At 32.2% G+C, this 57671-nt stretch carries 56 protein-coding genes (1 of these 56 running past the window's edge); 33 read left to right on the top strand and 23 right to left on the bottom strand.

Going from position 1 to position 57671, the window contains the following annotated elements; genetic code table 11:
* Positions 1 to 79 precede the first annotated feature (79 nt).
* From N2712_03610 to N2712_03620, 3 genes are read right to left on the bottom strand one after another with little or no spacing between them, the layout of a single operon-like run.
* On the bottom strand, positions 80 to 826 hold the full coding sequence (locus N2712_03610) for an OmpA family protein (protein ID MCX8029062.1): 747 nt from the start codon (positions 824 to 826) through the stop codon (positions 80 to 82).
* A gap of 2 nt (positions 827 to 828) precedes the next feature.
* Positions 829 to 1626, bottom strand: a complete 798-nt coding sequence (locus N2712_03615) for a MotA/TolQ/ExbB proton channel family protein (GenBank protein ID MCX8029063.1) — start codon at positions 1624 to 1626, stop codon at positions 829 to 831.
* Positions 1619 to 1831, bottom strand: a complete 213-nt coding sequence (locus tag N2712_03620; GenBank protein MCX8029064.1) for a flagellar FlbD family protein — start codon at positions 1829 to 1831, stop codon at positions 1619 to 1621. Before N2712_03620 ends, N2712_03615 begins: the two co-directional genes overlap by 8 nt.
* Positions 1832 to 2044: 213 nt before the next feature.
* On the opposite strand from N2712_03620, the gene N2712_03625 reads away from it, so the two are divergent.
* Positions 2045 to 3328, top strand: a complete 1284-nt coding sequence (locus N2712_03625; GenBank protein ID MCX8029065.1) for an adenylosuccinate synthase — start codon at positions 2045 to 2047, stop codon at positions 3326 to 3328.
* Here the strand turns inward: N2712_03625 and N2712_03630 are convergent.
* Entirely contained in the window at positions 3320 to 3763 is a 444-nt protein-coding gene (locus tag N2712_03630) for a DUF192 domain-containing protein (protein MCX8029066.1), read from the bottom strand. The two genes, N2712_03625 and N2712_03630, sit on opposite strands and share 9 nt — an antisense overlap.
* Positions 3764 to 3975: 212 nt before the next feature.
* Here N2712_03630 and accC point away from each other — a divergent pair, with 212 nt between their 5' ends.
* The 4 genes from accC to N2712_03650 all read left to right on the top strand — a co-directional run bounded on the left by accC (position 3976) and on the right by N2712_03650 (position 6952).
* Positions 3976 to 5310: an acetyl-CoA carboxylase biotin carboxylase subunit gene (gene accC / locus N2712_03635; GenBank protein ID MCX8029067.1), complete on the top strand. Its 1335-nt coding sequence runs from the start codon at positions 3976 to 3978 to the stop codon at positions 5308 to 5310.
* A 4-nt stretch (positions 5311 to 5314) separates the two neighbouring features.
* Complete coding sequence (locus N2712_03640) at positions 5315 to 5566, top strand: hypothetical protein (GenBank protein ID MCX8029068.1); 252 nt, start codon at positions 5315 to 5317, stop codon at positions 5564 to 5566.
* Positions 5566 to 6162 (top strand): hypothetical protein, encoded by a 597-nt coding sequence (locus N2712_03645; GenBank protein MCX8029069.1) that lies wholly within the window; start codon positions 5566 to 5568, stop codon positions 6160 to 6162. Before N2712_03640 ends, N2712_03645 begins: the two co-directional genes overlap by 1 nt.
* A gap of 226 nt (positions 6163 to 6388) precedes the next feature.
* Positions 6389 to 6952, top strand: coding sequence for a hypothetical protein (locus tag N2712_03650; GenBank protein ID MCX8029070.1), 564 nt, complete (start codon positions 6389 to 6391; stop codon positions 6950 to 6952).
* A gap of 91 nt (positions 6953 to 7043) precedes the next feature.
* Here N2712_03650 and recO read toward each other — a convergent pair whose 3' ends face one another.
* Positions 7044 to 7703, bottom strand: a complete 660-nt coding sequence (recO, locus tag N2712_03655; protein ID MCX8029071.1) for a DNA repair protein RecO — start codon at positions 7701 to 7703, stop codon at positions 7044 to 7046.
* A gap of 241 nt (positions 7704 to 7944) precedes the next feature.
* Between recO and gyrA the strand changes: the two genes are divergently transcribed.
* The 5 genes from gyrA to ilvD all read left to right on the top strand — a co-directional run bounded on the left by gyrA (position 7945) and on the right by ilvD (position 15018).
* On the top strand, positions 7945 to 10350 hold the full coding sequence (gene gyrA / locus N2712_03660; protein ID MCX8029072.1) for a DNA gyrase subunit A: 2406 nt from the start codon (positions 7945 to 7947) through the stop codon (positions 10348 to 10350).
* Between the two features lie 4 nt (positions 10351 to 10354).
* Complete coding sequence (locus N2712_03665) at positions 10355 to 11293, top strand: ATP-binding cassette domain-containing protein (GenBank protein MCX8029073.1); 939 nt, start codon at positions 10355 to 10357, stop codon at positions 11291 to 11293.
* A 173-nt stretch (positions 11294 to 11466) separates the two neighbouring features.
* Complete coding sequence (locus tag N2712_03670; protein ID MCX8029074.1) at positions 11467 to 12471, top strand: M23 family metallopeptidase; 1005 nt, start codon at positions 11467 to 11469, stop codon at positions 12469 to 12471.
* A 141-nt stretch (positions 12472 to 12612) separates the two neighbouring features.
* Positions 12613 to 13215: a LytR C-terminal domain-containing protein gene (locus N2712_03675; GenBank protein MCX8029075.1), complete on the top strand. Its 603-nt coding sequence runs from the start codon at positions 12613 to 12615 to the stop codon at positions 13213 to 13215.
* Positions 13216 to 13350: 135 nt separating this feature from the next.
* Complete coding sequence (gene ilvD, locus N2712_03680) at positions 13351 to 15018, top strand: dihydroxy-acid dehydratase (protein MCX8029076.1); 1668 nt, start codon at positions 13351 to 13353, stop codon at positions 15016 to 15018.
* A 251-nt stretch (positions 15019 to 15269) separates the two neighbouring features.
* Here the strand turns inward: ilvD and N2712_03685 are convergent, their stop codons facing one another.
* Together N2712_03685 and N2712_03690 are read right to left on the bottom strand one after the other, a co-directional pair.
* Positions 15270 to 15782 (bottom strand): NAD(P)H-dependent oxidoreductase subunit E, encoded by a 513-nt coding sequence (locus N2712_03685; GenBank protein MCX8029077.1) that lies wholly within the window; start codon positions 15780 to 15782, stop codon positions 15270 to 15272.
* Positions 15783 to 15854: 72 nt separating this feature from the next.
* Positions 15855 to 16103, bottom strand: a complete 249-nt coding sequence (locus N2712_03690) for a hypothetical protein (GenBank protein MCX8029078.1) — start codon at positions 16101 to 16103, stop codon at positions 15855 to 15857.
* A 166-nt stretch (positions 16104 to 16269) separates the two neighbouring features.
* On the opposite strand from N2712_03690, the gene guaB reads away from it, so the two are divergent.
* Complete coding sequence (gene guaB, locus N2712_03695) at positions 16270 to 17742, top strand: IMP dehydrogenase (protein MCX8029079.1); 1473 nt, start codon at positions 16270 to 16272, stop codon at positions 17740 to 17742.
* 302 nt (positions 17743 to 18044) lie between these two features.
* Here guaB and N2712_03700 read toward each other — a convergent pair whose 3' ends face one another.
* The 3 genes from N2712_03700 to gatB all read right to left on the bottom strand — a co-directional run bounded on the left by N2712_03700 (position 18045) and on the right by gatB (position 20656).
* The gene (locus N2712_03700) at positions 18045 to 18821 is read right to left on the bottom strand and encodes a thiazole synthase (protein ID MCX8029080.1); all 777 of its coding nucleotides are present in this window, start codon (positions 18819 to 18821) and stop codon (positions 18045 to 18047) included.
* Entirely contained in the window at positions 18821 to 19018 is a 198-nt protein-coding gene (gene thiS, locus N2712_03705; protein ID MCX8029081.1) for a sulfur carrier protein ThiS, read from the bottom strand. The genes N2712_03700 and thiS overlap by 1 nt, the downstream gene beginning before the upstream one ends.
* A gap of 201 nt (positions 19019 to 19219) precedes the next feature.
* Positions 19220 to 20656, bottom strand: coding sequence for an Asp-tRNA(Asn)/Glu-tRNA(Gln) amidotransferase subunit GatB (gene gatB, locus N2712_03710; protein MCX8029082.1), 1437 nt, complete (start codon positions 20654 to 20656; stop codon positions 19220 to 19222).
* 196 nt (positions 20657 to 20852) lie between these two features.
* Here gatB and N2712_03715 point away from each other — a divergent pair, with 196 nt between their 5' ends.
* From N2712_03715 to groL, 4 genes are all read left to right on the top strand, one after another.
* Positions 20853 to 21527, top strand: coding sequence for a hypothetical protein (locus N2712_03715; protein ID MCX8029083.1), 675 nt, complete (start codon positions 20853 to 20855; stop codon positions 21525 to 21527).
* Between the two features lie 2 nt (positions 21528 to 21529).
* The gene (locus tag N2712_03720) at positions 21530 to 21988 is read left to right on the top strand and encodes a 23S rRNA (pseudouridine(1915)-N(3))-methyltransferase RlmH (GenBank protein MCX8029084.1); all 459 of its coding nucleotides are present in this window, start codon (positions 21530 to 21532) and stop codon (positions 21986 to 21988) included.
* Between the two features lie 150 nt (positions 21989 to 22138).
* Entirely contained in the window at positions 22139 to 22774 is a 636-nt protein-coding gene (locus N2712_03725) for a hypothetical protein (GenBank protein MCX8029085.1), read from the top strand.
* Positions 22775 to 22834: 60 nt separating this feature from the next.
* Positions 22835 to 24463, top strand: coding sequence for a chaperonin GroEL (gene groL, locus N2712_03730; GenBank protein MCX8029086.1), 1629 nt, complete (start codon positions 22835 to 22837; stop codon positions 24461 to 24463).
* A 23-nt stretch (positions 24464 to 24486) separates the two neighbouring features.
* Here groL and N2712_03735 read toward each other — a convergent pair whose 3' ends face one another.
* The 4 genes from N2712_03735 to N2712_03750 all read right to left on the bottom strand — a co-directional run bounded on the left by N2712_03735 (position 24487) and on the right by N2712_03750 (position 28503).
* The gene (locus N2712_03735; protein MCX8029087.1) at positions 24487 to 24861 is read right to left on the bottom strand and encodes a hypothetical protein; all 375 of its coding nucleotides are present in this window, start codon (positions 24859 to 24861) and stop codon (positions 24487 to 24489) included.
* Positions 24862 to 25091: 230 nt separating this feature from the next.
* The gene (locus N2712_03740; GenBank protein MCX8029088.1) at positions 25092 to 25400 is read right to left on the bottom strand and encodes a metal-sensitive transcriptional regulator; all 309 of its coding nucleotides are present in this window, start codon (positions 25398 to 25400) and stop codon (positions 25092 to 25094) included.
* An 8-nt stretch (positions 25401 to 25408) separates the two neighbouring features.
* Complete coding sequence (locus tag N2712_03745; protein MCX8029089.1) at positions 25409 to 27358, bottom strand: sigma-70 family RNA polymerase sigma factor; 1950 nt, start codon at positions 27356 to 27358, stop codon at positions 25409 to 25411.
* A 341-nt stretch (positions 27359 to 27699) separates the two neighbouring features.
* Positions 27700 to 28503, bottom strand: a complete 804-nt coding sequence (locus tag N2712_03750; protein ID MCX8029090.1) for a GerMN domain-containing protein — start codon at positions 28501 to 28503, stop codon at positions 27700 to 27702.
* Positions 28504 to 28664: 161 nt separating this feature from the next.
* On the opposite strand from N2712_03750, the gene N2712_03755 reads away from it, so the two are divergent.
* The 5 genes from N2712_03755 (at position 28665) to panC (ending at position 31872) form a co-directional block, all read left to right on the top strand.
* Positions 28665 to 28997 carry an STAS domain-containing protein gene (locus tag N2712_03755; protein ID MCX8029091.1) on the top strand — a complete coding sequence of 111 codons (333 nt, stop codon included), beginning with the start codon at positions 28665 to 28667 and terminating at the stop codon, positions 28995 to 28997.
* 12 nt (positions 28998 to 29009) lie between these two features.
* Entirely contained in the window at positions 29010 to 30020 is a 1011-nt protein-coding gene (locus tag N2712_03760; GenBank protein MCX8029092.1) for a hypothetical protein, read from the top strand.
* 86 nt (positions 30021 to 30106) lie between these two features.
* Positions 30107 to 30394, top strand: coding sequence for an Asp-tRNA(Asn)/Glu-tRNA(Gln) amidotransferase subunit GatC (gene gatC, locus N2712_03765; GenBank protein ID MCX8029093.1), 288 nt, complete (start codon positions 30107 to 30109; stop codon positions 30392 to 30394).
* Between the two features lie 9 nt (positions 30395 to 30403).
* Positions 30404 to 31027, top strand: coding sequence for a glycerol-3-phosphate 1-O-acyltransferase PlsY (gene plsY, locus N2712_03770; protein MCX8029094.1), 624 nt, complete (start codon positions 30404 to 30406; stop codon positions 31025 to 31027).
* Entirely contained in the window at positions 31024 to 31872 is an 849-nt protein-coding gene (gene panC / locus N2712_03775) for a pantoate--beta-alanine ligase (GenBank protein ID MCX8029095.1), read from the top strand. The genes plsY and panC overlap by 4 nt, the downstream gene beginning before the upstream one ends.
* 39 nt (positions 31873 to 31911) lie before the next feature.
* On the opposite strand, the gene N2712_03780 is transcribed toward panC, so the two are convergent.
* Positions 31912 to 32562: a hypothetical protein gene (locus N2712_03780; protein MCX8029096.1), complete on the bottom strand. Its 651-nt coding sequence runs from the start codon at positions 32560 to 32562 to the stop codon at positions 31912 to 31914.
* Between the two features lie 272 nt (positions 32563 to 32834).
* Between N2712_03780 and thrC the strand changes: the two genes are divergently transcribed.
* Both thrC and N2712_03790 read left to right on the top strand, forming a co-directional pair.
* On the top strand, positions 32835 to 33884 hold the full coding sequence (gene thrC / locus N2712_03785; GenBank protein ID MCX8029097.1) for a threonine synthase: 1050 nt from the start codon (positions 32835 to 32837) through the stop codon (positions 33882 to 33884).
* Positions 33885 to 33940: 56 nt separating this feature from the next.
* On the top strand, positions 33941 to 34534 hold the full coding sequence (locus tag N2712_03790; GenBank protein ID MCX8029098.1) for a TonB family protein: 594 nt from the start codon (positions 33941 to 33943) through the stop codon (positions 34532 to 34534).
* Positions 34535 to 34731: 197 nt separating this feature from the next.
* Here N2712_03790 and carB read toward each other — a convergent pair whose 3' ends face one another.
* Positions 34732 to 37962, bottom strand: coding sequence for a carbamoyl-phosphate synthase large subunit (carB, locus tag N2712_03795; GenBank protein MCX8029099.1), 3231 nt, complete (start codon positions 37960 to 37962; stop codon positions 34732 to 34734).
* A 161-nt stretch (positions 37963 to 38123) separates the two neighbouring features.
* Here carB and tpiA point away from each other — a divergent pair, with 161 nt between their 5' ends.
* Positions 38124 to 38882, top strand: coding sequence for a triose-phosphate isomerase (gene tpiA / locus N2712_03800; GenBank protein MCX8029100.1), 759 nt, complete (start codon positions 38124 to 38126; stop codon positions 38880 to 38882).
* Here tpiA and N2712_03805 read toward each other — a convergent pair whose 3' ends face one another.
* The gene (locus N2712_03805; GenBank protein MCX8029101.1) at positions 38883 to 39938 is read right to left on the bottom strand and encodes a tetratricopeptide repeat protein; all 1056 of its coding nucleotides are present in this window, start codon (positions 39936 to 39938) and stop codon (positions 38883 to 38885) included. It abuts the gene before it with no gap.
* A 191-nt stretch (positions 39939 to 40129) separates the two neighbouring features.
* Between N2712_03805 and N2712_03810 the strand changes: the two genes are divergently transcribed.
* Genes N2712_03810 through N2712_03820 form a run of 3 tightly spaced genes read left to right on the top strand, consistent with a single transcriptional unit; the run spans position 40130 to position 42831 of the window.
* The gene (locus N2712_03810) at positions 40130 to 40567 is read left to right on the top strand and encodes a biotin/lipoyl-binding protein (GenBank protein ID MCX8029102.1); all 438 of its coding nucleotides are present in this window, start codon (positions 40130 to 40132) and stop codon (positions 40565 to 40567) included.
* Positions 40560 to 41879, top strand: a complete 1320-nt coding sequence (locus N2712_03815; protein ID MCX8029103.1) for a HAMP domain-containing histidine kinase — start codon at positions 40560 to 40562, stop codon at positions 41877 to 41879. Before N2712_03810 ends, N2712_03815 begins: the two co-directional genes overlap by 8 nt.
* 13 nt (positions 41880 to 41892) lie before the next feature.
* Complete coding sequence (locus N2712_03820; GenBank protein MCX8029104.1) at positions 41893 to 42831, top strand: TerC family protein; 939 nt, start codon at positions 41893 to 41895, stop codon at positions 42829 to 42831.
* 24 nt (positions 42832 to 42855) lie between these two features.
* Here N2712_03820 and N2712_03825 read toward each other — a convergent pair whose 3' ends face one another.
* Both N2712_03825 and N2712_03830 read right to left on the bottom strand, forming a co-directional pair.
* Positions 42856 to 43650 (bottom strand): ABC transporter permease, encoded by a 795-nt coding sequence (locus N2712_03825; GenBank protein MCX8029105.1) that lies wholly within the window; start codon positions 43648 to 43650, stop codon positions 42856 to 42858.
* Positions 43643 to 44956 (bottom strand): TldD/PmbA family protein, encoded by a 1314-nt coding sequence (locus N2712_03830; protein MCX8029106.1) that lies wholly within the window; start codon positions 44954 to 44956, stop codon positions 43643 to 43645. The genes N2712_03825 and N2712_03830 overlap by 8 nt, the downstream gene beginning before the upstream one ends.
* A gap of 176 nt (positions 44957 to 45132) precedes the next feature.
* Here N2712_03830 and N2712_03835 point away from each other — a divergent pair, with 176 nt between their 5' ends.
* The 4 genes from N2712_03835 to N2712_03850 all read left to right on the top strand — a co-directional run bounded on the left by N2712_03835 (position 45133) and on the right by N2712_03850 (position 49571).
* Positions 45133 to 46572, top strand: coding sequence for a hypothetical protein (locus N2712_03835; protein MCX8029107.1), 1440 nt, complete (start codon positions 45133 to 45135; stop codon positions 46570 to 46572).
* 7 nt (positions 46573 to 46579) lie between these two features.
* A complete protein-coding gene (locus N2712_03840) occupies positions 46580 to 47134 on the top strand; it encodes a hypothetical protein (protein ID MCX8029108.1) in 555 nt (184 codons plus the stop codon).
* 16 nt (positions 47135 to 47150) lie between these two features.
* Entirely contained in the window at positions 47151 to 48638 is a 1488-nt protein-coding gene (malQ, locus tag N2712_03845) for a 4-alpha-glucanotransferase (protein ID MCX8029109.1), read from the top strand.
* A gap of 144 nt (positions 48639 to 48782) precedes the next feature.
* On the top strand, positions 48783 to 49571 hold the full coding sequence (locus N2712_03850; protein MCX8029110.1) for a TonB family protein: 789 nt from the start codon (positions 48783 to 48785) through the stop codon (positions 49569 to 49571).
* On the opposite strand, the gene N2712_03855 is transcribed toward N2712_03850, so the two are convergent.
* Genes N2712_03855 through N2712_03865 form a run of 3 tightly spaced genes read right to left on the bottom strand, consistent with a single transcriptional unit; the run spans position 49558 to position 52719 of the window.
* The gene (locus N2712_03855; GenBank protein MCX8029111.1) at positions 49558 to 51240 is read right to left on the bottom strand and encodes a hypothetical protein; all 1683 of its coding nucleotides are present in this window, start codon (positions 51238 to 51240) and stop codon (positions 49558 to 49560) included. The two genes, N2712_03850 and N2712_03855, sit on opposite strands and share 14 nt — an antisense overlap.
* Before the next feature lie 25 nt (positions 51241 to 51265).
* Positions 51266 to 51847, bottom strand: coding sequence for a guanylate kinase (gmk, locus tag N2712_03860; protein ID MCX8029112.1), 582 nt, complete (start codon positions 51845 to 51847; stop codon positions 51266 to 51268).
* A 5-nt stretch (positions 51848 to 51852) separates the two neighbouring features.
* Positions 51853 to 52719, bottom strand: coding sequence for a YicC family protein (locus tag N2712_03865; protein MCX8029113.1), 867 nt, complete (start codon positions 52717 to 52719; stop codon positions 51853 to 51855).
* Positions 52720 to 52917: 198 nt separating this feature from the next.
* On the opposite strand from N2712_03865, the gene N2712_03870 reads away from it, so the two are divergent.
* The 3 genes from N2712_03870 (at position 52918) to N2712_03880 (ending at position 56726) form a co-directional block, all read left to right on the top strand.
* Positions 52918 to 54234 (top strand): hypothetical protein, encoded by a 1317-nt coding sequence (locus tag N2712_03870; GenBank protein MCX8029114.1) that lies wholly within the window; start codon positions 52918 to 52920, stop codon positions 54232 to 54234.
* Between the two features lie 9 nt (positions 54235 to 54243).
* Entirely contained in the window at positions 54244 to 56334 is a 2091-nt protein-coding gene (locus N2712_03875; protein MCX8029115.1) for a FecR family protein, read from the top strand.
* 122 nt (positions 56335 to 56456) lie between these two features.
* Positions 56457 to 56726, top strand: coding sequence for an HU family DNA-binding protein (locus N2712_03880; protein ID MCX8029116.1), 270 nt, complete (start codon positions 56457 to 56459; stop codon positions 56724 to 56726).
* 81 nt (positions 56727 to 56807) lie between these two features.
* Here N2712_03880 and N2712_03885 read toward each other — a convergent pair whose 3' ends face one another.
* On the bottom strand, positions 56808 to 57671 hold the final stretch of the coding sequence (locus tag N2712_03885) for a glycogen/starch/alpha-glucan phosphorylase (protein ID MCX8029117.1). 1662 nt of this gene lie beyond the right edge of the window; 864 of the gene's 2526 nt are visible here — the last part of the coding sequence; its start codon lies off the right edge, out of view — the gene reads right to left on this strand; its stop codon occupies positions 56808 to 56810.

The raw sequence follows: 57671 nt of genomic DNA on the forward strand, positions 1-57671 counted from the left end.
AGTTACGAAGATGCTATGAAGATTCTAGAAAAAGCAAAAAAACTCAATAGCTCAGCCTTCTTGGTAGTAAGTAAATAGTTTACCTATATGTAGGTAAAGTAGATTTTTTAATGAGTTTTATGTAAATATCTGTTCTTCTGTTGAATGCTCTTCCTTCAGGTGTATCATTGGATTCTACAGGTTCAAATTCTGCTCTACCGCTTGCTGTCATGATTTCAGGATTTGCTCCAAAGTCAATAAGTGCTCTAACAACCGAGGATGCTCTTGCTGTTGAAAGTTCCCAGTTTGAGGGGAATTTTTCTTTGATTATCGGATTTATAACGGGTGATTTATCTGTGTGACCTATAACATCAACTTTCACATCTTTTAAACTAGAAATTAAATCTGCAACTTTTTTGATAGTTGGCATTAATTCTTCTCTTATATCAGCACTTCCACTCTCAAAGAAAAAGTCGTCAGCTAGACTTATTTTTATTCCTTCTTCAGTTATTGTAACCTTCACTTTTTTACTTTTTATTTCTGGTTTAAAAAGTTCCCTTGCTTCTTGTTGGACTCTTGACATAGCAATACCTGTTTCTCTTGATGGCAAGGATTCTATGGATGAGCCTAGCTCTGCAAATTGTCCTTGAGATAAACTCTTCCCTCCTGTCAAAAAACCTATGTTTCCTGAAAACGAGGAAAGGATCATCCTGGCTTCTAATCCTTCTATGGTTGCTTCTGACATTAGTACTACAAATAGAGCTAAAAGTAGATTATTCATATCCGCAAAAGTAAATATCCAAAGAGGCATTTCTCTTTTATGGCCTAATTCCTTCTTTTTTGCCATAATTATGCTCCTTCTTTTTTAGCGAGGATTTGTTCCCTCATTTTTGGTGGTAGGAAAGCTGTTAGTTTTTCTCTTGTTAATGTTGGGTTATCTCCTGCTTGAATTGACAGCACTCCTTCTAACATTATTGTTTTTACAAGTATGTCTTTTTGGTTTTTGAGATCTAATCTAGTAGCCATAGGTAGTACTATAGCATTTGATATGAAAACTGCGTAAAGTGTAGCAATGAATGCTATAGCAACTCCATGCGTGACTGCTGATTTGTCTTCTGCGTGACTTAATGCTGCTATTAGACCTACCAGTGCTCCTGCCATACCTAATGCAGGACCATAATATCCCCATTCATCAAAAAATTTCTTATTGAAAAGGTGCCTAAGTTCCATTTGTTCCATTTCTGTTATCATGATATGTTTTACCATTTCGGGATCAGTACCATCAACTATAAGTTGAATTGCCTTTCTTAGGAAAGGTTCTTTTATATCTTGGACGTCGTTTTCTAATGATAATAATCCTTCTCTTCTAGACTTCTCAGCAAATGTTACTAGAGTTTCTATGAGCTCTGCAAAATCTATGTCCTCAGTTGAAAATAAAACTCTGAATATATTGGGTAAGTTTTTTACGTATTCAAAAGGTACAGATACTATTGCTGCACCAAAAGGAGATACAACAGATATTAGGAACGCGGCTAAGTCGGCGTAAGTGTACAATGGTACCCCGTGAAGAAGTATGGCAACAAACATTGATACTACTGATATTACTAAACCTATAACTATGTATAGGTCAAACTTTCTATCACCCATTCTTTGCCTCCAAAATAGAGGAGATGAAAATCTCCTTTAGCTTAAGTTTTATTTTTTCTTCTATGTAAGAAGGTTCTTCAATTACTATATACATAACTTCGTTCATCATCCTTATAACGGTATTATTTTTCTTTTCCACCATTTCAATCTGGAATGGATTTATGTTTATCTTTGAACCATCTATTCTTGTTAGCTCTATGAGCATATTCTTAGTTTATTATGTTTTGTAGCTGTCTTTCAAGAAATTTAGCTACTAGTTTAAGAAATCCTTGTATTCTGATGAATTACGTGGAATGTCTTTACTTTGTTTGGTATTAGTGATTGAAGTAGTTAGTGATTAAGCATTATGAATCTATGGACTAATTTTTATTGATAAACTTTTCATACTCGTAAATAATTTAGAATGAGGTAAAATAATATGACTACTCTAGTTGTGGGGTTACAATGGGGAGATGAAGGAAAGGCCAAAGTAATAGATCTTTTAGCAGGACAGTATGATTACGTTGTTAGGTATCAAGGGGGAGCAAATGCAGGGCATACCGTGGTGGTTGGAGGTAGGAAGTTTATATTTCATCTTTTGCCTTCAGGTCTCATGAATCTGAACGCAAAGGTTGTTATAGGTAATGGAGTTGTAATAGATATTGATCAATTGAGTGATGAAATCCATAGTCTTGAAAAGATGGGATTTCCTGTTTCCAACAGAGTTATAGTAAGTGATAAAGCGCATATAGTTATGGAATATCATAAATTAATAGATGCTCTTAGAGAAAGTTTATCTCCAAAGAAGATAGGTACGACATCTAGAGGTATAGGTCCTTGCTATGAAGATAAAATAGCAAGAAAAGGTATAAGGATAAGTGACATTGCCAATTTAACAGTTGATCAACTTTCTGAGAAAATAAAGATGTTTTCTGAAGAAAAGATTTTTTTAATTAGAAACTTTTACAAATACGATTACAAATTTGACAGTCTTGAGTTGGCTAGGAATTGTAAATCAAGATTTGAAGAGCTGAATTTAAGGGTTAGCAATGTTGAGATACTTCTGAATAAAGAGATTGAAAACAGTAAGAATATACTTTTTGAAGGTGCTCAGGGTGTTTTACTTGATATTGATTTTGGAACTTATCCTTACGTTACTTCATCAAATGCTTCAAGTAATGGTGTTGCAACTGGTACTGGAGTATTTCCTAAAAACATTACTAATGTTATAGGTATAGTAAAATCATACACAACTAGAGTAGGAGAGGGACCTTTTCCGACAGAGCAAGATAACGATATTGGAAAACAGATACGAGAAAAAGGAGGTGAATTTGGTGCTACTACTGGAAGACCTAGGAGATGTGGATGGATTGATTTACCTATGTTAAGATATTCTACAATATTGAGCGGTACTACAGAGATATTTTTGACTAAAATTGATGTCCTTTCCGGCATGGATGAAATAAAAGTTTGTACTGAATATAAAATAGATGGAGAGATGTATGATATACCACCCTTTATGGATCCAACTACATTATACAGAATAGAACCTGTATATAAAAGTTTCAAAGGTTGGACTAAAAGTCTTTCGAATATGAGAAAATTAAGTGAATTACCAAAAGAAGCGAGAGAATATATTGATTTTTTACAGGAATCTTTACAAATACCAATAACCTATATCTCTGTAGGACCTGATAGGGAACAAACGATAATATTAAAATAATACCTTATCACCCCTTTTTAGGTTTATATCTATAGCAGTATTTGATAAAATTTCGAGTACAAACCTTGAAGGCTTAGAAGGTTTAACGCCTTTTGTTGAAAGCGGTGGTGGATAAAATACATCAACAACTCTTTTGTTATTGTCAATGTAAACTATTGCCAGGGGCAGGTATGTATTTTTCATCCAAAATGAAATATAACCGTCATTAGGAAATAAAAATATCATACCTTCGTTTGTTTTCATATCTTTTCTAAACATAAGTCCTACAGCCAGTTCTTCAGGTTTTTTGGCTACTTCGCAAATGAGTTTGAAAGTTCCTTTCTCGTTAATAATTACTACATTAGTTTTGGTTTCAAATAAATTGTTATTAGTAGCATAAGCTAGAGTTTCCGAAACTGTTACAAAGATAAGTAGAAAAAACTTTACATATCTCATGGATAGTTGAAGGATAAATTTTAGCACATTTGGAAGTCAAAGTTTTTTAAGATTTCCTGATGGTGTTTATTGTTATCCAACTGATTTAACTTAAGTATTGGCAATATCATACAGTATAGTAAAGGCTTTGATCTTCAGTTGATTTTTTATTTTGAATTGTTGTTACGATACCTTTATAATAAGGTTGCTAAATTATTCTAAGGAGATAGGATATGAAAATTTTGATAGCTAATAGAGGTGAGATTGCGGTTAGAGTTATAAGGACTTGTAAAGAGCTTGGTTTTAAAACAATTGCTGTTTATTCCGAGGCAGATAGAGATTCGCTTCATAGAAAACTTGCTGATGAAGATATATGTATAGGTGGTTCTTATAGTAAGGATTCTTACCTTAATATTCCAAATCTTATAAGTGCTGCTACTATACTCAAGGCTGATGCTATACATCCTGGGTATGGATTTTTATCGGAAAATGCTAAGTTTTCAGAAATATGTAAAAATCATGGTATAACATTCTTAGGTCCTTCGCCTGAGGTTATATCTCTTATGGGTGATAAATCGACTGCAAAGAATACGATGAAAAAATTCAACGTTCCAACGGTACCGGGTAGTGAGGGCGTTATAAGTAGTGTAGATGAAGCTCTTGAGGTTGCTAGAGCAATTGGGTATCCAGTGATAATAAAAGCTACTGCTGGTGGTGGTGGAAAAGGAATGAGGATATGTTATTCTGCTGATGATTTAAAGAAGCTTCTACCCTTGACACAATCAGAGGCACAAGCGGCGTTCGGTAATCCTGGAGTTTATATTGAAAAGTACATACAGAACCCAAAACATATAGAAATACAATTTATTGGTGATAAATACGGTAATGCTGTTACGTTTGGAGAAAGAGATTGCTCGATTCAGAGAAAACACCAAAAACTTATAGAAGAAGCTCCTGGACCTACTATAACTGAAGAACAAAGAGAAAAAATATCAAACATAGTAAGGAATGCTGTAAGCTCAATAGGTTACGTGGGAGCTGGAACAATGGAATTTATAATGGATGAGAATGGAAATTTCTATTTCATGGAAGTTAATACGAGAATACAAGTAGAACATCCTGTAACTGAAGAAGTAACAGGATATGACCTTATAAGAGAGCAAATGCTTGTTTGTTTAGGTGAGAAACTGTCTGTGAAACAAGAGGATGTAAAAATGAACGGACACGCTATGGAATTTAGAATAAACGCTGAAGATCCATTCAACGAATTTAGACCATCTCCAGGACAAATAAAGGTTTTACATCTGCCTGGTGGATATGGAGTAAGAGTTGATACTCATATATACCAAGGATATGAAATTCCTATGTATTACGATTCCATGGTTGCTAAACTTATAGTATGGGGCAAGAATAGGAATGAGGTAATAAACAGAGCTAAACGAGCATTAAGTGAATTTACTATAGAGGGTATACCTACTACTATACCATTTCATTCCAAAGTACTAGAACATCCTGTATTTCTTAGTGGTACACATACAACAAAGTTCCTTGAAAACTTTAGTATGTAAATATATGAAAAAAGTTTCAAAGCGAGAGTTATATGGGATATTCATAAGAAATTTTTGGGGTATTGTCTATGCTACTTTAGCTGTACTGTCGGTTGTCTTAATACTAGTAGTAGGATTAGGGGTATTTGTACTTTTGGTACTTGTAGGGTTTGTTGCATTTCTCGTAGGAAATTCAAGAGATAAAAATGTATCGACTGTTCAGAATATAAAGGATTTTATAGACAAGTTAAATGATAAAATCAAAGCACTTAAATAATGAAAGTACTTATTATTGATACATCTTATATAGATTTCTCTTCAGTGTGTGTTTTTTTAGGGAGTGAAAGTTTGTGTTTTCATATATCTACGAATGAGCCTTTGTTTTGGGATCTACTAAAGACATCAATTGATATTAAAAATATTGACCTAGAAACCCTTGAAGCAGTAGCAGTTTCTATAGGGCCTGGACCATTTACCTCACTTAGGAATGGTATTTCAATAGCGAGAACTCTATCACAAATTCTTAATATCAGGATAGTAGCGTTTTCTCTGATAGACGTTGTTTACGATAACTTTTATCCTTTGAAACCTAACATACTTTTTGATGGTAGAGCAGGCAAATTTATACTAAAAAGACCCGAAAGTGAAAATATTGAGATTGTAAGTGTTGGTGATATTTACGAAAGTATATCTGAAAAGAATATTACAGTATCTGTTGGTTGTTCAAATTTAGTATCTAAAACAGCTATAAATCTCATAAACTTTGATTACTTACCAATGAGTTATATAATTAATACTGTTTTAAGAAAAATAGAAAGAGATGAATTTAGGAATTACAATGAAGTACTACCTATTTACTACAAAAACTATTAATTTACCATATGCTTCATCTTTTGCTATTGAAGATTTTACGAATATATTTACAACATAATTTTGCTAGGACATTCTTTTGGTTTTTAAATTCAAGTTATCATTAAGTACGAGTAATTTTCTGAAGGGTTTTTTTATATTTGCTAATCAGTAGTAAAGTAGTTTTAAGTTGTTTTTTTGAAATGTTTCATTTGCTTCACATAAAATCGATATATGTTTGGAGGTGGTTATGAGGAGAGCTTTGTACGTTGTTTTATTGATTTTGGTATATATAAATGCTTTTGGTTTTAAGGAAGTTATACTTAACAAGGGACTTGAAGTTGGATTTGGTTATACATTTGGTGGTGCAGGTCTTGAAATAGGTTTTGAAAGGAAATTATCGGGTAATGTTGATATCTACCCATGGTTTACATTTGGTGGAGTGGGAGGTCCCAATGGATCAGTAGGCTTTGGTTTTCAAGTAGATTTACCTATAACTGTGTATTCTCAGTCGTTTTTTAGCATAGCGGTATCTCCATTTGCTGGATTTGATTTAGTTACTTCAAGAAATGATTCTTCTTTTGAGTTTGATTTTGGTGCCTATGGCTTATTTTCTTTCGATATAAGAAAGGAAAAGGTACCTTTGTCAATATCTTTTGGTTTTGGACCTGATATGAACTTCGGTAGATTTTTTGGAATTGGTGTTTACTGGACAATAAATATGTCTTTTTATTTAGAAGGTGTTGTACTTCAGATAGGAGGTAATACAGATTTTGCTGGATTCGTAATTAAGATACCAAGTGTTTCTTTCTAGATTAGGGTTTTATTTTGTAAAGACTATCCTAGCTAAGATTTGAGTTTATGTAAAATCCTGAAGCTTCTAATATTCAGTAAAAAATAGCTTTTTATATTAGGATCTTAATAAGATCGATAGAAACAATACGTTTGTTGGTTACTGCTCTTGATAGTTTTTCTTGGAACCAAATTAAGAAGTTAAGTTTAGTTTCAGTGTCGATTTTTGCGATCTCCTTGTTTTTTATTATTGATATTATGAACATTTTGGTTTTTTCTGAGATTTTTTCCTCTTTTATGTAGGGTAGTATACCTTGTAATCTTAACATGGATATGAGAAATTTTGATAATGTTAAGAATGTTTCATCGTCAGATTGAGAGTTTGATATGGTGAATATAGATTTTATCGTGGTATCATATAAAATCTCATCAAAGACTTCTAATGGCACTAAGATATTTATTACTTCAGTTATAAAGTTTACTGCGAAAAGATTGAATGGCCTTGTTTTTATAGTGTCAAAAAAGTTCTGTAGTAGATCTACTTCTTCAAGTGATGGAATTTTATCTGATGATGATGGATATCTTACAAATCCTTTTATGAAGTTTGCTATATTTACCCGATTTGAAAAACGGTTTTTGAAACTATTTCCACCATACATCATAAGGTTTGATTTACCAATTTCTGGTGAAAATAAAACTACCATTTTGTCGTATTCATTTATGTCCTTAGTTCCTAGTACCATTCCAGATATTCTTCTAAATTTTTTTATCATGCTATGCTAGTTTAATTTTGAATGCTTGTGTTTATTGTATCAAAAATACTTTTGTAAGTGATGTTGTAGGTTTTTTATAGAAAGTTAATATATACCTTTAATTGAAAATTGATAGTAAATTGTATTTTTGTTTTGTTATGAGGTTGGTAATTTTAGACTCTATTCTAGTGGAAATAATATGCTTTTGAATAGGGATATCGTTCATAATTCATTAGAAACTGTTTAGTTTGTTGAGGGATGTATGGAGAGGATTATAGAAACTGTACTTGAAGAGGAAGTAAAAAAGTCTTACTTGACTTATGCGATGAGTGTTATTGTGAGTAGAGCTTTGCCTGATGTAAGAGATGGACTTAAACCAGTCCAGAGGCGAATACTCTACACTATGGATGAACTTGGGGTAAGAAGTAATGCTCCTTATAAGAAATGTGCTAGAATTGTTGGTGATACTTTGGGTAAATATCATCCCCATGGAGATACTTCGGTTTATGAAGCTCTTGTTAGAATGGCTCAAGATTTTAATATGAGATATCCTCTTATTGATGGGCAAGGTAATTTTGGATCAATTGATGGTGATCCTCCGGCAGCTATGAGATACTCTGAGGCAAGATTGCAAGAAATAGCCGAGGAGTTGCTAAAAGACATAGATAAAGGTACTGTTGATTTTAGACCTAACTTTGATAACTCATTGGAAGAACCTATTGTATTACCTGCTATGGTACCTAATTTGCTCATAAACGGTGCAAATGGAATAGCGGTAGGTATGGCAACAAATATTCCTACTCACAATCTTAAAGAGGTTTGTGATGCTATAAGTTATTACATAGATCATAGGAATTCGACAGTAAGAGACTTGATGAAGTTTATTAAGGGGCCTGATTTTCCAACAGGTGGAATAATATTGGCAAATGAAGATATGATAAAGGCTTATGAAACTGGTGAAGGTAAAGTTATTATACGAGCAAAACTGAAACTTGAAAAGCTTAAAAGTGGTAAAGATGCTATAGTAGTAACAGAAATACCTTATCAGGTTAGGAAGTCTGCTATACTTGAAAGAATATCTGATCTTATTAAGGAAGGAAACTTTGATGAGATATCTGATATAAGAGATGAGTCTGATAGAGATGGTATAAGGATAGTAGTTGAACTGAAGAGAGGTGTAAATCCCAAAGTAGCGATAAATAAACTGTACAAGCATACTCAACTTCAGGAAACATTTAGCATAAATATGGTTGCTCTGGTTAATAACCAGCCAAAAGTTCTGTCTCTTAAGGATATTATACATTACTATGTAGAACATAGAAAAGAAGTTATAGTTAGGAGAACTAAGTTTGATCTTAAGAAAGCCGAAGAAAGGCTTCATATAGTCGAGGGGCTTTTGGTGGCTTTAAGTAACATTGATGAAGTGATAAAAATAATAAAGTCTTCAGAAAATCCTTCCTTGGCAAGGAACAAGCTAATGGTAAGGTTTAAGTTGTCAGAAGTTCAGGCAAATGCAATATTAGATATGAAACTTCAGAAACTCACTTCTATGGAGGTTAAAGATTTGAATGAAGAATATAAGATTTTGAATGGAACCATAAAAGATCTAAAGGATATCTTATCGAAGGAAAGTAGAGTTTATAACATTATAAAACAAGATTTGAAGTATATTTCAGAGAAGTACGGTGATGAAAGAAGAACTACCATAGAATACAGTGAGATTGAAGATGTTGAGGAGAAAGACCTTATACAGAAAGAGGATGTTACTATAATAATAACTAATCTGGGAATGATAAAGAGAATACCATTATCAGTTTACAGGTCGCAGAAAGCTGGTGGTAGGGGAATTATAGCGACATCTACTATGGAGGAAGATTCGATAGAACATCTTATTATTGCAAATACACTTGAGGAGCTGCTCATATTTACGGACAAAGGTAAGGCATACTCTCTCGATGTTTATAAGATACCTGAATCTTCAAGAACCTCAAGAGGAACCAACATTAGGATGATACTTAATATTGCTAATGATGAAAAAATCAGATCTTTGGTTGTTTTCGACAAGAGTGCCAAGGGGTTTATAACAATGGTTTCAAAAAAAGGAATAATAAAAAAAGTAGATGTTGATGAGTTTAAAAACATACGATCAACAGGAATAATAGCAATGTCTTCTGATGAGGATGATGTGTTACAAGACGCTATATTTACTACTGGTAATGATGATATAATTATATCAACAACTAATGGACTTGCTTTGAGGACTTCCGAGAAAAATATTAGGCCTATGGGTAGAAATGCTAGAGGTGTCGTGGGTATAAGGTTGAGAGGTGATGATTATGTTGTGGGACTTGTAAGATATAATTCTAGGAAGGAAATACTTGCAGTGACTGAAAAAGGTTATGCTAAGAGAGTTAAAATGGAAGAGTTTCAACCGAAAGGTAGAGGTGGAATAGGAGTGGTTTATTTTGGGGTTAGTGAAAAAACTGGTAAAGTTGTTAGGACTTTGCCAGTAACTAGTGATAATGATGTTGTATTAATAACATCAAAAGGTATGATAATACGTATGCCTGCTGATAATATATCTCTTATGGGACGACCCGCTAGAGGCATAAGAGCAGTTAATCTAAAAGAGAATGATATAGTGGTAGATGTTGAGGTATTTGAGTAGGAGAATGAGTGATATTTTTCTGGATGTTGTTAGTGTTTCACATACATTCTTTGTTAAGGATCCGAATAAGTTTGCTTTCCATATTCCAGTTATAGCACTTGAAAGAGTTAGTTTTAGTTTACTTAAAAATACTACTTTTTCAATAGTAGGAGAAAGCGGTTCTGGCAAGACTACATTAGGTAACGTAGTACTTGGAGCAATAAAACCAACACAGGGGAATGTTTTTTGGAAAGGTAAATCAATATTTCAAAAAAGTGTAAGAAAAGAATATCTAAAACATATACATGCTGTTTCGCAGAATCCGTTGAGCTCTTTAAATCCTAGGATGAGTGTAAGATCAATAATATTAGAACCACTACTTTTTAGGTTTAAGTTGACTGAGAAGGAAATGGATAGTAGATTGCTATCTGTTATCGATGATGTTAAGCTAAGTAGAGATGTTCTTTATAAGTATCCTCATGAGCTAAGTGGTGGAGAAAAACAAAGAGTAAGTATAGCAAGGAGTATAATATCGAGGCCTTCATTAGTTGTTCTTGATGAACCTGTTTCTTCACTTGATGTTTCAATTAGATCTCAAATCCTAAACTTATTGGTTGATATAAAAAAGCAGTATAAATTGAGTTATCTTTATATATCTCATGATATATCTACGACTAGGTTTATATCAGATTATCTTATGGTTTTGTATAAAGGTAGAGTTATGGAGGTAGGGCTTTCTGAGAAGATATTTAGTAATCCTAAAAATCCTTACACTCTTTTTCTATTATCTTCAGTCCCAGGACAGAAGATAGTAAAAGATTTTCAGAATCTTAATAGAGATGAAGAAGGAAATGGTTGCCCTTTTTATTCAAGATGTCCTGTGGCTACAGAAATATGTAAGAAACAATTTCCTCAACCTTTTAAATTAGAAGATGATCATGTTTCCTACTGTCATAACTTGTGATAACTTTGAACTTTTTTATTAAAGTTGAATAGCAACAGTTGATTATCTATTTGAAGGTTGATTTATTGGGTAGTTGAAAAAAGTTTCAATTATTTTTTAAAATTCAAAATTAAGGGTATTAACTCTAAAAGTAGTAAATTTGTTTCTTCGAAAAAATAAATAGGGAGGTTAGTATGAATAGGTTTTCTGATAGAATAAAAGAAAATTTAAATGCTCTGCTTTATGATTTCAGGAGGTGGTTAAAAATTAAAAACTCTGAAATACAGAAGTGGGGGCACGAAAAGTTAACTATAATGTTTGTTCCTCATTCTGAAAAGAGAGTTATAACGATTCATATATCCAATTTTGCATTACTTTTTGTTTCTATAATTCTATCAATTATTGTTGTAACATCAATTATTGCAGTTTCGAATAGAAAGATGACAGATCAAAAGGTTATAAGACTTGAAAAACAGAATGAGATTAAGGATCAGTATATAAACAATTTCATCAATAATGCTAATCTTCTCAAGGACAGATTTGCTAGCTTTAGGTCTGATGTGAATAAGATATTTTCTCTAACTACTTTGCAAAACGTAAATAGTGAGATAAAGTATCCAGAGAAACAAGAAGAAGATAAAACACCTATTTCTTCTGTTGATGATGTTATATATAACAAGCCGAAAGAAATTGATGAACTTTATAAACTGAGAAAGGAAATAGAAATATACAAAATACAGATACAGAAATTTGCTAAGTTTGTTGAGAATTCTCAAAATGTTATAAAATATATACCTTCAGTTTGGCCAATAAAGGATGGTAGTGGACATATAACTTCAAAATTTGGTTATAGAAGAGATCCATTTATGAATGTAGCTAAATTTCATTCAGGTATCGATATAGCTCATTGGCCTGGAACGCCAGTTATAGCGACAGCAGATGGTGTTGTTTCCTCAGCAGGTTGGTCTGGTGGCTATGGGAAAGTTGTAAAGATATCTCATAAATATGGATTTGTTTCAGTTTATGGACATCTTATGTCCATTTATGTATCTGAGGGACAATTTGTTAGAAAAGGGCAGATTATAGGTTCTGTTGGAATGTCCGGTAGAGCAACAGGTTATCACTTGCATTATGAAGTTAGAATAGGTACAGAACTAGTTGATCCGATGCCTTACTTGTCTATCAGATTGTTTGAGTAGTCTAATAGTTATGTTTAGTAGGAGATTTGGAATCAATCGAAGAATGGGAATTATTTTTTATGACATTTTTAAGGTTTTATAATTGATTACTTTCCAAAATTCCTTGAAGACAAAAAGTCTAATGATCTATACTTGTTTAATATGATAGATATTTATAGCTATAGGAAGCTCAAATTGAAGAAAAAGAAAGTAAGAAATTGGGTTTTACTAGCTTTGATACTAGTTACATCTTTTATAACATTGGCGTTACTGAGTTCAATAAGTAGTAATTCATTTCAATCTTCTTACCACAACATAGTAGTTTCGAGTAACACCATAATAGTTAACTTGACAAAGTTAGATTTAGATAGTACTGTTTGGGATGATATTTCAAAGCATATAAATAGTAAGGATTCTTTTGTGAAGATAATTATGGAGGGTAATGTGGTTGCTTATTATTCTTGTACTAATCCTGAAATATCTGTTTTGAATGCGAAAAAAGAGCAAGATTTAGCAATGAATGTATCTTTACATCTTCTTAGGAAAGGTTTCAATATAAAAAACTATGGTAACTTTCCGTTAACTTTGGAAAACTCTTACATACTTAATAGAACTCCGAATAAAGAAGTAGTTTATGCTATATCGAAAATTTTGAAAATAAAAGTAGTGTCAAATTTTGTTTTTGATGAAAATTTAAAAGATGACACCTCAGGTATAATTGTAATACTTGGTAAAGACTTTGACGTTAAGAGAATGGAAAATTGATTTTTTGATAGATCTTTGCAATGACATTATTTCGAGAAATCATTTAAGTAAACTAATCGATTTTTTGTAGAACTTGAGATTGAAAGAATATGTATTTTTCTTAAAACATTCTTATTGATTATGGAGGTATAATGTATGCCGAGATTAAGGAGTAGTGATTTTGATGGTTACCACAGAGCACCTAATAGATCTCTAATGAGAGCAGTTGGTTTTAAGGATGAAGATTTTACAAAACCACTTATAGGTATTGCGTCAACATGGGCAGAAATAACTCCATGTAATATTCATATTAATGATTTAGCGAGAGAAGCAAAAAGAGGCATAATTGAGAATGGTGGAGCAGCTATGATATTCAATACAATAACTGTAGCAGATGGTATTGCTATGGGAACGGAAGGGATGAGATATAGCCTTCCGAGTAGAGAAATAATAGCAGATAGCGTTGAAGATGTTGTGAATGCTGAAAGGTTTGATGCGGTTATTGGTATAGGAGGGTGTGATAAGAATATGCCGGGTTTGATGATGGCATTTTTCAGACTTGACTTGCCTTCCATATTTCTTTATGGTGGTACTATAAGACCCGGTAAATATAAGGGAGTTGATATTGATATAGTTAGTGTATTTGAAGCTGTGGGTCAGTTTAATGCAGGTAAGATATCAAAAGAAGACCTTATTGAAATAGAGAAGAGAGCATTACCTGGTCCTGGATCTTGTGGTGGTATGTATACTGCAAATACTATGGCTATGGCTATCGAAGCAATGGGATTTAGTTTACCTAATAGTTCTTCTAATTATGCGGAAAGTCCTGAAAAAATGAGAGATGCTTACGAGTCGGGTAAAAAAATAGTAGAATTAGTCGATAAGTGGTTAACTCCTAGTAAGATTGTTACTAAGAAATCGTTTGAAAATGCTATTGCTATGGTTCAAGCTATGGGTGGTTCAACTAATGCTGTATTACATCTACTTGCTATGGCTCATACGATAGGGGTGGATCTTAATATTGATGACTTTGAGAGAATAAGAAAACGAGTACCCCATATAGCAGATCTAAAACCTAGTGGCAAGTATGTTATGGAAGATGTATACAGGATAGGTGGTATAGCACCAATAATGAAAATGCTTCTAAAAGAAGGATTGTTGCATGGAGATGCTATGACTATAACTGGCAAAACATTGGCTGAAAACCTTGAAGCTTTTCCTGATTTCAATGAAGCACAAGAAGTTGTGAGAAGTTTGAAAAATCCCTTGAAACCAGAGGGACCTCTTGTGATACTTTATGGTAGTTTAGCACCAGAAGGAGCTGTCGCAAAGGTTTCGGATATCAAAGATAAGTTCTTCAGAGGACCTGCCAAAGTATATGATTCAGAAGAAGAATGTACAAAAGCATTACTTTCTGATCAAATTAAAGAGGGAGATGTTGTTGTTATAAGATACGAAGGACCAAAGGGAGGTCCTGGTATGAGAGAGATGTTACAACCAACGTCTATAATAGCAGGTAAAGGACTTATAGGTAAGGTTGCTTTGATAACAGATGGTAGATTTTCTGGGGGATCTCATGGATTTATAATTGGACATGTTTCACCGGAGGCTCAAGTTGGAGGTCCTATAGCACTGGTTAAAAACGGGGATGTAATATCGATTGATCTTGAAAAAAGAGAAATAAACCTTGAGGTATCAAAAGAAGAACTCGATAGAAGAAGAAAAGAATGGAAAGAACCTGAACTAAAGTATAAAAAAGGGGTCCTATATAAGTACGCCAAGCTGGTTTCTTCTGCATCAAAAGGTGCTGTAACTGATGCTTAGTCAAAATCCAAAAATCAAAAAAGCTCCTCTTTTTGACAGAGAGGAGCTTTTTAATAATATAACTCCAAGACAGTAGGTAAATTTTTAAATTTTGTTCTTATATAATTGACCCCCCAAACGTTAGAAAGCTTAGTATCTTTGGAAAATGAACGCTAAACGATAATACAATACCAGCAAATCATCTACTTTTAGATTGGCGAGGTTTTGTAGTAATTTATGAGGATAAAATATACTAAAATTTCAGTAAAAACTTAGTTTTCAGATTGCGAGTTGTTTTCTTTTTTCCATTCCTGTATTTTGCTTTCAAGTTTTTCTATAGAAAAGTATGGTTCAAGAACTCCGTCAACTATCGCAGCAGGGGCAACTCCACAAGCTCCAACACACCTTGCTGACATAAAACTCACGAGGTTATCTTTTGTAGTTTGGCCTAAATCCGTATCATACTTTTCCTTCATATACTCAACTATCTTATTAGCACCTTTCACATAGCAGGCAGTTCCCATACAGAGGACTATGACATGTTTACCTTGAGGTTTAAGTTTGAAGAAATGGTAGAATGTTACAACGCCGTAAACATAGGACTTTGGAAGTTTCAAGGCGTTTGCTATGTATGTTAGGACTTCATCTGTTAAAAATCCGAATGCTTCTTGAGCCTTATGTAATATTTCTATTAAAGAATCTTTCCTGTATTGGTGTAATTTGAGCTGACCTTCTATTATCTTCCATCTCTTATCAACTTGTTGTCCACTTTTAACAGTTTCCATACCTGCACCTCTGAGTTTAATTATTTAGAATGATAGCTTTTTTATTCTATCTTTGTTTTTACTACTACTAAACTAGTAGGTTTTTATTTCGTTTAATTTTCTTACTTCAACTACTAGAATACCAAGGTTGCCATATATATTTACGATTTTTCCAAAGATTATAACTTCTTCGTTGGTATTTATGATTTCCTTTGATACAGCTTTTATCCAATTTTTTGAGGACAGAATTGTATAAAGATTATATCTTTTACCACTTTTCGTATGTACTTCAAGATTATCATTATAAACTTTACCAGAAATTGCTACAAAATTTATCTTCATAGCAAAACCTCCTAATAGATAATTAAACAATTAAAATTGAGAAATTGTTACATAAAAGTGTTCTTAAAAGTAATAAACACACAAAATTTTAGACTTTATTGGAATTGGGATGAGTTTATTGAAATCCAAACTTGATACAAGTTAAAATTGTATAAAGGAGAAGTGTATGGATAAATTTTACACCGACGAGGTTGCTTTAACCTTTGATGATATTCTTATACTACCTGGAGAGTCAAATGTATTGCCTAGCGAGGTTGATACTTCAACAATGCTTACAAGGAATATTAAATTATCAATACCTATTGTAAGTGCTGCTATGGATACTGTTACTGATTCTAGAATGGCTATTTCTATGGCTCAACTTGGGGGTATTGGTATAATCCATAGAAATCTTTCTATAGAAGATCAAGTAAAGGAAGTCATAAAAGTAAAGAGGTTCGAAAACATCATGATAAATGATCCTATAGTTGTAAAGCAAGACGAGGATATTTCAAATGCTATTAGGATTATGGAACAAAACAACATATCCGGTTTGATAGTTGTTGATGGAGGTAATAAGGTTGTTGGTATATTAACCAGGCGAGATGTTAGAGCAAGTGAGGGGAGGGGCAAAGTTAGTGATGCTATGACTCCAAGAGAGAGATTAGTTTTTTCTTATGAAGGTATATCAATAGATGAAGCTAGATCGATTATGCTGAAGAATAGAGTTGAGAAGTTACCAGTAGTAGATAAGGAATTTAGGATAAAAGGGCTTATTACTATGAAAGATATGGAGAAAATACAGAGTAACGATACTTCTTCAAAAGATGGTAAAGGTAGATTAAGAGTAGGTGCTGCAGTAGGTACTAGTGAACAGGATAAAGATAGAGTTTATGAACTTGTTAAAGCGGAGGTTGATGTGATAGTTATTGACACTGCTCATGGTCATACTACTAGAGTTAGGGAAATGCTAAAATACATAAAAAACAAGTTTGATGTTGATGTAATAGCAGGCAACGTAGCTACTTACGAAGGTGCTAAATTTTTAATAGATTCAGGAGTAGATGCTGTTAAAGTAGGTATAGGGCCAGGTTCCATATGTACGACAAGAGTTGTTACAGGTGTTGGAGTACCTCAGATATTTGCTATTATGGAAGCATCCAGAATAGCTAAAAAGGAAAATATACCAGTAATAGCGGATGGAGGTATAAAATATTCAGGTGATATAGCAAAAGCCATAGCAGCAGGTGCTGACAGTGTTATGCTAGGAAGTCTTTTAGCGGGTACTGATGAAAGCCCAGGAGAAATGATAATCTACAAAGGTAGAAGCTACAAGATATATAGGGGTATGGGATCTCTAGGAGCAATGATGTCGGGATCAAATAGATATCCTCAAGGAGTTCCCGGAAAGTATGTACCTGAAGGTATCGAAGGAATGGTACCATATAAAGGTCCGCTGAAAGAAACAATTTATCAACTTATAGGTGGATTAAAATCGTCAATGGGATACATAGGAGCGGCTAATATAAAAGAATTACAAACCAAAGCTAGATTTGTTAGGATTACTAACGCAGGATTACGAGAAAGTCATCCCCATGATATCATAATAACAAAAGAAGCACCGAATTACAATACCTCTTCATTAAATGATAACCTTTAATACCTATACTAGATTGGTCTAGAAAATACTTTTGGAGCTATATTATCTATGTTGTAACGATTAATTGGACTTCTACCTAAATTACCAAGTAAAAATTAAATTGTTTCCTGCTTAAATATACTATTGTTCTGTTTAAGGATATTTTTGTTTATGTTTAAAATTAGACTGTGAGGTTAAATTGTGTAAAAAATTGTTAGTTGTACCAATAGTGTTACTGGTAACTTCCAGCGTTAGAAGATTTTAGCTTTTGTTGGAGTTTTGATTGTTTACAAGTTTGGATAATGTTCTTGAAAGAAGTGATTTTATTTTCTCAGGAATCCTGTTAAATATTCTTCCATTGGTGATGAAGGTTCAGCAAATATCTTTTCAGAAGGCAGACCTGAGAGATATGCTATTCTACCTGCTTCTATTGCTTTTGCGAAAGCTATGGCGGTTTTTACGGGATCTTTTGATGTTGCTATTGCAGTATTTATTAGTATAGCATCTACTCCTATTTCCATTGCTTCTGCAGCCTGAGATGGTTTACCTATACCTGCATCAACTATAACGGGTACATCGAGTTCATTTTTTATCATCTCGATAAAGTACTTGGTGATTAATCCTTTGTTAGTTCCGATAGGTGCTCCTAAAGGCATAACGCAGACAGCCCCAGCTTTAACCATATATCTGGCAGAAACTAAATCTGGCATCATGTAAGGAAAAGGTTTAAATCCTTCGTTTGCTAACATTTCGCATGCTCTTATTACTTCTCTATTATCAGGCATAAGATATTTAGTATCAGGTATTATTTCAACCTTTATAAGATTACTACCAAGAAGTTCTCTGCCAATTTTAGCTATTTTTAGTGCTTCTTCTGCATTTCTAGCTCCAGATGTGTTTACAAGTATCTTTACCCCCTCTGGTATATAATCTTTTAAGGGTTTCTGGGTACCATCTCTTGCTCGTCTTACTGCGACTGTTACCATCTCGCAGCCAGTGTTAGATATTATTTCTGGTATGTATTCATAACTGCTAAACTTGCCTGTACCTATTATTAGTCTATTTTTAAGTGTTATGTCACCTATTATGAGTTGATCCATTATCCACCTCCCATTATTGTAAGAATTTCTATATCGTCACCTTCTTTAATAGTTAGTTCTGGAATTTTGCTTTTTGGTACTATTTCGCCGTTTAGTACTACCACATAACTGTGTATGTTGTATCCTAGCTTTTCAAGGATTTCTTTTAGATTTTCCAGATTTACCTCAGTTTTTTGCCCATTTATAGTTACCTTCATTGAATAAATTTAATAAACTTCAGGTTTTTTTTTCAACAAAGTATGCTATGATGAATGAGTATAAACTTTTGAATTTTTTTATTTTCAATAATCAGTAGTTTGGGAAATTATCAAAATCACTGTAGTTTATCATACCTATATCTTTCTGAAGTAAAAGGTTATGTTAATTTTAGATTTTACTAAGAGATAGAGTAGAAATTGTTATTTGCTTAACAACTTAGTTAGAATTTCGTTTACGAGTTTTGGGTTTGCTTTTCCTTGAGTTTTTTTCATGACTTGGCCTACCAGAAATCCTAGTACATTAGTTTTACCTGATCTATATTTTTCAGTTTCTAATGGGTTTTCTTGGATAACCTCTTTGCATATTTTTTCTATTTCAGAAGCATCAGAGACTTGTATGAGTCCTTTTTCTTCGACGATCTTTGAGGGAGATTTTAAAGTTTTTATCATTTCCGGGAATATATCCTTTGCTATTTTTATACTTATCTTGTTATCCTCAACCATATTTAGTAGTTCTGATATGTGTTCTGGTTTTACACCGAAAGACGATATTTCTATTTTTTCTTCGTTTAGATATCTCATTACTTCACTCATAATCCAATTTGAAACTTTTTTAGGATCGCCTTTGAAGCTTTTTACTACCTTTTCAAAGTAATCTGCTAGACTTTTATCTTCTGTCAGTAGTTGTGCATCATAAGATGGTAGATTATATTCTGATTTAAACCTCTTATACTTATCGTAAGGTAGCTCGGGTATTTCTTTCTTTATTGACTCAACAGTTTCATCTGATATTACTACTGGTGGTAAATCGGGATCTGGAAAGTACCTATAGTCTTCTGCTTCTTCTTTTGTTCGCATTGTATAGGTTTTCCCGCTTTCAGGATCGAATAATCTTGTTTCCTGTATTATCTTTTCCCCTTTATCTAGTATAGATATTTGCCTTTTGATTTCATATTCGAGAGCTTTTTTTAGGAAGTTAAATGAATTCATATTTTTTATCTCGACTTTGGTTCCGAGTTTATTGCTGCCTTTTGGTCTAATGGAGATATTGGCATCAACTCTTAAAGACCCTTCTTCCATATTTACATCGCTTACGCCTATATACTTCATGGTATTCTTAAGGGTTTGTAAGTAGTGATAAGCTTCATCTACACTAAATATATCTGGGTATGAAACTATTTCTACTAGAGGGGTACCTGCTCTATTCAGATCTACGTAACTCTCATTACCGTTTTCTGCGTGTATTAGTTTGCCTGCATCTTCTTCTAGATGTGCTCTTATTATTCTAACTCTTTTTATACTTCCATCTAAGCTTTCAAATTCGAGGTATCCTTCATAATTTAGTGGCATGTCGTATTGTGAAATTTGATATCCTTTAGGTAGATCTGGGTAGAAGTAGCTTTTTCTGTCGAATTTAGTATATTTTGCGATTTTACAATTGAGTGCAATTCCTACCATGATAGCCTTTTTCAGTGCTTCATAGTTGAGTTTCGGGAGTACTCCTGGATATCCCATGCATATGGGACAGGTATTTGAGTTTGGTTCTGCACCGAATTCTGTGGAGCATGAGCAAAATAATTTTGACTTTGTATTCAATTGTACATGTACTTCTAATCCTATGACTGGTTCGTATTCCATAAAAATCCTCTCAATTTCCCAAATTTTCAATGATTTGAAGTTGTTTTTTCATTTTATTCGTTACTTCAAGTTTTGTTCAAGAGTTCAATGGTGTAGTAATAACTAGATGGTGGATTCTGTGTAATGGAGAAGTTTTACAGAAAAAACTTTGAATCTCTGGACATATACCGATAATTTAATTTGAGGGTATTACTTTATGGTTAACATGCTAAAGGTTAATTTGATTTTTTTTACATTTTTTATGTTCATATCATGTGCGAGTAATGGAGGTATAAAATCTAATTTAAATCAAACTCAACATAAGGTTGGTAAGGTAATGAAGATAAATAGTACACCTAAGGTTGTAAAAGTAAAGGAAGTTTTTATCTTCGATCTTAAGAAAATACAGGTTTCTAAAGGTATTCCAGATGAAATAAAGACGGTGAATGTTGGTATTATAATGATGAAAAAAACTAACGTGACTATTCTTGTCTCGGAATATCATTCTTCCATTGATGGTGCTACGAACTCGATACTCGAGAAAGATGATGTAATTAATTTAGTTTTTAATAATTTTGTTGTATATGATGATGGTAAGGATTCAAATAAAGATTTTGTAGAGGGTGTTAATATTAGAAACTATATGTACAAAGATGATTTTAATTTTGAAAAGTCATATATAGCTAACGTTGTAGTAGATGATGGCAGAGAAGTTTACAAAACTGTTTCAATATATACTGTTGATGAGGAAGCGTTAGAAAGGAATATAGTTTCTGCTTGGGAAGGTATATGCTGGGATAAGTCTATAAACTTAAATATAACTGAGAAGTTTATGAGGCTTATAACATCAAACTATACTCAGATCAAAAAATCTGGTAAGTGGACTAATTAAGGATGTTTGTTATAAGGATAATATCAGTTGGGAAGATACACTATAAGGAATTGATTCAAACTATTTCGAGATTTAAGAACATGATTTCTAGGTTTGCTAGAGTAGAAGAAATAGAAATTGGAGAGTCAAGAAAGAACTACCCTAGAAACCTTGAAGAGGAGGGTACAAAAATACTACACAAAATCAAGGATGAAGATTTTATCGTACTTCTTGACAGAGATGGTAAAGAAATTACATCAGAAGATTTTGCTTACTTAATTAAGCGGAATATGGATATAGGTAGAAATATAACCTTTATAATAGGTGGACATCAAGGTGTAGATGTTTCTGTAAAAACAAGATCAAATTTTACTTTATCTTTTTCGAAAATGACATTTGGCCATAACGTGTTTAGGGTTATGTTATATGAGCAAATATATAGGGCATTTTCGATAATATCTGGTACTCCTTATCATAAATGATTTGCCCATAATGCAAAGTTGTTTTGAGAAATGTTAATAAACTTTAAAGATATTAGAAAGTCGTAATTTCGAGTAATATTCTGAAATTATAGTGTTTTATATTTGTTTTGATGTAAGAATGGGATGATTTATTTTAAAATCACAGAGTATATGTGGGATGATTTGTCTCCTAAACAGTCGAAGACACTTGAGTTTATAATAAGTTATTACAAGAAGAATTCGTACTCTCCTACTTACCAAGAAATTGCTAAAAACCAGAAAATAAATATCAAAAGTGTTTCTCAAAGGTTGGAGCAGCTCAAGAAAAAAGGATATATTGATATAAAGAGAAATATACCCAGAGGAATTGTATTGACTCAAAAAGTAGGGTTGAATGTATGTAAAACTATATCTGTCAATATATATAGGAGAATTGAGAAATATAAAAGGCATTTCAAGCTCAAGGAATTTGAAAGAAGTATAGTTATTTCTTCTGATATGTTTCAGGGCATTCAATCTGAGAGTAAAGAAGATAGAGTTTTTATTTTACGTTTACAAGAAGGATTTCAATTTGATAACTATTTGGATATTGGTATAGATTATGAGGATATGCTTGTAATTTTCAGAAGTAATGAGTTGAATGAAAATGACAAAGTTGTATCGATATATGAAGGTAAACTGATAATTGGTGTTGTATCAAGAGTTGATAAATTTTACACAATACAACTTAAGAAAGGATTTATTCCAATAGGTGGTAGTAATGCTCTTATTGTAGGAAAACTTGTAAGTGTTATAAAGAAAGTTTAGTTAGTTTTGACAAATTTAAACTTTTTTATTATATTTTTATAACAATTTTGGGGGTGTAATATGGCAAAGATAATCTCTTTTGGGGAAAATGCAAGGCAGTCTCTACTAAGAGGTATAGAGAAGTTGGCTAATACTGTTAAGGTTACGCTAGGTCCAAGAGGTAGAAATGTAATACTTGAAAGGAAATTTGGAGCACCTCTTGTGACTAATGATGGCGTAACCATAGCAAAAGAAATTGAGCTTGAGGATCCTTATGAAAATATGGCAGCCCAACTTGTTAAAGAGGTTGCCACAAAAACGAATGATGTTGCTGGTGATGGAACAACTACAGCAACGTTGTTAACTTATGCTATTGTTAAAGAGGGTATAAAGAACGTTACTGCTGGTGCTAATCCGATGATGATAAAAAGAGGAATTGACAAAGCATCTGAAAAAATAGCTGAAGAGATAAAAAAGATAGCAAAGCAGGTTCAATCTAGTGATGACATAAAGAATGTAGCTACAATTTCAGCTAATAATGATACTAAGATAGGAGATCTACTTGCTCAGGCAATGGATAAAGTGGGTAGAGATGGTGTTATAACTGTAGAAGAAGGTAAATCTCTTGAAACAACTCTTGAGGTTGTAGAAGGTATGCAATTTGATAGAGGATACATATCTCCTTATATGGTGACTAATGCAGATACAATGACTGCTGAACTTGAGAATCCATTTATATTGATTTATGACAAGAAGCTTTCTTCGGTAAGAGAAATTGTACCACTTCTTGAAAAGGTTGCTCAATCTGGTAAGCCTCTTCTCATAATAGCAGAAGATGTTGAAGGAGAAGCATTAGCAACGCTTATATACAATAAGCTGAGAGGTGGGTTGCTAAGTGTTGCTGTTAAAGCTCCTGCTTTTGGTGAAAGAAGAAAGGCTATGCTTGAAGATATAGCAATACTTACTGGTGGTCAGGTTATATCTGAAGAAAAAGGAATGAAACTAGAAAATGCTACTGTTGATATGCTTGGTAGAGCACAGAAAGTTAAGGTTGATAAAGAAAATACCACTATTATAAACGGTGCTGGAAACTCAAAGGATATACAAGCAAGAATTGCTCAAATAAAGAAGCAAATTCAAGAAACAACATCAGATTACGATAGAGAGAAACTTCAAGAAAGGCTTGCTAAACTATCTGGTGGTGTTGCTGTTATCAAAGTTGGAGGTGCTACAGAAGTTGAGGTAAAAGAAAGAAAAGCAAGAATAGAGGATGCTTTACATGCTACGAAGGCGGCTGTAGAAGAGGGTATAGTTCCTGGTGGTGGTGTAACTTATCTATATCTTGCTTCTAAACTAGATGATATAAAGATTGACTTCCCTGAAGAAAAAATAGGTATTGAAATTGTTAAGAAAGCTCTTGAAGCGCCTTTATATCAGATATGTGAGAATGCAGGGATTGATGGAGCTGTTGCGATAGAAAGAGTTAAGAATAATAAGTTTGGTTATGGATACAACGCATTGACAGATAAATGGGTTGATGATCTTGCAAAGGATGGTGTTATTGATCCAGCAAAGGTTGTTAGAAGTGCTATACAGAATGCTATAAGTATAGCAGCATTAATTCTAACAACCGAAACACTTGTATCAGAGAAACCTGAAAAGAAGAAAGATTCAACATCTCAACCAGGTATGGGAGATTTTGAGTATTAAGCAAAAAGGGGGGGATACCTCCCCTATCTTGTGAAATTAACATTTGTTATTATAACTATCATTTTCCCTATCTCGGTGGGTGGTATTGTAAGGTTACCGTATTTTGTAGGTACAACTATATTAGGAGATGTTATAGTGCCTTTAACCATTTCTCCTTTGAATGTTTGTATGCTGTGAACGTTATTAGTTACCATGGTTATCCTTTGTATTGATGTTATGTTAAAATTGAGTTCTCCATAGTCGGTTCTAACCCTGATATTTATATTTGTATATTGTGGTGGCATTGGGACGTTTATTACAGATCCATCAATAGTTACTATAGTAAGCTTATCTGAAAACCCATTCACGAAAGTAAGTGTAAGTGCTAGTGTTAAACAAAAAATAGTAAAGTATTTCATAAAACACTCCGTATGAAATATCGGAATGTTACTATTCATAATTTTACTCATAATAGAGGTATATAGTGTTGTTTTATAATTCGAGACTCTCTAGGATTTTTGATAAACATGGTGTAAATTTCATATCTCCATTTTTATTATCTGAATATTGACCACGCTAGTTAGAGACATTGATAACACTGAGACTATGCTTATTACAAATTTATAACGATTTCGTAGAGTTTGGTTTTCTATTTTGATTTTAGAGTTCTTATCAGTACTTTAACAAGTTCGATAGCATCGAAATTTCCACAATCTTTTTGGTTGTTCATGCACATTTCCATATGTCCTTCCAAAAGTTTTACAATAGTTTCGTTTAATGCTGATTTGACTGCTGATAATTGAAGTACTATTTCTTCACATGCTCTGTCTTCTTCTATCATTTTGGATATTGATTCAAGATGTCCTTTGGCTCTGCTTATTCTATTCTTTAAATTTTCCTTTAGTTCGTGTGAAAGATGGGATGGTTTATATGTTTCTACATTTAGTTTCTTTTCCATAAGTTTAATTACATGTCAAAATATTCTTTTAGGATGTTCTTTATCTCTGGGCTTTTGAGTTTTTTGAGAGCCTTTGTTTCAATTTGTCTTATTCTTTCTCTTGTAACTTTGAATATATATCCTACTTCTTCAAGAGTATGGACATAACCATCTTCTAGGCCGAATCTCATTTTTAGCACTTTTTGTTCTCTTTTGGGCAGAGTTGATAAAACTTGTTCTATAACTTCTGATAGTAGATTGTTCATAGTTTTGGTATACGGATTTACGGATTTTACATCTTCTATAAAATCGCCAATGTTAGCATCCTCACTTCTTGCAGTTGGACTGTCTAAGGATATCGGATCTTTCATTGAGTTAAGTATCTGTGCTATTCTTGCTTCTGGTACTCCCATTCTTTCGGCTATTTCATGGTTCATAGGTTGTCTTCCTAACTCTTCCATGAGTTCTTTTTCAACTTTTCTTATTTCGTTAACATATTCTATAAGATGTATTGGAATTCTTATAGTTCTTGATTGTTCAGATATAGATCTTGTTATTGCTTGTTTTATCCACCAAGTGGCGTACGTTGAAAATTTAAAACCTTTTTTGTATTCAAACTTTTCAACAGCTTTCATTAGGCCTATATTACCTTCTTGAATTAGGTCAAACAATGATAAACCTTTGTTTACATATTTCTTTGCTATTGATACAACTAGTCTTAAGTTTGCTTCTATCAATTTATGTTTTGCTTTTTCAATCTTTTCTTTTGCTGCTTTTACTCTAGAATACCATTCATCTAGTAGGGATAAATCTTCAATATTTAGCTGCCTTTTTATCTTATTTATAGCAGCTTTTGCCCTTTTTATTCTTGCTATGTCTGTTATAAGGTCATCATCTGTAAGTTCGGCTTCGTATAAAAAGTAATCATCTAGGTATTTAAGATCTTCCATTTGTTCTATCTCATCAACAGGTTTGCTATATTTGAGCTCTATGTCTCTGAGAATCTTGAGATTATTTTTTGTTTCATTATATAGGTCTATTATTCTGTCAGCGCTTCTCTTTATGAGATCTATATTAAGGTTGAGATCTTTTATTTCGTCAAGTAGCACTTTTCTAACTTCTTCAACTTCTTTAACTGGTACAACTTCAGGTGGATATTGCTCGTGTATGGTTTTTATTCGCTTAAGCCCCCAACTAACTATATCTCTAAGTTTTTTTATCCTTTCGGACAATGCTTTTCTATCTTTGGGTGAAAAACTGTATATTCTCGGCAAAGAAAGCACTTCGTATAGTTTGCTTCTACTTTCTTTTGCTCTATCTAATGCTCTCTTAACTTCAAATATTATTACACCAGATTCGTTTGCAACTCTATAGATTTCTTGGTTACCTTCTTCCATTTGTTTCGTAAGTTCTATTTCTTCTTCGTGTGTTAGTAGTTTTACATAACCTATTTTTTTCATGTATATTCTAAGTGGGTTATCATTAGTTGAGAAACCGTCAATATTTATAAGTTTTGGATCAATTTCTTCATCGTTCTTTATGTCTTCTATTATTTCTATTCCCATCTTTTGTAGGATATTAAATAGGTATTCGACTTTTTCAGGGTCAAAATCTTCGGGTAGAAGATCGTTAATCTCTTCATAAGTTATTTTGCCTTTTATTGAACCAAGAGATATGACTTTTTTTACTGCTGGAATACTCATTATTTCTTTTTCTATGTCAATATCATCTTCATCTTCTTCACTGCTTGTGTTGTTAGATTTGTCTGAAATTGTGTTCTCAGAAGAACTATCAAGATCGTTATCTTCTGAGTATATGTCTTCAGATAGAGTGTCACTTTCAGGGATTTCATCGTCTATGTCATTATATGTTTCATCGTTATTTTCGTCTCCTGTTTCGAAGTTGTCTTCATTTTCAATTTCATCTACATAGTGAAATCCTTCCAAGTTTTCTTTAATCTCTTTTGACTTTTTATACATAAAACCTCCTTAAGAAAACTAAAACGAAAAACTGATATTTAAAGAATTAACACTAACAATATGCATAAAACGAAAAATCACCTATATAATATATACAAAAAAAATGAAAGAAATCCTAAAATTACTCTATTTTCTGATAGAAAATTTACAAATTTTTATTCTAAAAATCAAGGATTTTTATTTTGGCTATAATTCTCATTAATACTCTTGGAGCCTTGATTCCTTTTGTCTAGTTTATCAGGAGTTGAGATTTGGTTGTGTAAATTAGGATTTTATCAATTTTAGTTTTTATTAGTTTTTATTTAGTTATTTCATTTGGGGTTTTTTGAGACAAAGATTTTTTAGTTTAATTTGGGTTTTTTAGTTATATCTATAGGATTTTGGAAAAATATACCCTCCCCACTTATGTAATTTGGTTTTGTACCTTCTATTAGTACAAGTACTTTTTTGACTTTAGCGTACTCTCCTAAAGTATATGCTATTTGGTATATGGCGTATAAAACTCCAGTACCACCGTACTCATTAAATTCTATGTCATCTGAAATGTTCAAAATTAATATATCATCAGAAACTTTGTAGTCTATCAGTCTTACATTACTTCTTATAAATGATACTTCCTTTTCGGTGCTTTTGATCTTTTTTAAACTTTTGAAAACTTCAAGTAAGTTGTTATCCTGGATATTAATACTTTTTGATGATAACACCAAGTTGTCTTCAGAAACTCTGTAATAGAATATAAGTGCTGATCTGCTTGTTACATTTTTTTGATCGATATAGTTTTTCGAAGTAGACTTTTGTTTATTTGTTTTTGTCTCAGGTTTTATATCAGTTTGGTTTGTTACTATCATTTCAAGTACTTCTTTTTCTCGTGGTGTATATGAATTTGTTTCAACTGTGTTTGATAGTGAATTGGGTATATCTTTGACTATTTCTGTACTGTAATGCTTGTTGTCTTGAAATACATTTACAAAATTCTTTATGGAGTTTCCAGCAAAATCATAAATTATGTACACTATGCCAACTATTGCTATAATGAAAAGTATAACTACCATAATCTTACCTAGATAATTCTTTCTCCTATTTTCGCTTCTTTTTGTTTTGGTAGCCCTTCTGTTTAGAGTCTCTCTTTTTTTACTCTTAGGCATATATAGTTATTTACGGAATTGTAACGAAAACTGTTAGTAGTACCATATGTAGTTTATGGAGTATAGTTTATAAGGAGTTAAATTTGAAAACATTTTATGAAACTGTTTATTGAATTTAGATTTCCGATTATTCAAAATATATCAAAGATCTAGGTAAATTTATGAAAGTTGAAAAAGTGAATGATATTTTTATAGTAAGGTTAAGTGGTGTTATAAATGTTCAATCTTCTCTTGATCTTGAAACGCAAATTACTTTGCTTATAAATGAGAAAAATCCTCGTAAGGTTATAGTAGATTTTTCTGATGTTCAGCATATATCTAGTAGTGGTTTAAGAGTTATAGTAAGTTTTTACAAAATGGTGATATCAGAACAGGGTAAATTTGCGATATCGGGACTTAATAGCAATATAAAAAAGATATTTAAAATTGTTGAGTTAGATACAGTATTCGATATATATGATACGCTTGAGGAAGCAATACAAAAAATATCATGAGGGTATTTTGTTATGGTGATAGCCAAAATAGGGGATAGATCGATAACTTCAGAGGAATTTATAAACTCTTTTTTATCGCTTTTAGTAGGGTATACAACTTTTGAAAAATCAGGAAATACAAAGCTATCAAGGGATGATATTGAGAAATTTTCAAAACTTATGTTTGATATAACTCTCGAAGAGGTAATAACTAGAAATTCGATAGTTTTGATGGCTGAAAAAAGAGGTATTGTTAATAACTTAAGTGCAAGTTCTGATATAGGTTACCTCAAAGATATTATGTCTTCGAAACTTGAACTCATAGGTGTTGGAGATTTTTCTTCTCATATATCTTTAGAAATTCTAGAAAGAATAATAAATCAAACTAATCTCATTTCAAAGTTAATTGAAAACGAATTAAAGAACTCTGGTATTTTAGATTATGAAAAGATAAAAGAATATTATGATATCCAGTTTAAGGGATTTCTTCTACTTTCTTTTCTATTTGCATCAATACCTAAAAGTACTTCTGAGAGTGAGAAAAACGAACTTATTAATAAGATAAAAAATGATAAACCTTTTGATGTGGAGTTGTTTTATACTAACGATTTAAATAAGATAGTTTATTATTATGAGAACATAGATGTCTTTAAGTATTTTACTAGTAGTGAAGATTTTGAAAACCAAAAGATGTATAAACTGTATGATATATTGTCTCTAATAGGTATAGAACCTGAAAATATGTTGCTAGATGAAAAATTGACTAATAGTGTGATTTCTATAAGTACGGATAATAGAGAAAACTACTATAAATTTACAAGAATAGATTATGATAAACCTAATTTCAATGATGAAATATATGAATATATGAGAAATGAGGTTTTAAACTCAATGTACGATGAAGTTTATGATAAGATGTATGATGAATCATCTGATATTTTATCTGTGAAATATGAAGAAGAGAACTTAAAGTTATTAGAAAAAATTATAAGACCGATTTCAAAAAAGTGGTTTGAGAATTTCAGTAAGCTGAGTGATTTTTAAATCTTTTGATTGATCTTAAACTCATGCACGAATTTAAGATAAACAGCTTGAAATAAGAACTTATAAACTTATATACTTGGAGATATATGATTACAAAAGAAGTTGTTAAGAAGGTAGCAGAACTTTCTAGATTGAGTTTTTCTGAAGAAGAGCTTGAGAAGTTTGCAGAAGAATTCAGTAATATAGTTTCTTTTGTCGAAATGATAGGGGAACTAGATACTGAAAATATTGTCCCATCACCGTATCCTATTGACATAATAAATGAGCAAAGGGAAGATATTGTGAAGCCAAGCGACAAAGTTGAAAATATGCTTAAAAACAGCCCGAAGAGAAAAGGTAATTTTATAGTAGTTCCGAAAGTTATACAGAAGTAGGAGATTAAAATGGTGTGGGATATAGTTTTTATAGTATTATCTTTTCTTTTAGGGAGTATTCCATTTGGTAAAGTAATTGCGTCGTTTAAAGGAATTGATATAACTAAAGAAGGTAGCGGAAATATTGGAGCTACTAATGTATTCAGGACAGTTGGTAAATTTTGGGGTGTTATAGTTTTGATACTTGATGCTTTGAAAGGTGCTATACCTACGTTCGTTGTTTGGTTGTTTTGGAAGAGTAATAACATAACATTTTTCTTACCAGAAGTTTATGTGTTTGTTGGGGTGTCTGCTATATTGGGACATATATTCTCTCCATTTGTTGGATTTAAGGGAGGTAAGGGGGTGGCTACTTCATTAGGTGTTTTCCTTGTTTTGACACCGGTTGGGACACTTATCGGTGCACTCGTTTTCGGGATATTTATTCTTATCTTTAGAATAGTATCAATATCTTCGATTGCTGCTACTATATCTGTATTTTCTTACTTACTTATTTCTTCAATAATTCAGAATAGTTTATCGAATAATTATGTTTTAATTTCAACTACCTTTCTTGTTATGTTTTTGATAATTATTAGGCATTCTTCAAATATCAAGAGACTTTTAAAAGGAGAAGAGAAAAAAATAGTATGAGAATAATACACAAACCAGAAGAAATTCAGAGAGAAATGATAAGTCTAAAAAAATGTAATAAAACAATAGGATTTGTGCCTACTATGGGAGCTCTACACGATGGGCACTTGTCGCTAGTTAGGCAGTCAAAAAAAGACAATGACGTTACAGTAGTTAGTATTTTCGTAAATCCAATACAATTTGGTCCTTCGGAAGATTATGATCGTTATCCTAGGCAGTTTGATAAAGATAGGAAAATACTCGAAAAGGAAGCAGTAGATTATGTTTTTTATCCTTCTGTAGATGATATGTATCCCGATGGATTTGAAACTTATGTAAACCTTGAGAAGCTACCTAATCATCTTTGTGGACTTTCGAGGCCAGGACATTTCAAGGGAGTTGCTACTGTTGTTTCAAAACTTTTTAATATAGTTCAACCTGATAGAGCTTATTTCGGACAAAAAGATTATCAACAGGCGCAGATAATAAAAAAGATGGTAAGAGATTTAAACTTTCCCATAGAAATTGTAATGATGCCTATAGTTAGAGAAGAAGATGGACTTGCTATGAGTTCTAGAAATGTTTATCTGTCTGATGAAGAAAGACAAAGAGCATTGTATGTGTATAAAACACTACAGAAAGCTAGAGAAATTATCCTTTCTGGTAGCCGTGATGTAGCTGAGATAAGAAAGACACTTTCTAACTTTATAGAGCCATTTGTGTCAAAGGTTGATTATATAGAAATAATTGATCCTGAAACGCTTGATAGTCTTAAAGAAATACCTCAAAAGGGTAGTGTTGTAGTGGCTATAGCGGTTTTTATAGGTAGAACTAGGTTAATCGATAATGAGATAATTAGCTTGTGATATGAGCCCCTACTTAAGTAGGGGCCTAGATTTTGGTATTTAGAAAGTTATAAAATACCATCCAACTAATGTTGATGATGTTATGTTGTATCCTATGCTTATTTCTCCTATATTCCCTAGGTTTATATCTATACCACCAATGATAGTGTACCCAAATCCTGTAGATAGGCCAAAAGATGGATCAAACTCAAAGTATATGCTTAGAGGTCCTACTATGTTTAGTACAGGGGCAATTATTATGGATATTAGTAATTCTGGAGTAGATGTAATGAATGTACCTATCAAGTTGAGTTCTATTCCCAATATATCAACTGGTTTTATAAGAGTATGATACTGTAAAGAAGCTAATATGCTCCCAATATAACCTACCTGTAAAGCTACAATGTTATACGGTAGTAGATCTGACTTACCGAAGTCATATCTAGGCATAATCCAAGCTCCGCTCCAATTAAAACCATTACCAGATAGTGATATTGATGATAGGTTTGCTAGGATGTCGATATTGTCGGTAAAACCGTATCCAATGACTAAATCTGCTGATACGCTATCAAATGAGGTTGGTAGATAAATAAACGGGTTCAAAGCAAACTTACCTTGTCCTGTCATTCCTACCCAAGCAGAGAAGCTAGCACTAAATCCAACCGTTCCGAGTATTGACAAAATACTCAAAACTATTATTGTTCTTTTCATACATACCTCCTGTTTTACGTTTTACAATCAAGTAATATGCCAAATTGGTTGATCTTCTTGAATACCTTTAAATTCAAGATGTTTGAAAAAATTATTTTGCTAAAAGCATATATAAAATTTTGCTCAAATGATAAGCAACTAAAATAAAATGATGTATTTTTAGGCATTAATAGAAAGTATTGTTATGTATATGATTTAGTTAATCCTTACTAATATTATGATTTACTGAGCGTTCTAGAAAGGAATATGTAAAGACAATTATAATGTAGTTTATGATTTGGAATGGTGTGATACAGAAATACAGGGATTTGATACCAATAATAACAGATAAAACACCAATTGTTACCCTTTTAGAAGGAAATACGCCACTCATAAGGGCTTATAATCTCGGTAAAGAGTTAGGTATAGATTTATTCGTGAAGTATGAGGGCTTAAATCCTACTGGATCTTTCAAAGACAGAGGAATGACTGTTGCTATATCGAAAGCTTTAGAAAGAGGAGTTAAGGCTACTATATGTGCTTCGACAGGTAATACGTCTGCTTCTGCTGCTGCGTATTCTGCTAGAGCTGGTATAAGATCAATAGTTCTTATACCCAAAGGATATGTTGCAATTGGTAAATTAGCACAAGCTATGATTTATGGAGCCATAGTACTTGAGGTTGAAGGAAACTTTGATGATGCTCTAAATGTTGTTAAGGCTTCAGAAGATGAACTTGGTATTGAAATAGTAAATTCTATAAATCCTACCAGACTTGAAGGACAAAAAACTGCTGCTTTTGAGATATGTGATGTTTTAGGTAGGGCACCTGATATTCAAGTTATGCCAGTTGGAAATGCTGGTAATATAACATCGTATTGGATGGGATATAAACAATACAAAGATATAGGGAAAATAAATTCTCTTCCCAGGATGTTTGGAATACAGGCAAGTGGGGCTGCGCCTATAGTTTATAATAGGGTTTTTGAAAAACCTGAAACTATAGCAACTGCGATAAGAATAGGTAATCCAGCAAGATGGAAAGAAGCAGTTGTTGCTAAGGATGAATCAGGTGGTAAAATAATAGATGTTACTGATGAAGAAATAATAGATGCTTATAAAAAAATAGCATCAAAAGATGGTATATTTATGGAGCCTGCATCAGCAGCATCAGTAGCAGGGCTTATAAAGCTAGTCAAAACAGGAGATATACCGAAAGGATCTCTAGTGGTATCAATTGCTACTGGAAATGGATTAAAAGATCCAAATACAGCAATCTCAAACTTGCCTCCTACCTTTACAATAAAACCATCAATTGATGAAGTGAAGAAATTCATTTCTTGAAATGCTATGTTATGTACTAATATGGGTTAAAGTATTTAAATCGCATTAGGTGAGTTATGAATGATGGTATGTTTAAGTATTTTATGATATCTGTTTTGATACACACTTTTGTGATATTTTTAGTGTTGTTTAACTGGAATGTACCCTTTCCGAAACTTAGGAATGATAGTCATAATCATGATAAGATGCTTTTACTCATAAAATTTAGCCTAGATAACCAAAAGTTACAACAGGTTGAAGATAAAAAAAAAGGTGTTACTAAACAGACAGAAACTCATAAAGTAGTTGATGGACAAAGTGTTCAAAGTCAAAACTTAGTTGAGAATGTTAATGAGGTAACTTACGAAACTGAAAGATCAATCAAAACTGAGGGACAAATAATTCCACCTAGGATATTATCTAATCCACCTATAAACTATCCATTATCTGCTAGAATAAAAAGGATAGAAGGTAAAGTTTCTATTGAAATTGTCATATCAACGAATGGTAGGGTGAAGGATTGTAATGTAGTACAAAGTAGTGGTAGTAGTTTATTAGATAATGAAGCTATAAAGTACGTAAAAAATATATTATTTGAACCTGCTAGAGATGAATTTGGTAATCCAATTGAGTTTAACACCATTTACGTGGTTCATTTCGTACTCAGATAGTTAGATTGTCAGTGATTGTTTGACAAAAATAAGGTTATATTTGAAATTGATAAAATGCATAAATGTTTTATGTAGTTAATTTTTTTACGGTTTAGTAACTTTCCTTGATGGTTTTGAAACTTATTTGCTGTGACAATAAAATTTTAGGAGTTGAATATGTTAAGATGCTACTTAATAGGATTGTTGGTTTTAAAGCTTTAGTATTTACCATTTTTGTATTCTTGTAATGACTTAACCTTAAATTCTTTTTCTTTTATAGACTTTAGTGCTTCAACTGCTGCATACATTGCTGGTACAGTTGTGATCAAGGGAATTTTATATCTGATAGCTAATTTTCTAATACTTACTTCATCTTTAATAGATTTTCTTGTCCGAGTTGTATTAAATACCATTCCTATTTTGCCGTTTTTTATCTGATCTAGTAAGTCTGGTCTTCCTTCACCTATTTTTAGAACTAATTCTGATTGGACACCGTTTTGATTTAGGAAGTTGTGGGTACCGGATGTTGCGTATATTTTTACACCTATTTCTTGTAAGGATTTTGCGATATTCAATATTTTATGCTTATCTTTATCATCTATGGTTAGTAGTACACTTTTGAGTGAAAGGTTAGTTCCTGCAGCGATTTCTGCTTTTGCATAAGCCATTGGGAATGTTTCATCTATGCCCATAACTTCACCTGTTGATTTCATTTCAGGTCCTAGTATAGGTTCAACTTCAGGGAATTTATCAAAAGGTAATACTACTTCTTTAACTGCGTAGTAGTTTAATTTTGGTTCCTTAACACCTATTTCTTTTAGAGATTGACCTAATATAACTCTTGTTGCTATTTTTGCCCAAGGTATTCCTGTTGCTTTGGATACAAATGGGATTGTTCTAGAAGCTCTGGGGTTAGCTTCTAAAACATATACCTCTCCATCCTTGACTGCGTACTGAATGTTTATAAGTCCTATTACATTTAGTGATTTTGCTATACTTATGGTGTATTCTTTTATTTTGTTGATTATTTTTTCTGATAATGAAAAAGGTGGTAAAACTGTAGCACTGTCACCAGAATGTACTCCTGCCTCCTCGATGTGTTCCATAATCCCAGCTATTACAACATCATTTCCATCACTTACTGCATCAACATCAATTTCTATAGCATCTTGAAGAAATTTGTCTATTAGTATTGGTGATCCTTCTGAGACTTTTATTGCTTCTCTTGCGTATTCAAGAAATTCTTCTTCACTATATACTATATTCATTGCTCTACCACCTAATACATATGAAGGTCTTACTAATACTGGGTATCCGAGTTCTTCGGCCATTTTTAGAGCAGATTCTATACTTGTGGAAGTTCTACTTTCTGGTTGTTTTATGTTAAGGTTGTTTAAAAGCTCTCTAAATTTTTCTCTATCTTCTGCTATGTCTATACTTTCTGCTGATGTTCCTAGAATTTTTACACCTGCTTTTCTAAGTTGGAGAGATAGTTTCAGAGGTGTTTGTCCACCAAACTGTAATATTACACCATCAGGGTTTTCTTTTTCTATTATATTCATTACATGTTCAAATGTGAGTGGTTCAAAGTATAATCTACTTGATATATCATGATCTGTAGAAACTGTTTCTGGATTTGAGTTAATCATTATAGCGTCGTAACCAATCTTCTTAGCCTCTATTGAGCAATGTACACAACAATAATCAAATTCTATACCTTGTCCTATTCTGTTAGGTCCACTTCCAAGTATAACAACTTTCTTATTTTCATTAGGAATATACTCACACTCTTCATCATAAGTTGAATAGTAATACGGAGTTTTAGCTTCGAACTCAGCGGCACACGTATCGACTATCCTATAAGTTGGTGTGACACCTAAAGTTTTTCTGTATTCCCTTACTTCTATCTCTGTTTTGTTTGTTTTTAGTGCTATAAGATAATCTGTGATACCTATCTGCTTATAGTATTTCATTTGGTCGTAAGTTATGTCTTCTAATTTACTGGGTATTGTTTTTTCAGCGTCTAATATTTCTCTCATATTATACAAGAACCATTTGTCTATCTTTGTATACTCGTATATTTCGTCAATTGTCATTCCTATTTCAAGGGCATCTCTAATATAGAATATTCTTTCGGGGTTTGGTTCTATTAGTTTTGAAGTAATTGTCTGTCTTATTTTGTCAGGGTTTTCTAGTAGGGTACTATCTTTTGTTAGTATTCCTTCAAAGAATTTTTTGCCAGTTTCGAGTCCAACTATTGCTTTTACAAAAGCCTCTTTGAAGCTTCTGCCGATAGCCATTGTTTCTCCGACTGACTTCATTTGAGTACCCAATACTGGTCTGGCATCTGGAAATTTCTCAAATGTAAATCTTGGCATTTTTACGACGACGTAATCAAGAGTTGGTTCAAACGAAGCTGGAGTTTCTTTAGTTATATCGTTTGGTATTTCATCTAAGGTGTATCCGATGGCTAATTTAGCTGCTATTTTGGCAATCGGAAATCCAGTTGCCTTTGATGCTAGGGCTGAGCTTCTTGATACTCTAGGATTCATTTCTATTACCATGAAATCAAACTTTTCAGGGTTAACTGCAAATTGTATGTTCGAGCCACCAGTTTCAACACCTATTTCTCTTATTATGGCTATTGCTGCGTCTCTTAATACTTGATATTGTTTGTCGGTAAGTGTTTGTGCTGGAGCAACAGTTATTGAATCTCCTGTATGAACTCCCATAGGATCAAAGTTTTCTATAGAGCATACTATAACGACATTGTCTTTCTTATCTCTCATTACCTCAAACTCAAATTCTTTCCAACCTATAAGGGATTCTTCGACAAGTATCTCTCCTATCATTGAAGCTCGCAATCCTCTTTCTGCTATGACTTTAAACTCGTCTATGTTGTATGCTATTCCACCTCCAGTGCCACCAAGTGTAAAAGCAGGTCTTATAATTACAGGAAAACCAATATTAGTTGCTACTTCAATTGCTTCTTCAAGAGAGTGTACTGCTTTACTATAGGGACACTTAAGCCCTATTTTCTCCATACTCTTTTTGAATAGTTCTCTATCTTCACCCTTCTTTATTGCTTCAACATTAGCACCTATAAGTTTAACTTTATATTTGTCAAGTATTCCTTCTTCGTAAAGCTTGACTGTTAGGTTTAGAGCAGTTTGTCCTCCCAGCGTAGGTAATAGAGCATCAGGTCTTTCTTTGTCTATTATTTTTTCAATAAATTCAACTGTAAGAGGTTCAATGTATGTTACGTCTGCTATTTCAGGATCAGTCATAATTGTTGCGGGATTCGAGTTTACTAGTATTACTTTAAAACCTTCTTCCTTAAGAGCTTTACAAGCCTGAGAACCAGAGTAATCAAATTCACATGCTTGACCTATAACAATAGGTCCTGAACCAATAACTAAAATACTGTTTATATCCTTTCTCTTTGGCATAAAATCTTCCGAAACTTCATTGAATTATAAATATGAGGTTTTTGTGCTTTCATTTTGTGAATAAAACTATACAACAAATTTTCAGATAGTCTTTTGTATTCCCAATTTGAAGTATTGACGTAAACAAACTTAAAATATACCAAAATTTGGAGGTTTTGGATATGAGAAGATGTCTAATAGCAGGTAACTGGAAGATGAATAAAACTGTTTCTGAAGCTGTTACTTTGGCGAGAGGGCTTGTTGAAAACTTAAAGGATGTAAAAGATAGAGATATTCTCATTTGTCCTCCTTTTACGGCACTTTATCCTGTTTATGAAGTTATAAAAGAAACTAATATAAAACTAGGAGCGCAAGATGTATTTTACGAGGATAGCGGTGCATATACTGGTGAAATATCTCCTTTAATGCTTAAGGATGTTGGGTGTGAATATGTTATAATAGGTCATAGTGAAAGAAGGCATATAATTAAAGAGACTGATGAGTTGATAAACAAGAAAGTTAAAGCTTCATTGAAGCATAATCTTAAGGTTATACTTTGTGTTGGAGAATTACTTGAAGAAAGAGAATATGGTAAAACACTAGATGTTGTCAGGGAGCAAACTATTAGAGGACTTGAGGGAGTTAGCTCTGAAGAAATAAAGAATGTAGTTATAGCTTACGAACCTGTGTGGGCTATCGGAACTGGTAAGACAGCAAAACCTGAAGATGCTCAAGAAGTACAACAATACATAAGACAATTATTAGCGCAAATGTATTCAAAAGAAATAGCTAACAATATCATAATACAGTATGGTGGTAGTGTGAAAGCTTCAAATATAGATGACCTTATGGCAATGCCAGACATCGATGGAGCGCTAGTTGGTGGTGCGTCATTAAACCTTGATGAATTTACGAGAATAATTAGGTTTATTCAGAAATAGTTAGATTGATATCTTTGCTATAACTTCTTTTGCTTTTTGAGATATTTCATCAAAAGGTGGTGTAGATGATACCTTCCTTAAAATTCCAATTGCATTGACTTTATCTCCTTTTTCTATGAATGCTATAGCCATATTGAACATAGATATTTTTATATTTTTGGAGTTTGGGAACTTGTCGATTATTTCCTTATATGTTTCTATTGCTTGATCATACATTTTCATTTTTGACAAACATTTTGCTTTTATTCCTAAAGCCTTTTCAAGTAAATCTATACTAGGTATATCTTTTAGATCAAGAATTTTGCTTACAATGTTTAGAGACTCTTGTAGTTTCCCTCTTTGTAAGTTATTTTCTGCTATGGTTATAGCATTCAGTATGCTTGATATGGTACCGTTTACAACAATGTCTGATGTTATTGAAGATTCTTCTAAGACTTTGTTTTCATCGATAGGAGTAAATTTGTCAACTATTCCTGTTTCTATTGCTTTTTTGGCTATTTGTATCCTTTTCTTAGCTTCGTTTACAAGTTCAGAATTAGGGTATGATTTTATGAACCTTTCAAATACTTGTATTGACTGCTTGTACTTTTTGTTCATCAAGAAATATTCGCCTATTTTAAACATTCCGAAATCATGTCTTATTATAGTGTTATTAGATAATAGGTTGCTTACTCTTATACCAATATTCCTAAGCTGGTTACTTAGGGCTTTAAGGGTTTTAAACAGTACTTCAGGTTTACTGGAAATAAAGTTTTCGAACTCTTTTACGTCAAATATTATAACTTCTGACATTTCAGCAGATATAGCTGTTTCACCTCTAGGAGCAGATATTATGGCTGACTTTAAACCAAATATTTCACCAGGTCTAACTACTTTTGATACTTCCTCATTTGTGTCTTCGGATATGTATTTGATTATAACTCTACCACTTTTTAGTAAAAAGACGTTATCACCTATATCTTTGTCAAAGTATATTATAGAACCTTCGTTGTACTTCTTGACGCTAGGCATACTAATATTATATGGTAGTAGCTTTTCTTTATCAAGAAATTCCACACTGGTATAGTGAAATTGAAAGTTTTTATAGGTTATCTATGATTTAATCCATGTGATTTAGTATCGGGGTATTTTGCTTTTGCGGAAACGTAGAATTTTAATATTAATAAAATAACTCTTAGAGAGAGATATCTTCAGTTTGATATAACATTGGAGTTAAGAATATAATTTTAAAACTGGAGGTTCTGATTATGGTTGAAGAGATAAAGAAGGTAGTAGAAATAGCTAAAAACTCTGGTATAAAGGAACTCTATGTTAAGTTAAAAGATACTAAGTTGTCGATTAAGTTTTCAGGAGATTCTCATAGCGTGGATGTTGGTAGCATTTCTTACTCATTACAGCACCAGGAGTTTGAAGAAACTACTGAACAGGAAATAGAAGATGTTAAAAGTTTGGAAGTTAAGTCGACGTTTGTAGGTATATTTAGGTTAAATGATAAAAAAGGTAATCCTATAGTATCTGTTGGTAAGTCTGTTTCAAAAGGTGATTTATTGTGTAATATTGAAGTTTTAGGTGTCTTGAATGAGATTAAGTCTCCTGTTAATGGTGTTATAACGAAAATTTTTCTGAAAGATGGAGATATCGTAGGATATGGGGATACTATTATTGAAATAAAACCTAATGAATAATATAAGGAGATTTTTAGTACTACTGGGATTTCTTGATAATAGAACTAAACTTATAATATCTATTTTGGTAGTTTTCGGAATTATATTTATAATACAGCTTTTGTATAGTATAGTTAACAGGAATATATTATTCGCAGTAGAGAGTTTTTTAATGGTTATTGGTACTGGTTATGGTATTTATTTAATTCTAAGATATGTTTGCAGCATTGCCTCTGCAACAAAGGTTATAAAAAGACTTCATTCGGGTTACTATCCTTTAAGTTCTGTTAATGAGTTTCCAGTATTTGTGATAAAAAATTTTTATTCCATTCTAAGAAATATGAAAATTCTTGAAGAGAAAAATAACACTATGTTAAAACTCTTTCAAAATATTAAAGAAGTAGGGTTGGTAGTAGTTGATAAGGATAAGAATGTGGTGTTTTATAATGACTTTGTTAGAGAATTTTTTGGGCTACATGGAAATTATATAGGTAAAAAGTTCTACTCATTGTTTACTTTGTCATCGAGTAAGTTACGGAATCCTGGAAGTGATTTGCCTCACAAGCTTGAAGTTATATCTGGAAGAGGAAAAAGAAGGTTGATAAAGATGTATCAAAATACTATTAATGATCTTACAGTTATATACTTCTTTGATATAACTAACTTTAAAAAGCTTGAAAGTGTTGTAGACATAACTATGAGTATCATATCTCATGAGCTTAAAACACCTATTACAAACTTATCCCTTGCTATTGAAAATATACTTATGTCAAAAGAGTTTTCAGAAAGAGTAATTAATATAGCACTATCAAATATATCAAGAATAACTAACACTATATCAAACATAATGAGTCTTTCGAATATAAATACCAAAAGGTTTGTTATAAATAAGGAAGAGTTTAATATAAAGCAGGTTATACAAGGAATAGTTGAAAATATTTTACCTTCTTATCAGGAAAAACTTATCAAATTTGAGTTTCAATGTATTGGTAATGAGTTTGTATATGAAGATAAAGAGAAAATGTCATTGATACTGTTTAATCTTATAGAAAATGCTTTTAAGTTTTCTCCCAAGAAGGGTATTGTTAGAGTTTTAGTCGATAATACAGATAAGCTTTTAATTTCCATTTCAAATACTGCTTCTTACATAAGTGATGATGATCTTGAGAGAATATTTAATAAGTTCTATAGAGCAAAAAATAGCCTTGGGGTTAGGGGTAGTGGATTAGGACTTTATATAGTTAAGGTTCTTTCAAAGATACTTGGATTCAAAGTTGAAGTTTCAAGGGATGATAGTATTATAATTTTCAGAGTTTTTAGGGATAACAGGTAATAGAGGAGAAAGTATGAGTAATATTGATTTTTTGTTATGGGTTGTTTTTATATCTGTTTTCTTTACGGTGTTATTTCTTGATTTATTTGTATTCTTTAGAAGGACTAAAGAAATTGATGTAAAAAAAGCGCTTCTATTGTCAGCTAGTTGGATATCAATAGCATTACTATATTCAATACTTATTTTTTACTTTAAAGGTGGTAAGTTAGGTATTCAGTATATAACTGCATATCTTGTAGAGTTGTCATTGAGCGTTGATAATCTTTTTGTTTTTCTTGTGATATTTGCATTTTTTGCTGTTCCTAAAGAGTATCAGCACAAAGTTTTATTTTGGGGTGTGATTGGAGCAATAATATTTAGAGGTATATTTATATTCTTAGGAGTAGAATTAGTTAGTAGATTTTCTTGGCTTTTCATAGTCTTTGGATTGTTCCTTGTTTATACTGCTTTAATGCTTATATTCAAGAAGGAGGATGGTGAGAAAATTGAAAAGAGATTTGCATATAAACTTGCCACAAAAATTTTTAGAATTACACCTAATTATATAGGGGACAAATTCTTTACAAAGATTGATGGAAAACTTTGGGCAACCCCTCTATTTTTGTGTTTGATTTTAGTCGAGGTAACTGATGTTATGTTTGCTGTTGATTCAATACCTGCTGTTCTTGGTATATCAACTAATGTTTTGATAGTTTATACATCTAACATATTTGCGGTGATGGGACTTAGATCGATGTATTTTGCTTTAGCTGGAATAATGGGAATGTTTAGATTTCTTAAGTACGGTTTGTCTGTAATACTTGCTTATATTGGTTCAAAGATGATATTAAAAGAAACTCTTCATATACATATAGACTCTTTTATTTCATTCTCCATAATAGTGTCCATTCTAGTGGTGTCGATTGCACTTTCTATTATAATAAAAAATGACAAAAGAGTTACTGAAAATTGAGATTATATGTGAGTTTACAAGTAATTACCTTATCATCATGAGAATATAGGTAACTATATAGTCAATAATTATTATGAATATTACAGATACTACAACCGATTTTGTAGTTGATATACCTACACCTCTTGCACCTCCTTCTGATTTAATTCCATAAAAGCAACTTACAACACCTATAAAGAAACCTAATATTGAAGCTTTTATTATCATATCAAGTATGTCTCTAGATCTTAGTACAAAAATTGTTTTATCGATGTAGGTGAATATGCTTTGATCTAAATAAGTAATAGCCATAATCATTCCACCCAGGACTCCAGAAACTACTGCTATTGAGGATATAAATGGCATCATTATAACCATTCCCCAAACTTTAGGTACAACTAAGAATTTCATTGGTGATATTGACATTATTCTTAATGCATCTATTTGTTCCGTTGCCTTCATTGTTGAGATTTGGGATGTTATACCTGATCCTACTCTGCTTATTAATGCTATTGCTGTAAGCACAGGACCAAATTCTTTTATCATGACTAGCATTATTCCTGATCCGATATATTGAGAGGTACCTTTAACTATACTGTCCATGCTCTTACCAACGTTGAGTGTCATTATCATACCTGAAAAAAAAGATATGGTTACTACAATTGGTAATGATTTGTATCCAATTTCGACTAGTGCTTCAAGTAGTTCTTTTTTGTAAAAAGGTTTTGAGAATGTATTTTTAATAACATAGTATACAAATATAGATATTTCACCTATGTATGAGAAAAAATCATAGAATATTCTACCTACTACGGATAAGAGTACATGGATTTTAATCATTTTCTGCTGATACATTTATACCATCGAACATAATATATGGTAGAAAATAGTTACCTACAGCTTTGACTTCTTTTGATATAGCTATTATTCTTTTAAATATATCGAAGACATTTCCAAAAAGCATAGTATCTTTAATCCTGCCGACAACTTTACCATTTTCGATATAAAATCCTGTTTCGATATTGACAGAAAACTCACCAGCATTTATGTTACTTTGTCCACCACCAAGTATCTGATAAACTATAAGTCCTCTATCAACTAGATTTATGATTTCTTTCAGGGTTTGGTCTCCTCTAGGTACAACTATATTTGAAAAATGGGGTTTAGGTAAGGATGAATAGGATCTAAATCCATTTCCCGTTGAAACTGTGTTCTTAAGATAAGCAGTTCTCAAGTCATCTATGAAGCCTTTCAAGATACCATTTGAGATTATTTCTTTGTAGTTTGTTAATACCCCTTCGTCATCAAATTCCTGGGATCCAATACCCCACTCAAGATGTGGATCGTCTATAAGAGAAAACTTTTCAGAAGCAACTTTTTCACCTATTTTATCTCTGAGTGGAGAGATACCTTTGTATACGTTTTCACCATTTAGAGAAACTCCTAGTATGTATATCAATGGGCTTAGTGCCGAAGGTGAGAATATAACAGGATATCTACCACTTTGGACTTTGCTATTTGTTTGTGCGAAGAAGTAAATATTCCTTAGGTAGGAGATCATGGAAGAAAAATCTATGTCGTATCTAGATGTATGTTTATCATCGTATAGCCATAATAAGCTTTCGTCTTTGCCTACATATACTCCTTCTATCGATATACTCCATATGCTTTTATTAAGCGATAGATCTAGACCTGATGAATTTATTATAGTTTTCTTAATGAAACTTTTTTCAATGTTAAGGTTAACAGATATTGTAGGATCTATTTCCTTTATAGAAGTTATTATTTCTTCACCTAGTTCTGCCATGTCTCTTTCATTTACATTTTCTAGTGATTGATCATAGGACTTTATAGGTATTACTACGGATGGTTGTCTGGGGAAGGATATATCAAGTTCTTCACCAAATTTACTCATTTCTTCTGCACTACTAAATATGTTATCAATATCTCTAATATCATTTGTAGAAACAAATCCTACCTTACCATCTTTTATTACTCTAACACCGATGCCTTCTTTTTCGACATTATCTATTGAGTTGAGTTTATCGTTTTCAAATCTAACGCTGGTTAGATTTTCCTGAACTACAAACACATCTCCTTTGCAAGAAGAAATTTTATCCTTGATTTTTATGAAATTTACTGACATACATGTTTAACATACTAATTATACTCAAGGTTATAGAGAGATTTCAAAAACTTGAAATCTAAATTAATAAATTTCAGCTTAAAGTGTTAAGCATGCCTACTTAATATCCAATTTTAGAGTTTATTGAAGTACTCTATCTAGAACTTACAAATATTCATCAACTATAATAATTTGACATGAAACTAAAATCAGTTATTACAATTATCACTCTGATATTGATATTTATAATACTGGTAATTATACTAATAATAAATGTCAGGGTACCTTTGAGTTCAGTTGAGCAAAGCTATATAAACGATAAAATATTAAGAATATTCAACATATCGTTTCTGATGTCTAAGCCTAGTAGAGATATCTTTGGTAATCTATTATTTGAAGAGATTTCTTATAAACCTGAGTTCTACTTAGGTGGCATTACAACAGATTATGAGAGTTTTATGAGATTCATAAAGCAAGAAACTAACGTAATACTTTTGAAGGCTATCTCAAATACTTTTAACTTTTCAGAACTATCAAAAATAATTGGCCGCTTAGGACTTACCGATGAAGATATGTTTGAAATCTCAACAAATGTACTAAATCTATATATTGATAAGATCTCAGAACACAGTTTTGATAGTTTGATTATGGGGGGAGAAGCTGTAGACAAAAACATATTTTATAACCACTCTGAGAAATTCATAAATGGATGGGTGGATGCTTCAGCTGAAATAAGCGAAATGGAGATAAGTATTTCTAAAGAGATAGATACAATCAAAAAAGAAATGGAGAACCTCATCAACAATTTTAGAGAGGAAACTTATAGTTACTATGTTAACGTAAGTAGGAGTAAAAGAAACATTAAAAGTATTGATATTTTCATAAAGGAATTAGATGGCGAGATAAAATATCTAAAATCAGAACTAACATCTCATCAGAAAAGAATTGATGATATATTTTCAAAGCTTTCCATTTTGAGAGAGGGTTATAAAATTGCTTGGGATGAAAAGGTGAATATCATCAAAAAGAATCCTGAAAAGTATATAAGTAGATACATATCTGATTTCCCTATATACGTAATTAGGAAACTGATGAAGTACAACCTCCTAGGTATACCAGAAGTTATGTACGTTAAAGATGTAGAATACAGAATTGTACATTCAAATAATACATTTATAATCAATGTTATAGGCAAGTGGAATGATAACGATTTTAAATTTGATGGTTTTTTTTCAAATAGTGTCTGGGGAGGAACTGTAAAACTCGGAAACATAGAAAGAAATTTAGGAATTGATAATATTGAAGCTACTTTTAGTGTTATACCTTTTGCTGATACATTAGGTGGTGAATACAAGTATAATGTAAAAGTTGAAGGAGGTGACCGAAAAAATATCTTTAAAACTCTTTTTACAAACCAAAACTTTGTAGAAAAAGTAATATCAGAGTTAACAAGTGAAAAAGGTTTTGTTAGCATGTTTGTTGAAGAAGAAGTAGACAATCTTCTTAGAAGCTATAAAGAGCAGTTTGATAGATACAAGGTAGGTATAATTAAAGATACTAGAAAAATCTTTGATAACTTCAGGATAAAAGTTGAAAAATCAAAGATAAAACTAAAAAAATCCATAGAGGGGGTTTAATATAAACATGTGGTATAAATTTTTTTTTGTTATTCTAGCGAGTTTGGTTTTGTTTGGGTGTCCAAGAGAGAGATATAGTGTGCCGAGTGGTAGTGTAAATATACCACTTAATACCTACTCAGGAGTGCTTGTAGCTAAATTGAGTGCTTTCGATGAGGAAAAAAAGTTGTACTACTCAACTTTTAGAAATGTACCACTAAAATATCCAACTAATAAAGTATTCATGGTAAAAGATATAAGAGAATTAAGAAACATATACAATGAACTAAAGCAATATGTACCTTCTGCTGTAAGAGAAGACAATCTCATGATAAGAGTTGGAGAGGAAGTTGTAGATTACAACTTTCTAAAAGATAAATCAGCGATTCTAATAACATTTAATCCAGGAGTGTACGAAGTCAAACTTGTATCGTCGAAAGCTATTGAAAAAAATGAGAAAGTTTTTGTTAATATAGAATACTCAATACTGTCTTCTTACTCTAAAAACTACCCATATCTTTTAGTTTTATTTGAAAACCCAATAAAAAAAGATATAGAAGTAGAAATTGTAGAGAAAAAATAAACTTGGAGGTAAAGAGATGTTTACCAGAAAATCTGGTATATTAATGCATATAACTTCCTTACCAGGGAAATATGGAATAGGTTCTTTGGGTAAAGATGCCTATGATTTTGTTAAATTTCTTGTTTCATCAGGTCAGAGATTGTGGCAAATTTTACCTTTGGGTCCTACAGGATATGGTGATTCTCCATACCAATGTTTCTCAGCATTTGCTGGAAACCCACTGCTTATAGATATCGATAGGTTAGTAGAAAGGGGGCTTATTTCAAAAGGTGATATCCCAAGTGAAGAGTTTGACGATGGTTTTGTTGACTACGGAAGAGTTATAAATTTTAAATACCCTATTTTCAGAAAAGCTTTTGAAAAGTTTAAGAAAGATAACTCTTACTTAAGAGATAGTTTCAAAGGTTTTTGTAGAGAAAACGCTTGGTGGCTTGACAGTTTTGCATTATTTATGGCAATAAAATCAAGTTATGGGGGGAAACCATGGCTTGAATGGGATACTGATATCAAGTTCAGAAAACACCAAGCTATTGAACATTACCGAAACGTTCTAAAAGATGAAATAGAGTTTCATAAATTCCTTCAATTTATCTTCTTGGATGATTGGCTTGAACTTAAGGCTTTTGCCAATAGAAATGGTGTGTATATAGTCGGAGATATACCTATTTTTGTTGCTATGGATAGTGCTGATACATGGGCAAATACTGACATATTCATTTTTGATGAAAATTTAGTGCCTAAAAAGGTTGCTGGAGTACCACCTGATTACTTTAGTGCTACAGGTCAATTATGGGGTAATCCTCTGTACGACTGGGATAAGTTAAAATCAACAAAATATGTTTGGTGGATCAATAGAATAAAAATGTCTCTAAAAATGTATGATTTTGTGAGAATAGATCACTTTAGAGGATTTGCTGGATATTGGGCTGTACCTTACGGCTCTGAAACGGCGATAAACGGCAAATGGGAAAAAGCTTATGGTGATGAGTTATTCACAGCTGTAAGTGAGGAACTGGGTAAAAACCTACCTATAATAGCAGAAGACTTAGGAGTTATAACGCCAGATGTAGTTGCATTGAGAGATAAATTCAAATTCCCTGGTATGAAAGTACTCCAGTTTGCGTTTAACAACTGGAATGATAATGATTATCTGCCACACAATTACAATGTAAACTCTGTTGTTTATACAGGTACTCACGATAACGATACAACAGTGGGTTGGTTTAATAGCCTATCTGATGAAGATAAAAGATATGTAATGGAATATGCTTGTATAAAAAGTGAAAAAGAGATCAATTGGGGGCTTATAAGACTAGCTATATCATCATCAGCCGTATTCTCAATAATTCCCATGCAAGATGTACTTGGATTAGGTAGCGAAGCGAGAATGAATAGGCCAGGTGTAGCGTACGGAAATTGGAGTTGGCGGTTAAAGAAAAATCAGATAACGAAAACAGTCTCCAGTAAGCTTTACGATCTATCTAAACTCTATAGTAGGGTTTAACTAGATTGTGTTATATCGAGTGTCGAAAAATTCGTCAAAGTAATCAGAACGTTTTAGATTGAGTAAAACCGTACATTTATGATTTACTGGTTTTTCGTGTTTCTAGTTTGACAAACTAATGTCTTAATATGTATATTGTATCTTATGGAAGTATCGTTTTTTTCAAAAAACTATAGTCCCAAATGGGATGTGTTTCTAGCAGTGTCAATTTTAATACACGTATTAGCCTTAATACTAATATTTATTAGTTTAAGAGAGGTAAGTCTGGATGTAAAGGTAAAAGAAGTAAAAATTAATTTGATGACATCACAAACAAGACAGACTCCGATATCGATATCTACTCCGCAAACTGCTCAAACGTCAAAAAAACAGTTAACAAAAAACGAGGTAGATGATATAGTTTTTCAAATAGTGTCCCCCAAGCTACAACGTACAGATATACCAAGTTACGAATCAAAAGAAGTAGCGTCCCCAACTACAGAAATAGTCCCATCTGAGAGAAAATTGGGTATTGATGCAAGGCAGCAAAGAAGTGAGAAAACTATGTCTATAAAGGGAGGAACAAAGTCAGATGTTATAGAAGAAGTAGGTGAAAGTGAAATACTTGTTAGAAAACCAACACCTATTCCGTCGTCAAAAGCATCTTCAGCAGACAGCATAAGCGGTAATATAACTTGGATAAAGGGAGGTCCACGAAAAGTTATAGAATGGTATTCTCCTGAAATTCCACCAAATATAATAAAGAAGCAAACAGAAATAATACTTACTTTTTACATAGAGCCATCAGGCTTTGTTTCGAGAGTAGAAATTTTAAAAACTTCAGGAGAACCATTAATAGATGATATAATCCAGAAAACTATGAGAAGAATAAGATTTAATGCAGCTGAATATAATACTGTAGCTAATGTATCAATAGTAATTACTCCAAAATAGAATTCAGATCTTTTTCTATTTCCTTGAGCGCAATATTAATATCATTCATGTTTTGACCTATAATACCAGTTAAATCAGATATTACGTTAATTGACTTGAGTATCTCCGAGTTTTTACTAACTATCGATATGAAAGACTCTATACTTTCATCTATTTTTTTAAAGTGTAATTCAATTTGGTCTTTGTCGTTACTGAAAATATGTACTATATTATCCAGTTGCTGTTTAATATTCTGGATGCTAGAATTAAAGTCCTCAACTCCGTAATCATAATCTAAATTTATCTTTCCAACCTCTAATACAAGATTATTTAAGGTATTAGCTATGTTATCTAAAAAAGATAATATTTCATACATATTTTTCTCTACATCTCCTAAGGCTTCTAGATTAGAAATACATTTATTGACAGAAAAGCTTAGGTATTTCTTGGCATAATCAATTTTCCCTATTATCTCATTTGAGTTTTTCCTTATATTATTGAATGAGATCCATAAAGGATCAATTCCATAGTCTTTTGATATCATTTCTCCTTCGACACTTATTTGTTCAAAAAATAGTACTGTGTTAAGTGATTTTTGAATTATTAGTTCAATTTCATCGATTATTTTCAAAGTTTCAGATATTATCTCACTCAAAGACTTTACTTCTACTAAGAATGAATTGAAACGTTCAGAAATGTACCTGAATAGTTTTATGACTTCCTCTACTTTTAAGATTATATCACTTACTTTGGCATTAAACGTATTTTGATTACTCTTTATCTCATATATCAAAGATACAAACTGATTAAACTCTTCAGAGATTGTTAAAAGTGATTTGACGTGTCTGGAAAATTTTAACTTTATTTGGTGGACTTTAGTTTCGGCATCTGATAGAATGTTAATAAAATATCTAAAATAGTTGTAAATCCTCTTACTATCATTTGATAGTGAGAATATTATCTTATCTTGGAAAGCTTTATAGCTTTTTACTTTATCAATAAAGTTTGTAATACTGAAAGATGTTAACTTTACTTTATTAGCTGTTTCTGAAATACTTTTTTCAGTTTTTCTAAATAACTTGTAATTGTCAACAAATATCATAAACATGAGGATCAAGTTGTGTGTTGACAATACTATGCTAATTATTGGTATAATGAAGTGAATGGAATTAAAGTAATGCTGAGACAAGAATACAATAGATAAAGTAAGTATAACAACAAGATTTATAAAATTTTCAAAATTGTAGTTTGACAAATAAATGATCACAAAATAATAGGCAAAAACTAGTGTAGATACAATTAAAAATAAGAATACTAAGTTTGTTTGAAATATGGGTATTACAAATCCAATAGCTATAGGCAATACGATTAGCCACTTTGATAGACCTTTAATTAATGTAGGATTCTTGATCATCTCGTACAAAACAATCATCGAAAATGCTTCTACAAAGAGTGCCTCTAATAGGCTAATCTCTAGATGTAATATTTTGGTGATTTTTAGAAAGAGTAATAACGATGAAAACAGAACTAATACGATTGATAAAATTAGTATCAATAGCCCATTATTAGGTGTTTCAAGAGAATACAATTTAATCCAAACAAATGATGTAAATAGTAGAGTAACGATAGATAAAGATATCGAGAAAATAAGTAGTGAAAGTTCAAAGGAATTACTAAGAAAAAAATCCATAGATTTAGAATAAAAAAGACAAGTTTTATTTTTCAATGTTTTTGAGAATTATTTCCTCGAGTTCCTTAATAGCTCTATCAAGATCGTCGTTTACAATAATATAATCATATAATTCTCTAAACGACATCTCATAGGTAGCCTTTTCAAATCTTCTTCTCAATTCTTCGTCAAACTCTTTCTTACCTTCTCTTTTCAGGAGTCTATTTTTTAATTCTTCAATTGATGGTGGTATAATAAATATTGATATTGCTTCTGGGTATCTTTTCTTTATCTTTAGAAAGCCTTTTACATCTACATCTACTATTACATTCTTACCAGAATTTATCTTGTTTTCAACTTCCCAAACAGGAGTACCATAAAAGTTACCATGAACCATAGCCCATTCTATTAACTCTTTATTCTTAAACATCTCAAGCACACGATCAATGTTTACAAAATAGTAATCAACACCGTCAACTTCACCTTCTCTTGGTTTTCTAGTGGTTACTGATGTAGAAAAATATAAGTTAGGTATTCTGGATACAACATTTTTTAATATCGTTGTTTTACCTGCACCAGAAGGCGCAGATATTATGAATATCTTGCCTTTCTTTGGTTCTTTACCCATATTCATTACTCTACATTTTGTATATGTTCTTTTATCTTTTCCAAACTACTTTTAATTTCAACAACTAAGGAAGATATTTTGTAATCAAAAGATTTTGAAGCTATTGTATTTACTTCTCTATTTAACTCTTGTAGTAAGAATTCTATTTTCTTTCCTACCTCACCGCCGTCAATCAGCATTTTCTCTAGATCTGAAAGGTGTTGATTAAATCTAAATATTTCCTCGTTTATATCTATTTTCATTATAAAGCTCAATATAGATGTATCAATCTCTTTTCTGTTTTCATAGTCTTTAAGGAATTTTTCAACTTTTTCTTTTATTTTACTCTCAATAGCTACATTAACCTCGTTCCACCTATTTGTTATCAATCTTATATTATCCTTGATAGAAGAGACTAAAAATAAACAATCTCTTTTTATGTTTTCTCCTTCGTGTGACCTTTGTTTGTTTATATCGTGTATAACTTTTCTGAAAAGTTTTTCAAAGTGGACTATAAAATCCTTAGGAATATTAGATTTGACTAAATTTATGACGTTAGGCATTTGTGCTATATCAACTATTTCTATATCTGGTAGTAGCCCTAAATAATTGCTAAGGTCTCTTAAAGATACAAAATAATTTTTAGCTAACTCTTTATCAACGAATATGTCAAAACTTCCATTTGTAGGAAAGAAATCTACTATAATCTCAATCTTGCCTCTTCTGAATTCTTGTTTTATTATCTTTCTTGTTCTTTCTTCGAGAGTATTCAAGTAAGATGGTATCTGGGTTTTTATTTCAAGAAATCTTGAATTTAGACACCTAACATATATGGTTACTTTACCGTAACGTGTTTCCTTGGATATGTAAGAGAATCCTGTCATGCTTCTCATTATTTTATATATCGGATACTAAAGATTATAATAACTCATTTTACCAATTCAATTTAAAAACACCAAAGTCTGTAAATTTTTCGCATTATGATCGTTAAAAGTTTCATACCTTCTTAGCTGATATATAACAAGACTTGATAAATTTAAAACTTGAATTTATTTATGTTGTAATATATTATATTTTGAGAGGAGGATATTATGTTAAGAGTAGTATACTTGGTATTACTTACTCTAATTCTACTGAATTCTTCGTTTGCTCAAGAACAGCAAACAAGTATTGCAGATAACCCAAGATTGGGATTTGGGTTATCATTTGGTACGGTTATAATTAATGGAGTAACTTATTTTCAAATAAGTGGACAACCAGAGTTTTCTTTTGGGAAGATAGGAGTTGGACTTGACATAAATCTAGAATTTGATGGAAAGTGGAATCTGAGAACTACCGAGTGGAATTCCTGGCAAGCGATATTATCAAAGATAAAGTACTTAAGATGGGCTACCAAAGGAGATAAACCTGTGTACTTTAAGGTAGGACAAATAGACGATGGAACAGTTGGAAGTGGTTTTATAATGAATAACTATAACAATAATCTTAATTATCCCAACATAAAGAAGTTTGGAATTGCACTTGATGTTGACTTGGATTATGTAGGTGTAGAAACATTTGTTGATAACATATTTGATTTTGATATTATAGGTTTGAGGTTATTTTACAGACCACTTTTTGGTTCACAAATTCCCATAATAGATAATTTCGAGTTAGGTAGTTCTTTAGTTATGGACCTTGATCCCTTAAACCCCATACCACCAAGTGAGAGACCATACCAATTTTCGGATAGCGAATATAGCACTAACAAGATTTTTATAGTGGGTGCTGACATTTCATTACCACTAATCAATTTAAAGCCTATTTTTGATCTGGAGTGGTATTTTGATTTTGCATACATACTAACCAAGGGTACAGGTGAAGCGACAGGTTTGAAAGGAAGTATATTATCTTTCATACCATATAAACTTGAGGTCAGATTCTTACAGCCTAAATTTTTACCTTCTTTTTTTGGTAGTCTTTACGAAAGTGAAAGATACACATTGGTAAACAACACATTCCTAACAAAATATGATTTGCTTGATAACATAACAACTAGTTACTTTGGGTGGTTGTTTACATCGGGTGTTAGTTTTGAAAAAGTAGCAAGTTTTCTTTTAACAATAGAAGACTCATTTGATGCTACAACATATCCCCAAATGAGATTAACGATACACATAGACAGAGAATTGACTAAGATTGCTGGATTTGATTTTGTGTATGATAGGAAAAATATAAAAGAATTCAGAGATATATACACTACAGAATCAACAGATGCTATAATTTTAGCGAAACTGTCCTATAAGGTATCGGACTTTGTTAGTATTGTTGTTTCTTATAGAAGATCGTTTGATTGGTTTGAGGAAGGAGTCCAAAGGTTTTTGAAACCGTTTGAAAGTACTTCTGTTTCGACTGAAATTTCTTTTTAGGAGGATTTTATGAGGAAGTTTTTTATAGTATTTTCAATGATTTTATTGTCTGTAGGGTTATTATTCGGACAAGTTGATAAGTTTCCTTATGTTGAAGTTGTGATAGGTGATGTTCAATACGCAGTCTTTAGAGATCAAACTAAGCAAGGTACTGTATACAAGAACTTAGATTCTGGTATAACTATACCGCTTTATTCCATTATTAGGACAGGACCTGATGGATATACTGAAATAAAACTTGCTCCTAACAAAACTATAAAGATTTTCGGATCTTCTACTGTATTACTCTCGAGATTTCAAACAGATAATGCAGTCGAGCTTGGAACTGGAAAAGTAAGAGCTATCTTCAAAAGAATACTACAAACTGACGAGTTTAAAATTATGACCGATACAGGTGTAGCAGCAGTAAGAGGAACAGATTTTGGAGTTATATATAGTAGAGGTCAAGGTAATATGTCTCTTATGGAAGTCTTTGTGAAAGAAGGTATTGTAAATCTTTCTACCACTACGGGAATTTCTGTTGATGTTAGAGAAGGCTTCTCAAGTACTATAAACAATTACTTGGGTAATATTGAAATATCAGATCCTAGACCAATACAGCTTTCTGACTTCGATAAGTACTTTAGTGAGCCCCAACCTATACAACAAGTACAGCAACCAACTCAGCAACTACCTCAACCATCTCCACAGCAAAATAACCAAGTTCCAACTCAGCCGTCTCAACAACCTCAACCACCTTCAACTCAACCATCTCAGACTGATGTATTACCAACTTTTAGTTTTGGATGGGAAGTAAGTTCTCAAAATATTGATGGAAATGTCTGGAACAAGATTGTGTTATCACCTGTGTTCAAGGTTGGTAAATTCGGAATAGGGTTATATCTTGTAAGTTACTGGGATGGCAAAAATAACATATACGATACTACAAAGTGGTATAATTCAAAAGAGTATGATTTTGGTTTTCAGAGTAATAGTTTTGTAGTAACTGATTTTCTTGACGACATATCAAAGAAGATACTTTTCTTGAGTTATGGATCCAAAGGAGAAAATGTATTTGTAAGATTAGGTAGTATTCCTGACATTACACTGGGACATGGTTTTTTAATGGATAGATACTCTAATATGCTAGGGTTCCCAGCTATAAGAAAGATAGGATTTCAATTTGACGTGGATTTTGGAATATGGGGCATTGAAACTGCTATTGCTGATATTTCGAGAAGTAGATTATTTGGTGGTAGAATCTTCCTTAGACCCCTTTATGGAACGCCATTTATTGGAAATCTTGGATTTGGAATTTCTGGGGTGGTCGATCTAGAACCGTTATCCATAGGAGGGCAAACTTTTGAAGGTAACCCTTCTGTATTTATGTTAGGTGCTGATATTGATTTTCCTGTTGTTGATCTAGGAGTATTTTCCCTAATACTTTACGCGGATATTGGTAAAACAGGAATATATATAAATGGTTTGGGCGAAAATTCTTACATGGCCTATTTGGCTAGTATCTATGGATACAATCAAGGGTTCAATCTCCTTAAAGGAGAAGGATTTGCTACTGGCTTAAAAGGTAGTATAATAAGTATGGTACCTTACAGAATTGAGTATAGAAGAATAAATAATCAGTTTATACCATCATATTTTGATACTCTGTATGATGCTCAGAAAGAGCTTAAACTATCCCTATTGCTCTCAGGTACTCTTTCAACATTCAATGGTATTCTTGGATCTACTGGTGTCTATGTAACGAATATTGCAGAAGCAACTATACTATACGAACAACTATGGCCGGAAGATGACTTCTCGATTGTGTCTATTAATAAGCTAGTAGGTAGATTCAAAATAAGTAAGGAATTGGTTAAAATGATATCGGGTATACCATCCTATGCTACTATAACGTATCAAAGAAACTTTATACCTTCTGCACAGGTATTCTTTGAAGATGTGCTCAGAGATTCTACAGTTGTATTAGAATTAGCATATAGTATCGATCCTAATACAGATATATCTATATCTTACAGAAGATTTTACCTGTCCTTAATAGAGTATCAAGAGAGTGTTTCAATACAAGTTAAGTCTTCTATCTTTGGTGAGTTAGGAATGTAATCTAAAAAGGGAGAATACATACAGTATTCTCTCTATAATTATGATTTCTAGCTTTAAATTTTCTTGACAAACAATTATCAAACAAATAAAATAAGTCTTGTTGTTTGAAAGGAGGGTTGAGTATGAACAAAAAAGAACTTATAAGAAACATTTCGAATTCTACTAAGTTGAGCCAAAAAACAGTATCTCAAGTTATTGATGCTTTTCTCAACGAGCTTGAAAAAGTTGTCAAATCGAAAAGTTCTCTTTCGTTAGTAGGTTATTTCTCTTTGTATGTCAAGGAAAGGGCAGCTAGAACTGCTATAAATCCTAAGACAAAGCAGAAGATTAACATACCATCTAAAAAGTATCCTGTTTTAAAAGTTGGTAGCAAACTCAAGAAACTCTTGTAAAATAGTGGATTAAGAAAGGAAGAGCCAGAGCTCTTCCTTTAATTATACCTTATTTTTTGAGAAGAAACTTAGCTGTTGATACTAAATCTTGATTTCTACTGGTTTTACTTTCCAGATTTGCTCGCAATATTCCTTTATAGTTCTATCGCTAGAAAACTTACCCATCCTTGCTGTATTAAGTAATGCTTTTTTATTCCACTCGTATTTATTCTTGTAAAGTTGATCTATTTTTTCGTGTGTCTCTCTATAGCTTTCAAAGTCAGCTAGTAAGAAGTACTCATCTGGAGCACTACCACCTCTGCCAAACAATAGTGAATTATATATAGGTTCAAATATTCCTGGTTCTTTAGGAGAAAAGTAGCTTGTATTTATCATATCTAGTATTCGCTTTATGTTAGGGTTAGAATTATATATTTCTATAGGATTGTATCTTCCGCTTGTTCTGAGTTCAGCAACTTCTTCTGCTTTGAGTCCAAAAATAAAAATATTCTCTTCGCCCACCTCTTCCATAATTTCGACATTTGCGCCATCGAGAGTCCCAATTGTTATAGCCCCATTTATTGCAAACTTCATATTGCCAGTTCCTGATGCTTCTTTACCCGCTGTAGATATCTGTTCGCTGACGTTTGCCGCAGGTATTATCTTCTCAGCGAGTGAGACATTATAATTAGGTATAAAAACCACTTTTATCTTGTCTCTTATGGATTTGTCTTTGTTTATAGTTTCAGAAATACTATTTATAAGCTTTATTATAAGTTTTGCCATGTAGTAACCAGGAGCTGCTTTTGCACCGAATATGAATGTTCTAGGGTAAACATCAAGGTTTGGGTTGTCTTTCAATGTATTATATAGATGTATAATATGCATAGCATTGAGTAATTGTCTTTTGTATTCGTGTAATCTCTTCACTTGTACATCAAACATGCTTAGAGGATCTATCTTTAC

It is taken from the genome of Brevinematales bacterium, assembly GCA_026415355.1.
GTDB lineage: Bacteria > Spirochaetota > Brevinematia > DTOW01 > DTOW01 > SKYB106.

Bases quoted from the DNA above. Each gene is read 5' to 3' on its own strand.
- N2712_03675 (MCX8029075.1), top strand. From the start codon at position 12,613: ATGATAGATATTTATAGCTATAGGAAGCTCAAATTGAAGAAAAAGAAA.
- thrC (MCX8029097.1), top strand. From the start codon at position 32,835: ATGATTTGGAATGGTGTGATACAGAAATACAGGGATTTGATACCAATA.
- N2712_03840 (MCX8029108.1), top strand. From the start codon at position 46,580: ATGTGGTATAAATTTTTTTTTGTTATTCTAGCGAGTTTGGTTTTGTTT.
- panC (MCX8029095.1), top strand. From the start codon at position 31,024: ATGAGAATAATACACAAACCAGAAGAAATTCAGAGAGAAATGATAAGT.
- thiS (MCX8029081.1), bottom strand. From the start codon at position 19,018: ATGAAGGTAACTATAAATGGGCAAAAAACTGAGGTAAATCTGGAAAAT.
- N2712_03610 (MCX8029062.1), bottom strand. From the start codon at position 826: ATGGCAAAAAAGAAGGAATTAGGCCATAAAAGAGAAATGCCTCTTTGG.
- N2712_03835 (MCX8029107.1), top strand. From the start codon at position 45,133: ATGAAACTAAAATCAGTTATTACAATTATCACTCTGATATTGATATTT.
- malQ (MCX8029109.1), top strand. From the start codon at position 47,151: ATGTTTACCAGAAAATCTGGTATATTAATGCATATAACTTCCTTACCA.
- N2712_03790 (MCX8029098.1), top strand. From the start codon at position 33,941: ATGAATGATGGTATGTTTAAGTATTTTATGATATCTGTTTTGATACAC.
- N2712_03850 (MCX8029110.1), top strand. From the start codon at position 48,783: ATGGAAGTATCGTTTTTTTCAAAAAACTATAGTCCCAAATGGGATGTG.
- N2712_03865 (MCX8029113.1), bottom strand. From the start codon at position 52,719: ATGAGAAGCATGACAGGATTCTCTTACATATCCAAGGAAACACGTTAC.
- N2712_03750 (MCX8029090.1), bottom strand. From the start codon at position 28,503: ATGCCTAAGAGTAAAAAAAGAGAGACTCTAAACAGAAGGGCTACCAAA.
- N2712_03740 (MCX8029088.1), bottom strand. From the start codon at position 25,400: ATGGAAAAGAAACTAAATGTAGAAACATATAAACCATCCCATCTTTCA.
- tpiA (MCX8029100.1), top strand. From the start codon at position 38,124: ATGAGAAGATGTCTAATAGCAGGTAACTGGAAGATGAATAAAACTGTT.
- N2712_03820 (MCX8029104.1), top strand. From the start codon at position 41,893: ATGAGTAATATTGATTTTTTGTTATGGGTTGTTTTTATATCTGTTTTC.
- N2712_03715 (MCX8029083.1), top strand. From the start codon at position 20,853: ATGGTTAACATGCTAAAGGTTAATTTGATTTTTTTTACATTTTTTATG.
- N2712_03780 (MCX8029096.1), bottom strand. From the start codon at position 32,562: ATGAAAAGAACAATAATAGTTTTGAGTATTTTGTCAATACTCGGAACG.
- N2712_03815 (MCX8029103.1), top strand. From the start codon at position 40,560: ATGAATAATATAAGGAGATTTTTAGTACTACTGGGATTTCTTGATAAT.
- N2712_03650 (MCX8029070.1), top strand. From the start codon at position 6,389: ATGAGGAGAGCTTTGTACGTTGTTTTATTGATTTTGGTATATATAAAT.
- N2712_03725 (MCX8029085.1), top strand. From the start codon at position 22,139: ATGTGGGATGATTTGTCTCCTAAACAGTCGAAGACACTTGAGTTTATA.
- gatB (MCX8029082.1), bottom strand. From the start codon at position 20,656: ATGGAATACGAACCAGTCATAGGATTAGAAGTACATGTACAATTGAAT.
- N2712_03625 (MCX8029065.1), top strand. From the start codon at position 2,045: ATGACTACTCTAGTTGTGGGGTTACAATGGGGAGATGAAGGAAAGGCC.
- N2712_03830 (MCX8029106.1), bottom strand. From the start codon at position 44,956: ATGTCAGTAAATTTCATAAAAATCAAGGATAAAATTTCTTCTTGCAAA.
- plsY (MCX8029094.1), top strand. From the start codon at position 30,404: ATGGTGTGGGATATAGTTTTTATAGTATTATCTTTTCTTTTAGGGAGT.
- gmk (MCX8029112.1), bottom strand. From the start codon at position 51,847: ATGGGTAAAGAACCAAAGAAAGGCAAGATATTCATAATATCTGCGCCT.
- N2712_03735 (MCX8029087.1), bottom strand. From the start codon at position 24,861: ATGAAATACTTTACTATTTTTTGTTTAACACTAGCACTTACACTTACT.
- N2712_03620 (MCX8029064.1), bottom strand. From the start codon at position 1,831: ATGCTCATAGAGCTAACAAGAATAGATGGTTCAAAGATAAACATAAAT.
- N2712_03640 (MCX8029068.1), top strand. From the start codon at position 5,315: ATGAAAAAAGTTTCAAAGCGAGAGTTATATGGGATATTCATAAGAAAT.
- accC (MCX8029067.1), top strand. From the start codon at position 3,976: ATGAAAATTTTGATAGCTAATAGAGGTGAGATTGCGGTTAGAGTTATA.
- guaB (MCX8029079.1), top strand. From the start codon at position 16,270: ATGGATAAATTTTACACCGACGAGGTTGCTTTAACCTTTGATGATATT.
- N2712_03810 (MCX8029102.1), top strand. From the start codon at position 40,130: ATGGTTGAAGAGATAAAGAAGGTAGTAGAAATAGCTAAAAACTCTGGT.
- groL (MCX8029086.1), top strand. From the start codon at position 22,835: ATGGCAAAGATAATCTCTTTTGGGGAAAATGCAAGGCAGTCTCTACTA.
- N2712_03870 (MCX8029114.1), top strand. From the start codon at position 52,918: ATGTTAAGAGTAGTATACTTGGTATTACTTACTCTAATTCTACTGAAT.
- N2712_03875 (MCX8029115.1), top strand. From the start codon at position 54,244: ATGAGGAAGTTTTTTATAGTATTTTCAATGATTTTATTGTCTGTAGGG.
- N2712_03700 (MCX8029080.1), bottom strand. From the start codon at position 18,821: ATGGATCAACTCATAATAGGTGACATAACACTTAAAAATAGACTAATA.
- gyrA (MCX8029072.1), top strand. From the start codon at position 7,945: ATGGAGAGGATTATAGAAACTGTACTTGAAGAGGAAGTAAAAAAGTCT.
- N2712_03745 (MCX8029089.1), bottom strand. From the start codon at position 27,358: ATGTATAAAAAGTCAAAAGAGATTAAAGAAAACTTGGAAGGATTTCAC.
- N2712_03645 (MCX8029069.1), top strand. From the start codon at position 5,566: ATGAAAGTACTTATTATTGATACATCTTATATAGATTTCTCTTCAGTG.
- recO (MCX8029071.1), bottom strand. From the start codon at position 7,703: ATGATAAAAAAATTTAGAAGAATATCTGGAATGGTACTAGGAACTAAG.
- N2712_03760 (MCX8029092.1), top strand. From the start codon at position 29,010: ATGGTGATAGCCAAAATAGGGGATAGATCGATAACTTCAGAGGAATTT.
- N2712_03855 (MCX8029111.1), bottom strand. From the start codon at position 51,240: ATGGATTTTTTTCTTAGTAATTCCTTTGAACTTTCACTACTTATTTTC.
- gatC (MCX8029093.1), top strand. From the start codon at position 30,107: ATGATTACAAAAGAAGTTGTTAAGAAGGTAGCAGAACTTTCTAGATTG.
- N2712_03685 (MCX8029077.1), bottom strand. From the start codon at position 15,782: ATGGAAACTGTTAAAAGTGGACAACAAGTTGATAAGAGATGGAAGATA.
- N2712_03755 (MCX8029091.1), top strand. From the start codon at position 28,665: ATGAAAGTTGAAAAAGTGAATGATATTTTTATAGTAAGGTTAAGTGGT.
- N2712_03720 (MCX8029084.1), top strand. From the start codon at position 21,530: ATGTTTGTTATAAGGATAATATCAGTTGGGAAGATACACTATAAGGAA.
- N2712_03670 (MCX8029074.1), top strand. From the start codon at position 11,467: ATGAATAGGTTTTCTGATAGAATAAAAGAAAATTTAAATGCTCTGCTT.
- N2712_03665 (MCX8029073.1), top strand. From the start codon at position 10,355: ATGAGTGATATTTTTCTGGATGTTGTTAGTGTTTCACATACATTCTTT.
- N2712_03615 (MCX8029063.1), bottom strand. From the start codon at position 1,626: ATGGGTGATAGAAAGTTTGACCTATACATAGTTATAGGTTTAGTAATA.
- N2712_03690 (MCX8029078.1), bottom strand. From the start codon at position 16,103: ATGAAGATAAATTTTGTAGCAATTTCTGGTAAAGTTTATAATGATAAT.
- ilvD (MCX8029076.1), top strand. From the start codon at position 13,351: ATGCCGAGATTAAGGAGTAGTGATTTTGATGGTTACCACAGAGCACCT.
- N2712_03630 (MCX8029066.1), bottom strand. From the start codon at position 3,763: ATGAGATATGTAAAGTTTTTTCTACTTATCTTTGTAACAGTTTCGGAA.
- N2712_03825 (MCX8029105.1), bottom strand. From the start codon at position 43,650: ATGATTAAAATCCATGTACTCTTATCCGTAGTAGGTAGAATATTCTAT.
- carB (MCX8029099.1), bottom strand. From the start codon at position 37,962: ATGCCAAAGAGAAAGGATATAAACAGTATTTTAGTTATTGGTTCAGGA.
- N2712_03880 (MCX8029116.1), top strand. From the start codon at position 56,457: ATGAACAAAAAAGAACTTATAAGAAACATTTCGAATTCTACTAAGTTG.